Annotated in this window: 54 protein-coding genes and 5 pseudogenes (1 of these 59 cut by a window edge); 22 read left to right on the plus strand and 37 right to left on the minus strand. The window is 70.0% G+C overall.

Features of this window, described 5'->3' with window-relative positions; genetic code table 11:
• Nucleotides 1–408: Gfo/Idh/MocA family oxidoreductase (locus AAW13_RS11245; RefSeq protein ID WP_338059042.1), on the plus strand; the 408-nt coding region annotated here is incomplete at its 5' end.
• Nucleotides 409–505: 97 nt separating this feature from the next.
• On the opposite strand, the gene AAW13_RS11250 is transcribed toward AAW13_RS11245, so the two are convergent.
• The 4 genes from AAW13_RS11250 to AAW13_RS11265 form a co-directional block, all read right to left on the minus strand.
• Complete coding sequence (locus AAW13_RS11250) at nucleotides 506–1,303, minus strand: ATP-binding cassette domain-containing protein (RefSeq protein ID WP_046728748.1); 798 nt, start codon at nucleotides 1,301–1,303, stop codon at nucleotides 506–508.
• A gap of 3 nt (nucleotides 1,304–1,306) precedes the next feature.
• Entirely contained in the window at nucleotides 1,307–2,371 is a 1,065-nt protein-coding gene (locus AAW13_RS11255; protein ID WP_206306192.1) for an ABC transporter permease, read from the minus strand.
• Nucleotides 2,372–2,469: 98 nt separating this feature from the next.
• Nucleotides 2,470–3,555 (minus strand): sugar ABC transporter substrate-binding protein, encoded by a 1,086-nt coding sequence (locus tag AAW13_RS11260; RefSeq protein WP_052768519.1) that lies wholly within the window; start codon nucleotides 3,553–3,555, stop codon nucleotides 2,470–2,472.
• Between the two features lie 444 nt (nucleotides 3,556–3,999).
• Nucleotides 4,000–5,034: a LacI family DNA-binding transcriptional regulator gene (locus tag AAW13_RS11265; RefSeq protein WP_046728747.1), complete on the minus strand. Its 1,035-nt coding sequence runs from the start codon at nucleotides 5,032–5,034 to the stop codon at nucleotides 4,000–4,002.
• A gap of 182 nt (nucleotides 5,035–5,216) precedes the next feature.
• On the opposite strand from AAW13_RS11265, the gene AAW13_RS11270 reads away from it, so the two are divergent.
• The 4 genes and pseudogenes from AAW13_RS11270 (at nucleotide 5,217) to AAW13_RS11285 (ending at nucleotide 8,659) form a co-directional block, all read left to right on the plus strand.
• The gene (locus AAW13_RS11270) at nucleotides 5,217–6,398 is read left to right on the plus strand and encodes a Gfo/Idh/MocA family protein (RefSeq protein ID WP_046728746.1); all 1,182 of its coding nucleotides are present in this window, start codon (nucleotides 5,217–5,219) and stop codon (nucleotides 6,396–6,398) included.
• 69 nt (nucleotides 6,399–6,467) lie between these two features.
• Nucleotides 6,468–7,481, plus strand: a complete 1,014-nt coding sequence (locus AAW13_RS11275; RefSeq protein WP_046728745.1) for a sugar phosphate isomerase/epimerase family protein — start codon at nucleotides 6,468–6,470, stop codon at nucleotides 7,479–7,481.
• A 46-nt stretch (nucleotides 7,482–7,527) separates the two neighbouring features.
• Nucleotides 7,528–7,602, plus strand: a pseudogene (locus AAW13_RS46685) (hypothetical protein); the annotation flags it as partial.
• Nucleotides 7,603–7,801: 199 nt separating this feature from the next.
• A complete protein-coding gene (locus AAW13_RS11285; protein WP_046728743.1) occupies nucleotides 7,802–8,659 on the plus strand; it encodes a sugar phosphate isomerase/epimerase family protein in 858 nt (285 codons plus the stop codon).
• Between the two features lie 88 nt (nucleotides 8,660–8,747).
• On the opposite strand, the pseudogene AAW13_RS11290 reads toward AAW13_RS11285, so the two are convergent.
• From AAW13_RS11290 to AAW13_RS11305, 4 genes and pseudogenes are all read right to left on the minus strand, one after another.
• Nucleotides 8,748–9,416: pseudogene (locus AAW13_RS11290) on the minus strand (AMP-binding protein); the annotation flags it as partial.
• A gap of 192 nt (nucleotides 9,417–9,608) precedes the next feature.
• The gene (mhpA, locus tag AAW13_RS11295) at nucleotides 9,609–11,216 is read right to left on the minus strand and encodes a bifunctional 3-(3-hydroxy-phenyl)propionate/3-hydroxycinnamic acid hydroxylase MhpA (protein WP_046728742.1); all 1,608 of its coding nucleotides are present in this window, start codon (nucleotides 11,214–11,216) and stop codon (nucleotides 9,609–9,611) included.
• Nucleotides 11,217–11,235: 19 nt separating this feature from the next.
• Complete coding sequence (locus AAW13_RS11300) at nucleotides 11,236–12,174, minus strand: fumarylacetoacetate hydrolase family protein (RefSeq protein WP_046728741.1); 939 nt, start codon at nucleotides 12,172–12,174, stop codon at nucleotides 11,236–11,238.
• Between the two features lie 30 nt (nucleotides 12,175–12,204).
• Nucleotides 12,205–13,359 (minus strand): VOC family protein, encoded by a 1,155-nt coding sequence (locus tag AAW13_RS11305; RefSeq protein WP_046728740.1) that lies wholly within the window; start codon nucleotides 13,357–13,359, stop codon nucleotides 12,205–12,207.
• 134 nt (nucleotides 13,360–13,493) lie between these two features.
• Between AAW13_RS11305 and AAW13_RS11310 the strand changes: the two genes are divergently transcribed.
• Nucleotides 13,494–14,129: a TetR/AcrR family transcriptional regulator gene (locus AAW13_RS11310; RefSeq protein WP_046728739.1), complete on the plus strand. Its 636-nt coding sequence runs from the start codon at nucleotides 13,494–13,496 to the stop codon at nucleotides 14,127–14,129.
• Nucleotides 14,130–14,171: 42 nt separating this feature from the next.
• On the opposite strand, the gene AAW13_RS11315 is transcribed toward AAW13_RS11310, so the two are convergent.
• Both AAW13_RS11315 and AAW13_RS11320 read right to left on the minus strand, forming a co-directional pair.
• Nucleotides 14,172–14,786 carry a sigma-70 family RNA polymerase sigma factor gene (locus AAW13_RS11315; protein WP_420855454.1) on the minus strand — a complete coding sequence of 205 codons (615 nt, stop codon included), beginning with the start codon at nucleotides 14,784–14,786 and terminating at the stop codon, nucleotides 14,172–14,174.
• A 229-nt stretch (nucleotides 14,787–15,015) separates the two neighbouring features.
• Nucleotides 15,016–15,795: a hypothetical protein gene (locus AAW13_RS11320; RefSeq protein WP_046728737.1), complete on the minus strand. Its 780-nt coding sequence runs from the start codon at nucleotides 15,793–15,795 to the stop codon at nucleotides 15,016–15,018.
• Between the two features lie 430 nt (nucleotides 15,796–16,225).
• Between AAW13_RS11320 and AAW13_RS11325 the strand changes: the two genes are divergently transcribed.
• Entirely contained in the window at nucleotides 16,226–16,441 is a 216-nt protein-coding gene (locus AAW13_RS11325) for a heavy-metal-associated domain-containing protein (protein WP_046728736.1), read from the plus strand.
• 135 nt (nucleotides 16,442–16,576) lie between these two features.
• On the opposite strand, the gene AAW13_RS11330 is transcribed toward AAW13_RS11325, so the two are convergent.
• From AAW13_RS11330 to AAW13_RS11340, 3 genes are all read right to left on the minus strand, one after another.
• The gene (locus AAW13_RS11330; protein WP_046728735.1) at nucleotides 16,577–17,218 is read right to left on the minus strand and encodes a sigma-70 family RNA polymerase sigma factor; all 642 of its coding nucleotides are present in this window, start codon (nucleotides 17,216–17,218) and stop codon (nucleotides 16,577–16,579) included.
• A gap of 186 nt (nucleotides 17,219–17,404) precedes the next feature.
• Nucleotides 17,405–18,088: a hypothetical protein gene (locus AAW13_RS11335; protein WP_046728734.1), complete on the minus strand. Its 684-nt coding sequence runs from the start codon at nucleotides 18,086–18,088 to the stop codon at nucleotides 17,405–17,407.
• A gap of 289 nt (nucleotides 18,089–18,377) precedes the next feature.
• A complete protein-coding gene (locus AAW13_RS11340; RefSeq protein WP_046728733.1) occupies nucleotides 18,378–18,890 on the minus strand; it encodes an ATP-binding protein in 513 nt (170 codons plus the stop codon).
• A 159-nt stretch (nucleotides 18,891–19,049) separates the two neighbouring features.
• Between AAW13_RS11340 and AAW13_RS11345 the strand changes: the two genes are divergently transcribed.
• Entirely contained in the window at nucleotides 19,050–19,427 is a 378-nt protein-coding gene (locus AAW13_RS11345; protein WP_079178779.1) for an STAS domain-containing protein, read from the plus strand.
• A 204-nt stretch (nucleotides 19,428–19,631) separates the two neighbouring features.
• Here AAW13_RS11345 and AAW13_RS11350 read toward each other — a convergent pair whose 3' ends face one another.
• From AAW13_RS11350 to AAW13_RS11370, 5 genes are all read right to left on the minus strand, one after another.
• The gene (locus tag AAW13_RS11350; protein ID WP_046728732.1) at nucleotides 19,632–21,044 is read right to left on the minus strand and encodes a sensor histidine kinase; all 1,413 of its coding nucleotides are present in this window, start codon (nucleotides 21,042–21,044) and stop codon (nucleotides 19,632–19,634) included.
• The gene (locus tag AAW13_RS46360) at nucleotides 21,041–21,262 is read right to left on the minus strand and encodes a hypothetical protein (RefSeq protein WP_206306193.1); all 222 of its coding nucleotides are present in this window, start codon (nucleotides 21,260–21,262) and stop codon (nucleotides 21,041–21,043) included. Before AAW13_RS46360 ends, AAW13_RS11350 begins: the two co-directional genes overlap by 4 nt.
• A 43-nt stretch (nucleotides 21,263–21,305) precedes the next feature.
• On the minus strand, nucleotides 21,306–22,091 hold the full coding sequence (locus tag AAW13_RS11360) for an NADPH-dependent F420 reductase (RefSeq protein ID WP_338059043.1): 786 nt from the start codon (nucleotides 22,089–22,091) through the stop codon (nucleotides 21,306–21,308).
• An 88-nt stretch (nucleotides 22,092–22,179) separates the two neighbouring features.
• Entirely contained in the window at nucleotides 22,180–22,776 is a 597-nt protein-coding gene (locus AAW13_RS11365; RefSeq protein ID WP_046728729.1) for a TetR/AcrR family transcriptional regulator, read from the minus strand.
• 341 nt (nucleotides 22,777–23,117) lie between these two features.
• Complete coding sequence (locus tag AAW13_RS11370; RefSeq protein ID WP_046728728.1) at nucleotides 23,118–23,996, minus strand: alpha/beta fold hydrolase; 879 nt, start codon at nucleotides 23,994–23,996, stop codon at nucleotides 23,118–23,120.
• 451 nt (nucleotides 23,997–24,447) lie between these two features.
• Between AAW13_RS11370 and AAW13_RS11375 the strand changes: the two genes are divergently transcribed.
• From AAW13_RS11375 to AAW13_RS11390, 4 genes are all read left to right on the plus strand, one after another.
• Nucleotides 24,448–25,947, plus strand: a complete 1,500-nt coding sequence (locus AAW13_RS11375) for an MFS transporter (protein ID WP_046728727.1) — start codon at nucleotides 24,448–24,450, stop codon at nucleotides 25,945–25,947.
• A 240-nt stretch (nucleotides 25,948–26,187) separates the two neighbouring features.
• The gene (locus AAW13_RS11380; protein ID WP_046728726.1) at nucleotides 26,188–26,757 is read left to right on the plus strand and encodes a TetR/AcrR family transcriptional regulator; all 570 of its coding nucleotides are present in this window, start codon (nucleotides 26,188–26,190) and stop codon (nucleotides 26,755–26,757) included.
• A gap of 216 nt (nucleotides 26,758–26,973) precedes the next feature.
• A complete protein-coding gene (locus AAW13_RS46690) occupies nucleotides 26,974–27,156 on the plus strand; it encodes a hypothetical protein (protein WP_240528599.1) in 183 nt (60 codons plus the stop codon).
• A gap of 186 nt (nucleotides 27,157–27,342) precedes the next feature.
• The gene (locus AAW13_RS11390) at nucleotides 27,343–27,912 is read left to right on the plus strand and encodes a TetR/AcrR family transcriptional regulator (protein WP_046728725.1); all 570 of its coding nucleotides are present in this window, start codon (nucleotides 27,343–27,345) and stop codon (nucleotides 27,910–27,912) included.
• Nucleotides 27,913–27,950: 38 nt separating this feature from the next.
• Here the strand turns inward: AAW13_RS11390 and AAW13_RS11395 are convergent, their stop codons facing one another.
• The 4 genes from AAW13_RS11395 to AAW13_RS11410 form a co-directional block, all read right to left on the minus strand.
• Nucleotides 27,951–28,469, minus strand: a complete 519-nt coding sequence (locus AAW13_RS11395) for a TetR/AcrR family transcriptional regulator (RefSeq protein ID WP_046728724.1) — start codon at nucleotides 28,467–28,469, stop codon at nucleotides 27,951–27,953.
• 248 nt (nucleotides 28,470–28,717) lie between these two features.
• Entirely contained in the window at nucleotides 28,718–29,089 is a 372-nt protein-coding gene (locus tag AAW13_RS11400) for a DUF1330 domain-containing protein (protein WP_046728723.1), read from the minus strand.
• Between the two features lie 18 nt (nucleotides 29,090–29,107).
• The gene (locus tag AAW13_RS11405) at nucleotides 29,108–29,809 is read right to left on the minus strand and encodes an SDR family oxidoreductase (protein WP_046728722.1); all 702 of its coding nucleotides are present in this window, start codon (nucleotides 29,807–29,809) and stop codon (nucleotides 29,108–29,110) included.
• 180 nt (nucleotides 29,810–29,989) lie between these two features.
• Complete coding sequence (locus AAW13_RS11410) at nucleotides 29,990–30,301, minus strand: winged helix-turn-helix transcriptional regulator (protein ID WP_240528602.1); 312 nt, start codon at nucleotides 30,299–30,301, stop codon at nucleotides 29,990–29,992.
• Nucleotides 30,302–30,544: 243 nt separating this feature from the next.
• Here AAW13_RS11410 and AAW13_RS47590 point away from each other — a divergent pair.
• A pseudogene (locus AAW13_RS47590) lies at nucleotides 30,545–30,880 on the plus strand (DUF5131 family protein).
• 277 nt (nucleotides 30,881–31,157) lie between these two features.
• Here the strand turns inward: AAW13_RS47590 and AAW13_RS11420 are convergent.
• A pseudogene (locus AAW13_RS11420) lies at nucleotides 31,158–32,291 on the minus strand (tyrosine-type recombinase/integrase); the annotation flags it as partial.
• Here AAW13_RS11420 and AAW13_RS46700 point away from each other — a divergent pair.
• Nucleotides 32,289–32,690: pseudogene (locus tag AAW13_RS46700) on the plus strand (mobilization protein); the annotation flags it as partial. The pseudogenes AAW13_RS11420 and AAW13_RS46700 overlap by 3 nt on opposite strands.
• Here AAW13_RS46700 and AAW13_RS11430 read toward each other — a convergent pair.
• The 4 genes from AAW13_RS11430 to AAW13_RS11445 are packed head-to-tail and all read right to left on the minus strand — an operon-like array spanning nucleotide 32,691 to nucleotide 35,725.
• Nucleotides 32,691–33,245: a flavoprotein gene (locus AAW13_RS11430; RefSeq protein WP_046728721.1), complete on the minus strand. Its 555-nt coding sequence runs from the start codon at nucleotides 33,243–33,245 to the stop codon at nucleotides 32,691–32,693. It lies immediately after the preceding pseudogene.
• On the minus strand, nucleotides 33,242–33,967 hold the full coding sequence (locus AAW13_RS11435) for a WbqC family protein (protein WP_046728720.1): 726 nt from the start codon (nucleotides 33,965–33,967) through the stop codon (nucleotides 33,242–33,244). Before AAW13_RS11435 ends, AAW13_RS11430 begins: the two co-directional genes overlap by 4 nt.
• Before the next feature lie 28 nt (nucleotides 33,968–33,995).
• Nucleotides 33,996–34,685 (minus strand): YdcF family protein, encoded by a 690-nt coding sequence (locus tag AAW13_RS11440; protein ID WP_046728719.1) that lies wholly within the window; start codon nucleotides 34,683–34,685, stop codon nucleotides 33,996–33,998.
• The gene (locus AAW13_RS11445; RefSeq protein WP_046728718.1) at nucleotides 34,682–35,725 is read right to left on the minus strand and encodes a helix-turn-helix domain-containing protein; all 1,044 of its coding nucleotides are present in this window, start codon (nucleotides 35,723–35,725) and stop codon (nucleotides 34,682–34,684) included. Before AAW13_RS11445 ends, AAW13_RS11440 begins: the two co-directional genes overlap by 4 nt.
• A gap of 119 nt (nucleotides 35,726–35,844) precedes the next feature.
• Here AAW13_RS11445 and AAW13_RS11450 point away from each other — a divergent pair, with 119 nt between their 5' ends.
• The 6 genes from AAW13_RS11450 (at nucleotide 35,845) to AAW13_RS11475 (ending at nucleotide 42,535) form a co-directional block, all read left to right on the plus strand.
• On the plus strand, nucleotides 35,845–36,261 hold the full coding sequence (locus tag AAW13_RS11450) for a hypothetical protein (protein WP_046728772.1): 417 nt from the start codon (nucleotides 35,845–35,847) through the stop codon (nucleotides 36,259–36,261).
• Nucleotides 36,261–36,689, plus strand: coding sequence for a hypothetical protein (locus AAW13_RS11455; protein ID WP_046728717.1), 429 nt, complete (start codon nucleotides 36,261–36,263; stop codon nucleotides 36,687–36,689). Before AAW13_RS11450 ends, AAW13_RS11455 begins: the two co-directional genes overlap by 1 nt.
• 45 nt (nucleotides 36,690–36,734) lie before the next feature.
• Nucleotides 36,735–37,856: a hypothetical protein gene (locus tag AAW13_RS11460; RefSeq protein ID WP_046728716.1), complete on the plus strand. Its 1,122-nt coding sequence runs from the start codon at nucleotides 36,735–36,737 to the stop codon at nucleotides 37,854–37,856.
• Nucleotides 37,853–38,206: an ASCH domain-containing protein gene (locus AAW13_RS11465; RefSeq protein ID WP_046728715.1), complete on the plus strand. Its 354-nt coding sequence runs from the start codon at nucleotides 37,853–37,855 to the stop codon at nucleotides 38,204–38,206. Before AAW13_RS11460 ends, AAW13_RS11465 begins: the two co-directional genes overlap by 4 nt.
• A gap of 211 nt (nucleotides 38,207–38,417) precedes the next feature.
• On the plus strand, nucleotides 38,418–41,885 hold the full coding sequence (locus tag AAW13_RS11470) for a type ISP restriction/modification enzyme (protein ID WP_052768518.1): 3,468 nt from the start codon (nucleotides 38,418–38,420) through the stop codon (nucleotides 41,883–41,885).
• Between the two features lie 131 nt (nucleotides 41,886–42,016).
• Nucleotides 42,017–42,535, plus strand: coding sequence for a DUF4760 domain-containing protein (locus AAW13_RS11475; protein WP_046728714.1), 519 nt, complete (start codon nucleotides 42,017–42,019; stop codon nucleotides 42,533–42,535).
• A gap of 442 nt (nucleotides 42,536–42,977) precedes the next feature.
• On the opposite strand, the gene AAW13_RS11480 is transcribed toward AAW13_RS11475, so the two are convergent.
• Both AAW13_RS11480 and AAW13_RS11485 read right to left on the minus strand, forming a co-directional pair.
• Complete coding sequence (locus tag AAW13_RS11480) at nucleotides 42,978–44,306, minus strand: class I SAM-dependent RNA methyltransferase (RefSeq protein ID WP_046728713.1); 1,329 nt, start codon at nucleotides 44,304–44,306, stop codon at nucleotides 42,978–42,980.
• Nucleotides 44,307–44,436: 130 nt separating this feature from the next.
• Nucleotides 44,437–46,485, minus strand: coding sequence for an APC family permease (locus tag AAW13_RS11485; protein ID WP_046728712.1), 2,049 nt, complete (start codon nucleotides 46,483–46,485; stop codon nucleotides 44,437–44,439).
• A 363-nt stretch (nucleotides 46,486–46,848) separates the two neighbouring features.
• Here AAW13_RS11485 and AAW13_RS11490 point away from each other — a divergent pair, with 363 nt between their 5' ends.
• Together AAW13_RS11490 and AAW13_RS11495 are read left to right on the plus strand one after the other, a co-directional pair.
• Nucleotides 46,849–47,520 carry a potassium channel family protein gene (locus AAW13_RS11490; RefSeq protein ID WP_046728711.1) on the plus strand — a complete coding sequence of 224 codons (672 nt, stop codon included), beginning with the start codon at nucleotides 46,849–46,851 and terminating at the stop codon, nucleotides 47,518–47,520.
• Nucleotides 47,520–48,191 (plus strand): potassium channel family protein, encoded by a 672-nt coding sequence (locus AAW13_RS11495; protein WP_046728710.1) that lies wholly within the window; start codon nucleotides 47,520–47,522, stop codon nucleotides 48,189–48,191. The genes AAW13_RS11490 and AAW13_RS11495 overlap by 1 nt, the downstream gene beginning before the upstream one ends.
• 57 nt (nucleotides 48,192–48,248) lie before the next feature.
• Here the strand turns inward: AAW13_RS11495 and AAW13_RS11500 are convergent, their stop codons facing one another.
• The 8 genes from AAW13_RS11500 to AAW13_RS11535 form a co-directional block, all read right to left on the minus strand.
• A complete protein-coding gene (locus AAW13_RS11500; protein WP_046728709.1) occupies nucleotides 48,249–49,004 on the minus strand; it encodes a DUF3159 domain-containing protein in 756 nt (251 codons plus the stop codon).
• 3 nt (nucleotides 49,005–49,007) lie between these two features.
• On the minus strand, nucleotides 49,008–49,406 hold the full coding sequence (locus AAW13_RS11505) for an OB-fold nucleic acid binding domain-containing protein (RefSeq protein ID WP_071659509.1): 399 nt from the start codon (nucleotides 49,404–49,406) through the stop codon (nucleotides 49,008–49,010).
• 44 nt (nucleotides 49,407–49,450) lie between these two features.
• A complete protein-coding gene (locus AAW13_RS11510) occupies nucleotides 49,451–50,137 on the minus strand; it encodes a response regulator (RefSeq protein ID WP_046728707.1) in 687 nt (228 codons plus the stop codon).
• A complete protein-coding gene (locus tag AAW13_RS11515) occupies nucleotides 50,134–52,710 on the minus strand; it encodes a sensor histidine kinase (RefSeq protein ID WP_046728706.1) in 2,577 nt (858 codons plus the stop codon). The genes AAW13_RS11510 and AAW13_RS11515 overlap by 4 nt, the downstream gene beginning before the upstream one ends.
• Before the next feature lie 151 nt (nucleotides 52,711–52,861).
• Nucleotides 52,862–54,028 carry an alginate lyase family protein gene (locus tag AAW13_RS11520; protein WP_046728705.1) on the minus strand — a complete coding sequence of 389 codons (1,167 nt, stop codon included), beginning with the start codon at nucleotides 54,026–54,028 and terminating at the stop codon, nucleotides 52,862–52,864.
• A 167-nt stretch (nucleotides 54,029–54,195) separates the two neighbouring features.
• Nucleotides 54,196–54,957 (minus strand): DUF3710 domain-containing protein, encoded by a 762-nt coding sequence (locus tag AAW13_RS11525; protein ID WP_046728704.1) that lies wholly within the window; start codon nucleotides 54,955–54,957, stop codon nucleotides 54,196–54,198.
• A 1-nt stretch (nucleotide 54,958) separates the two neighbouring features.
• Complete coding sequence (gene dut, locus AAW13_RS11530) at nucleotides 54,959–55,510, minus strand: dUTP diphosphatase (protein WP_046728703.1); 552 nt, start codon at nucleotides 55,508–55,510, stop codon at nucleotides 54,959–54,961.
• Nucleotides 55,507–55,585 carry the final stretch of a PaaI family thioesterase gene (locus AAW13_RS11535; RefSeq protein WP_046728702.1) on the minus strand. Its footprint extends 506 nt past the window's final position, so 79 of the gene's 585 nt are visible here — the last part of the coding sequence; its start codon lies beyond the right edge, outside the window; its stop codon occupies nucleotides 55,507–55,509. The genes dut and AAW13_RS11535 overlap by 4 nt, the downstream gene beginning before the upstream one ends.

Genomic DNA, 55,585 nt, shown 5'->3' on the forward strand with positions numbered 1-55,585 from the left:
CACCTGAAGGACCCGCAGATCATGCTCTTCGAGACCGCCAAGGGCGTCCGCATCGACCTGGAGGTCTTCGTCAACTGCCAGTACGGCTACGACATCCAGTGCGAGACCGTCGGCGAGGAGGGCCTGGTCCGGCTGCCCGACCCGGCCACCGCCGGGGTCCGAACCGCCGGCCAGCACAGCACCGCCGTCCTCACCGACTGGGTGGGCCGCTTCCGTGACGCCTTCGACACCGAGTTCCGCGAGTGGATCGCGAGCATCGCCACCGGCAGTGAGCCCACCGGTCCCTCCTCCTGGGACGGCTACGCCGCCACCGTCATCTCCAACGCGACCGTCGAGGCGCGCAGGTCGGGCGGCATCGTCAGCACGGACCTGAAGCCCCGGCCCGCGTTCTACGGCGGCACCGAGTGAGCACCGGCTCCGGCGCCCTGCCCGCCTGACACGGACGACACGACGCCGAACGCCGCGGTCGGCTCCGGCGCCGTGCCGCCGTGAGGCGCACGCGCACTCAGGCGTCGGCGTCCGCCTGGAGCTGGGCCAGTTCGGCCTCCAGGTGGGCCATGGCCTCGCCGCCCGCCATGAGGTCGGTGATCTCCTCACGGGTGCGTTCGCCCTTGCGGAAGTCGTCCGCCTTCTGGCCGCGGATGAGGACGGCGAAGTGGTCGCCGACCATCATGGCGTGGCGCACGTTGTGGGTGACGAGGATGACCGCGACGCCCTTGGCCCGCGCCTGCATCACGATCCGCAGGACGTGCGCGGCCTCCTTGACGCCGAGCGCGGCGGTCGGTTCGTCGAGGATGAGGACGTTGGCGCCGAAGTACACGGCCCGCGCGATGGCGAGCGCCTGGCGTTCACCGCCGGAGAGGCTGCCCACCAGGCGGTTGCCGTCGGTGACCCGGGTGATGCCCAGGGACTGCATCTCGCGGACGGCGACCTCACCGGCGAGTTTCTTGTCGAACAGCCTGAACGGGCCGAAGCCCTTGGTGGGTTCGGCGCCGACGAAGAAGCAGCGGCCCACGCCCATCAGCGGGAACGTACCGCCGAACTGGTGCACGGTCGCGATGCCCTGGGCGCCGGCGTCCCGCGGGCTGTCGAACTCCACCGGCGTGCCGTCGACCTCGATGGTGCCGGAGGTGGGCTTGTGGAACCCGGAGAGGATCTTGATGAGGGTGGACTTGCCGGCGCCGTTGTCGCCCAGCAGGCACAGCACCTTCCCGGCGGCGACCTTGAGGGAGATGTCCTGGAGCGCGTGGGTACCCAGGAACGACTTGTTGACGCCGGTCAGGCGCAGCAGAGGGGTGCTCATGGGTCATGCCTTCTTCGCGGTGCGGGGCTTGTAGGACAGGGCGAGGCGGCGGAACGTGTTGTTCATCAGGACCGCGGCCAGGATGAGGATGCCGAGGATCAGGCTGGCCCAGTCGGAGTTCCAGCCGGTGTAGTAGATGCCCTGGTTGACGATCGCGAACGTCAGGGTGCCCAGGACGACGCCGAACACGGAGCCGTAGCCACCCGTCAGCAGCACGCCCCCCACCACCACGGCGATGATGGAGTTGAAGACGAAGGACTGGCCGTTGGCGACCTGGGCGCCGTTGTAGAGGATCGTCTGGATCACGCCGACCAGCGCCGCTCCGAGACCGCTGGCCATGTAGAGCGCGATCTTCACCCGGTCGACGGGGATGCCGGTGGCGCGGGCGCTCTCCTTGTCGCCGCCGATGGCGAAGATCCAGTTCCCGTACTTCATCAGTTGCAGCAGCACCGTGACCACGGCGGCGATGCCCAGCCACCAGAAGACCGCCACCTCGAACTGGCCGGCGATCAGGGTGCCGAACAGCGCCTTGGAGAGCGGGTCGGGGCTGACCGGGACGCTGGTGGTGCCGGTCGTGACCCGGGACAGGCCCAGGGTCAGGCCCGCCATGCCGGAGAGTGTGGCCAGCGTGATGACCAGCGAGGGGACGTTGGTGCGGGTGACGAGTACGCCGTTGAGGAGACCGACCAGCAACCCCAGCCCGAGGGCGAGGAGGATGCCGACGATCATCGGGGCGCCCCAGTGCCCGGAGACGATCGCCAGCGTCATGGAGCTGCCCGCCAGCACCGAGCCGACGGACACGTCCAGCTCGCCGGCGATCATCAGCAGGCCGACCGGGATCGCGATGATGCCCAGCTCGGCGGCGATGTTCAGCCAACTCGCCGCGCCCGCGGGAGCCAGGAACTTGGTGCCGCCGAAGATCGCGAAGAAGACGAAGACCGTGAGGGTTCCGATGAGCGCGCCGGCCTCGGGACGGTGCCGCAACTGCCCCAGCACGCTCTCGGACTGCTTCGGTGGGGCGACGGCGGTCTCTTTCTCGGCCGTCGTGTCAGGAAGTGAGGTTGTCATCGGAGTGAAGTCACCTTTGGGAATCCGGTTGTGCCGCGAGCAGGTTCGGGGGGGGGAGGGGTGCCGGGCCCGGGGAGAGGCCCGGCACCGGTGGGTGGTCAGCGCACGCCGGCCTTGGTGCCCGCGATGGCCTTGTCGACGTTGTCCTTGGTGACCAGCAGCGGGCCGGTCAGGATCGGGTTCTGCGGCGGGAGCACGCCGTAGGAGAGGTACTGGTCGGCCATCGAGACGACGTAGAAGCCCTGGAGGTAGGGCTGTTGGTCGATGGCGAAGAGCTCGGTGCCGGCCTTGATGCGGTCGAGCTGGCTCTGTGAGAGGTCGAAGGTGCCGAGCTTGACCTTGCTGCCGACGCCCGCCTGCTTGATGGCCGCGGCCGCGCTGTCGGCGTCGCCGACGGCGATGGTCACCACGGCGTCGATGCTGCTGTCCTTGAGCAGCGCCGCCTTGATGGCCTGGGTGACGGCGGAGGGGTTGCCGAAGTTGGAGGAGGGCAGCGGGAGTTGCCTGGACGCGGAGCCCTTGCCTGCGGCACCGTCCTTGATGCCCTTGCAGCGGGCCTCCTGGTTGGCGGAGCCGGGCACGGTGTTGATGCAGAGGATGTTCTTGGCGCCCTGTTCGGCGAACTCGGCGCCGCCGGCCCTGCCCGCCTGGTAGTCGTCCGAGCCGATGTACTTCACGGCACCGACCTTGTCGGCGGCGGTGATGCCGCCGGAGTTGTAGATGAAGACCGTGATGCCCTTGGCGACGGCCTCCTTGATCGCGGAGTCCTGGTTCTCGGGCACCCAGTCCGGCACCAGGATCGCCGACGGGTTCTGCGAGACGGCCGTCCGGGTGAGCTTGGCGACGTCGGGGCCGAGGTTGTCGTAGTTGGCCGGGCCGAGGTAGGTGACCGAGCCGCCACCGGCCTTGACCAGCTTCGCCGCGTCCTCGACACCCCGCTTGACCGTGGAGAAGAAAGGATCGTCCGACTTGCCGCCGATGACGAAGATGGAGACCTTGCCGGTCTTCGCGGTGGTCTTACCGCCCCCGGCCGAGGCCGTCGCCGGGCTCATGTCGTCGCCGCCCGCCTTGCCGCTGGCGCACCCGGTCAGCGCGGTGGCCGCCAGGGCGAGCAGGCTCACCGCGGTCAGGCCGCTTCTGGAGAGACGGCGGCCGAAGGGCGGCCGGGTCTGCGTGCGTTCCATGTGCTGGGTGCTCCTTCGTGAGATGCCGGGCGGTGCGTGAGCGGGGCCGGGCAGTGCAGGGCTCGGGATGTGCGGGTGTGCGAAGCGGTTCGCACACGGGCCTGTGGAAAGGCCGGCACGTTCGCGGTGGCGGATGCTTCGCCCGGACGGGCCGCGGAGGTGTCGGCGATCAGCGGAACGGCTCGTCGCGGGTCTCCCGGCACCGGTCGCGGCGATACCGGACGCAAGGGCGAGTGAGAGTTCCGCGCTGTTTTAAATCGCTTTAAGGGGTGGCCAGAGCATGCTTGCGTTTCCGATACGTGTCAAGGCTCTGCCCGCGAATGCGCATACTCCCGTTATTCGCCCCGGCAAAAGCTGTATTGGCCATGCAATGACGGCCGACGCGGTCGCGTCCCGGGGCGCGCACGGCCGACTCCGGCGGTGCGGTGGGGTGGTGAAGCCGGATCAGCGCGGGGGTGCCGTCGTCCCGCGGACGACGAGGGAGGGGGCGAGGACGATCTCGCGGGAGGCGCTGCGGCCTCGGTCGAGGCGTTCCACCGCGGCCAGTACGGCCTGGCGGGCCTGCTCTTCGGCCTCCTGGCTGACGGTGGTCAGGTCGAAGCAGGTCAGCCGGGAGAGGGTGTCGTCGTCATAGCCCACGACGGAGACCTCGCCCGGAATGGCGACACCGGCCCCCCGCAGGGCCGTGAGCATGCCGATGGCACTGCGGTCGTTGAACGTGACGACGGCGGTGGGCAGATCGCCGCTGTCGAGCAGGTGCTTGCCGACCCGGTCACCGGCCTCCTCGGTGAGGTCGCCGTGCAGGATCCTGATCTGCGCGTCGAGGCCGTGGCCACGCATGGCGGCGCGGTAGCCGCGGCGCCGGTCGGTGGCGATGACGCCCTTGCCTCCGTCGACGTAGACGATCGCGCGGTGGCCGAGCCCCACCAGGTGGTCGACGATCTGGCCCACGCCGTCGTCGTCGGCGCTGCGTACGACGTCGAGACCGGCCCCGGACACCCGGCGGCCCAGCGAGATGACCGGCACCTGACGGCCGAGGTCGGCGAGGACGGCGGCGGGGGCCACCGGGCCGAGGAGGATCAGCGCCTCGCACCGGAAGGCCAGCAGGGTCTCGATGGCGGTGCTCTCGGTACGGGTCCGGGTGTGGGTGCTCAGGACGAGGTCGTAGCCGACCTCCTCGGCCGCCGTGTGCAGGTGCTCGACCAGTTCGGCCTGGAAGGCGCTGTGGACGTCGATCATGACGCCGAGCAGCCGGCTGCGCTTGCTGGCCAGGGCGCTGGCGGTGCGGTCCGGGCGGTAGCCGAGGTCGGCGGCCGCCTTCAGGACCCGCTGCCGGGTGCGCTCGCTGGGGCCCGGGACGCCTCGCAGCACGAGTGACACCGATGCCGTGGAGAGGCCGACCCGGGCGGCGACGTCCTCCAGCCGGGGACGCGAGGCGCCGAGGGCGCCCGTGGGGGCGTCCGAACCGGTCCCGTCCACGCGGCCTCCCGTCGATCTGCGGCGACACCCTTGACATCCGCCAGTGGCCCCGCAGATAGTACCAGCACTTAAAGCGCTTTAAACGAGCTTGGCCGGTGAGCACCGGGAGACAGCCCGACTTCCGTGCCGCCCGGCCCCTTCCCCCTAGTCACGGCGCAGCCCCGCGCCGGAGAGGACCCCTCATGAGCACACGACCGATCGGGGTGGCGGTCATCGGGGCCGGCATGGCGGGCCGCGCTCACCTCAACGGCTACCGGCAGGCGACGACGCTGTACGGCCCCGGCCTGCCCGAGGTCCGGCTGGTCGCCGTCGCCGACGCCCATGAGCCCTTCGCCCTGGACGCCGCGCGCCGTTACGGCTTCGAGCGGGCCGAGACGGACTGGCGGGCGGTCGTCGAGGCCGACGACATCCACGCGGTCAGCGTCGTGGTCGCCAACCACCTGCACCGGGAGATCGTCGAGGCGCTGCTGGCGGCCGGCAAGCACGTGCTGTGCGAGAAGCCGCTCGCGCCGAGCACGGCCGACGCCGAGGCCATGGTGAAGGCCGCCGAGGGCACCGGTCTGGTGGCCGCGACCGGCTTCACCTTCCGCCGCTCGCCCGCGGTCAACGCCGTACGGCAGCAGGTGCTGGAGGGCTCGCTCGGGCCGGTCCAGCACTTCAACGGACACTACTGGTGCGACTACGGGCACGATCCGGACGCCCCCATGAGCTGGCGCTACCGGGGCGGCCCGGGGTCCGGGGCACTGTCCGACATCGGCAGCCACCTCATCGACCTCGGCGAGTACGTCTGCGGTCCGGTGCGGAGCGTGCAGGGCGCCGTGCTCTCCACCCAGGTGCGAGAGCGGCCCGTACCGCTGGGCACGGCCGTCGGGCACTCGGCCGACGTGGCGGTGAGCCAGGAGCGCGAGCGGGTCGGGAACGACGACATCGCCACCTTCACCGCGACCTTCGCCTCCGGCGCCGTCGGGACCTTCTCGGTCTCGCGCATCGCCCGTGGCCTCGCCAACTCCCTGGGCTTCGAGGTGTTCACCGAGGGCGGTGCGGCCGCCTTCGAACTCTCGCGTGCCGCGGAGTTCACCATCGCCGACTCGGCGGCCGCCGGCCCGGTGGACGGCTACCGGCGTGTCGTGGTGGGCCCCGGCCACCCCTACATCGCGGGCGGTCTGCCCATGGACTTCCCGAGCGTCGGCCACGGCCAGCACGAGTTCTTCGTCTGGCAGGCCCGTGCCTTCCTGGAGCAGATCGCCGGCCTGGACCGCCTGCCCGCCTGCCCCACGCTCGCCGACGGCCTGCACAACCTGCGCGTCATCGACGCGGTCGTCGCCTCCGCGGACGCCGGCGGCACGGCCGTCACCGTCCCGTAGCCCCGGGCCGTTCGCCCCGCCCGCACCGCACCCCCGAGAAGCCCCCGAGAAGGACCGAGGAAACACACGATGAAGCTGGGCCTCTACAACGCGATCCTGCACGACCGGCCGCTGCCCGAAGCCGTCAAGGTCGTCGCCGATCTCGGCCTGACCGGCCTCGAGATCAACACCGGCGGCTTCCTCCCGCCGGTGCACGTGCCGACCTTCGACGACATCCTCGTCAGCGACACCGCCCGGGACGACTTCCTCGGCCTCTTCGAGGGCACCGGCGTGGCCATCGCCGGCCTCAACGCCAACGGCAACCCGCTGCACCCGAACCCGGTCATCGGAGCGAAGCACGCCGAGGACGTCCGCCGCTCCATCCGCCTGGCCGAACGCCTCGGCCAGCACCGCCTGGTGACCATGTCCGGCCTGCCCGGCGGTGAACCCGGCGCCACCCGCCCCAACTGGATCGTCAACGCCTGGAACTCCGCCGCCCTGGACGTGCTGGACCACCAGTGGAAGATCGCCGCGGACTTCTGGCGCGAGACCGACCGGCTCGCCCGTGACCACGACGTCAAGGTCGCCCTCGAACTCCACCCGCAGAATCTGGTCTTCAACTCCGCCGACGTGCACAAGCTGATCGAACTCACCGGTGCCACCCACGTGGGCGTCGAGCTGGACGCCTCGCACCTGTTCTGGCAGCAGATGGACCCGGTCGCCGTCGTCCGGCACCTCGGCGGACTCGTCTTCCACGCCGCCGCCAAGGACGTCCGGATCAACCCCGAGCACGCCGCCCTCCACGGCGTCCTCGACAACAGCTTCCGCCGCCTCTCCCCCGACGAGCCGCGCACCAACCTCGGCGGCGACGAGTGGGCCAACGAGTGGCCGAAGAACTCCGCATGGGACTTCGTCGCCCTCGGCAAGGGGCACGACGTGGCCTACTGGACGGAGTTCCTGCGCGCCCTGCACGAGGTCGACCCCGACATGCTGGTCAACATCGAGCACGAGGACACCGAACTGGACCGCGTCGAAGGCGTCGCCGTCGCCGCCGGCGTCCTCAAGGCCGCCGACGCGGCACTGCGGGAGTCCCTGCGGTCGTGATCACCTGGGCAGGCCATCCGTACGGGGCCAGGTCGTCCTGGTCACGGTGGCGGGCACCGGCACCGGCATCGGCCGGGCGATCGCCCGCGCGTTCCTGGAACAGGGAGCGAGCGTCGCGGTGCTCGGCCGCAGTCCCGAACCGCCGCGGGAGACCACGGCCGGCTTCGGTTCGTGCGGAGCCTCGCCCTCGGCCTGGGCGCTGTTCCTCGCGAGCCCTGACGCCGGATACGTCACGGGAGCCGTGCTCCCTGTCGACGGCGGCACCGGCGCCTCCAGCGGCACTCCCCGACCCCTGCGACACGAAGGAGCACCGAACCACCATGAAGATCGCCCTCGACCCCTACATGATTCGCCACGTCCCGCTGCTCGAACTGCCGGCCGTGGTGGCCGAGCTCGGCTACGAGTGGATCGAGCTGTCACCGCGCGAGGACTTCATCCCCTTCTTCCGTCACCCGCGCGTCGACGACGGCACGGTCGCGAAGTTCCGCAAGTCCCTGGAGGCCGCGGGGGTCGGCGTCTCGTCCGTGCTGCCGCTGTTCCGCTGGTCCGGCCCGGACGAGGACGCCCGCCAGGCCGCCGTACGGTACTGGAAGCGGTCCATCGAGATCGCCGCGGACCTCGGGGTCACCAGCATGATCTCCGAGTTCAACGGACGCCCGGAGGACCCCGACCGCAGCGAGGCGCAGTTCTGGAAGTCGATGGACGAACTGCTGCCGCTGTTCGAGCGTGAGGGCATCAAGCTCGCCCTGGAGCCGCACCCCGACGACTTCATCGAGAACGGCTACGACGCGGTCAACCTGATCCGCGGAGTCAACCACCCCAACGTGAGCTTCCTCTACTGCGCCCCGCACACCTTCCACATCGGCGACGACGCCCCCGGCATCATCGAGTACGCGGGCGATCTCCTCACCCACGTCCACCTGGCCGACGCCCTCGACCACACCGCGTCCTCCGGAAACCGGTACATCCTCAACCCGCCCGGCACCGCCGCCCGCGTCCACCAGCACCTCGACATGGGCGAGGGCGAGGTCGACTTCGACGAGCTCTTCCGCGAACTGCGGGGGAACGGCTTCGACGGCACCCTCACCGCCTGCGTCTTCGCCTGGGAGGAGAAGGCCAGGGAGTCCTCCCTGTTCATGCGGGAGAAGATCGACGAGTACCTGGCCGCCTGGCAGTGACCCCCGCGACAGACGCGCCGGAGGTCCAGGCCCGTTCCTCGGGGGTGCCGTAGGTGCGGTCGTCACGCCGACCGGCTCCGGCGTTCGGCACGCCGGGACGTGAGGCGAAGCAGGTCTCGCGGTAGCGGGTGCCGTCGGGGTCGTTCCAGAAGGCCAGCGGCATCGACGGCATGGGCCGGGTGATCACCAGCTCACCGACCTGATCCACCACCGGCATACCCTGGGCGTCGTGCGCGGCCAGCGCCACGCCCAGCTGCGGGGGCGACAACTCTCCAGCCCACACCGGGGTGTTGGGCGCGCTGCCCGCGAATCCGGAGACCACGTCCGTGCCGCCGCTGACGGAGACCGGCAGCGCGGAGCCGGTGCAGCCGACCACGCGGATCGCCGACAGGTCGTGCACGGACGGGTCGATACCGGACTTGGCCATGCCCAGCAGGTGCTGGGGGCTGGTGTCGAAGACGGTGACCCGGTGCCGGGCGGCCAGCTCCCACAGCACGTCGGGCTTGGCCACGGGGGCCGGGCTGCCGTCGTACGTGCAGGTCGTGGCACCCGTCAGGAGGGTGGAGACGACGAGGTTCCACATCATCCAGTGGGTGGTGGTGTACCAAAGGAGACGGTCGCCGGGACCGAGGTCCGAGTGCAGGCCGAGGGTCTTCAGGTGCTCCACCAGCACACCGCCGTGCCCGTGCACGATGCCCTTGGGCGGTCCGGTGGTGCCGGAGGAGAAGACGACCCACAGCGGATGGTCGAACGGCACGGCGGGTTCGAGCTGGCCGAAGCGGTCGGCGGCCGCCCGCGGTCATCGACTTCAAGGTCCCCGACGAGCGCGACAACGCCTCGACCACCAAGGTCGAGGTCAGGTGCAGAGCGGCGTAGTCGGTGCCGCCCTTCCCGGCCCGGCGGGCGAAGTCCATGATGCGGCTGTCGGAGACGGCCCGCGGATCGGGCGTCATGAAGGGGTCCGGATACGGCCTGGTCGTCGTGCGGCGCTCCTCAGCAGGGTCTGCCCGGCGGTCCGTGGGGAAGGGCGGGGGTTGCGCGTGGTGTGCAGGAGGGGCGCCCAGGCCTCGGTGCCCGTGAAGGCAAGGCCGCCGGCCGGGACGACGTCCAGGACGACACGGTCGGGGCGCAGCAGGACCGCGTCCGCCCGGCCGGCGCGCAGCCAGGCGGCCAGGGTGCCGTCGTCGCCGAGGCCGGCCACGGGGACGGCTCGGATGCCGAGCCCGCGGGCGAGGGCGGCCAGTGAGGGCGAGGGCTCGGCCTTGGTCAGGACCGTGAAGGAGTCGCCGAGCAGTTCGTCGAGACGGGTGCGCCGTCCGTCGGACCTCACCCAGGGCTGTGGACACATCGTGCCCGCCAGGCTCCGCCGGACGCCGCGCCGCACGAGCGGTCCGGCGGTCAGGGGCCGGCTGAGGCCGCGGCCGGCCAGTTCGGTCAGGCCGGGTACGCGGCACATCGCGGCCAGCGCCCGGCGGCGGGTCGCGGCGGCGCCGTCCTGGCCGCCGGTCATGGCCCATCCCATGAGGACCGCGAGCCGGACCACATGCCGGGCGTGCGGCCTCCGTTCGCTCTCATAGGTGTCCAACAGCCTTTCATCCGCGCCCTGTCGGAGCACGCGGGCGAGCTTCCAGGTGAGGTTGTGCGCGTCCCGCAGTCCCGAGCACAGCCCCTGTCCGACGAACGGCGGGGTGAGGTGCGCGGCGTCCCCGAGCAGGAACACCCGTCCGCTGCGCCAGCGGTCGGCGACGCGTGCCCGGAAGGTGTACCGCGTCTCGCGGACGACCTCGAAGTCCCCGTCGTACGAGAGAGGCAGCCACGGGGCGATGAGCTCGCGGACCGTCTCCTGCCCTTTCGGGAGCCGGAACTCCCAGCGGTAGCGGGTCTCGTTGACCCGCATGAAGGTCCCCGGCCGCTCCGGGTCGCAGACCTGGTCGACGCCCTCCCAGCAGCGGACGGGGCCCGTCGTCTCGGCGTCCACGACGGTCCAGCGTTCCTCGAAGCGCAGGTCCTCCCAGACGCCGCCGACCGCCTCGCGGGTGAGGCTGTTGGCGCCGTCGCAGCCGAGGACCGCCTCCGCCCACACCTCGTGATCGCCGGTGTCGTCGCGGTAGGTCACCCGGACGGGCCCCGCGGTGTCCGGGCCGACGCCGGTGACCTCCACGCCACCACGCAGTTCGCACTCCGGGCGCAGGGACAGGGCATCGCGCAGCACGCCTTCCAGCTCGGGCTGGTCGAACATGCTGGACTGGGGATAGCCGTGACGGCCCTGCCGGGAGCGCCGGAACTCGGCCATCACCCGGTGCCGGGCATCCAGCAGCCGCAGCCCCGCGGCCGGACGGGAGATCGCGGTGAACTCCTCGCCGACGCCCGCGGCCTGGAGGATCCGGTGGATCTCGTCGTCGTTGGCGACGGCACGCGGCAGCGGGTAGACGTCCCGGTGGCGTTCGAGGACCACGCTGCGGACCCCGTGCCGGGCGAGCAGAAGGGCGGCGGTCACGCCCACCGGGCCGGCCCCGACGATCACGACGGGCACACGTGCGGCTTCGTCGACGGTCATGTGCGGCTCACCTCGGGTGTCAGTTCGCGGCCGTGACGGGCGTACGCTGCTCGCCGAGGTCGATCCGGCCGTCCGGGGTCGCGATCGTCGCCGTGATCACGTCCCCGGTGCGCAGGTAGTGCGGGTTTTTCGCCTGGCTCTTGAAGAACGCCTTCCACTTCACCGCGGGCGGCAGCAGCGCGCCGATCTTCTCGACGGCCTTCGGCGGGGCCTTCAGCGCCGTACCGCCCGGGGTACCGGTGAGCAGCAGATCGCCGGGGTCGAGGGTCTGGAAGCGGGCCAGCAGGGTCAGCGCCCGCGCCGGGCGGACGATCATGTCGGCCAGGGTGCGGTCCTGCCGCAGCTCACCGTTGACGCTGAGCTTCAGCCGCAGGTCGAGGAGACGGGCGAAGTCCTCCGGCTCCAGAAGCGTGAGGTACGGACCGGTCGGCGTGAACGTGGGGTACGACTTGCTCTCGTAGAACTGCGTCCTGGTCAGCTGGACCTCGCGTGCGCTGACGTCGTTGGTGATGACGAGCCCGGCGACGTACGCGGGCAGGTCCCGGTCCTCGACGACGGTGCCGACGGGAAGGGGCGCGGCCATGACGAGGCCGAGTTCGATCTCGTAGTCGAGGAATCTGACGTGCGCCGGGCGGACGACGGCCTCGCCCGGACCGCTGACCGAACCGGACGCCTTGCGGAAGAAGGCAGGCGGGATGTCGCCGGTGAAGCCCGAATCGCGGGCGTGGCTGCGGTAGTTGACCATCTGGGCGACGACGCGGCACGGGGTGGTGACGGGTGAGAGGGCCACCAGGTCGGCGACGGGCGTACCCGCCTCACCCGAACGTGCCGTTTCTCGCACGGCATCACGGTCGGCGAGGAGTTCGGCGGTGGTGACGGCCTTGGTGTCGACAGGGACGGCCCGGTCGTCGCGGAGGACCCACCAGCCGTCGGCGGTGCGCAGGACATTGGTACTCATGGCATTGCCTTCGTGAGGGAGTGCGGGGGTTCAGGAGTTGGCGGCTCTGAGGAGGCCGAGCAGGCGCGCGGGATCCAGCTCGTTGTCGCCGCGCAGTGCCTCGATGACATCGCGGACGCGCCGGGGTGACGGGCTCGCGCCGAGGAAGTCGCGGGTGGCGGGCGGCCCCCACTGGGCCAGGCCGCTGGTCGACATCGGCGCCCAGCCTGGTTCGAGGTCGCAGGAGAACAGGTCGCCGTCGGCGAAGTGCTCCAGCATGAAGTGGTCGGGGTCGCGCCAGTAGTCGAACAGCTGGCTGCCCTGGATGTGTCGGCCGATGCCCCAACTCCGCTTGTGACCACGCTCTTTGAGGTATTCGCCGCCGGCCGCGATCGAGTCCAGGTCGGTCACCTGGTAGGCGGAGTGGACATAGCCGGTGCCCGGTCCGAGGTGCATGGCGAGGGTGTGGTGGTCGGCGGGCACGCTGCCGAGGTCACAGCGGATGAACGCCATCGTCGGGCCCCGGTCGCGTTGCCCGTCCAGGAAGAGGAAGTCGGACACGATCATGCCGAGCGTGTCCAGGTACCAGTCCAGCGCCCGGCCGAACACCCGCGTCTCCAGGACGACATGCCCCAGGCGCTGGATCCGGGACGGTTCACGGGGCGGGCGCTGCGTGGCGTTCGTACGGGGGTGCTCGGTGCCGAAGTTGAGCAGCGGCGGGTGCTGTCCGGGAAGTGCCGGCAGGCGCTCGCCGCAGTGCACCACACGCACGGGGAAGCCCGAGGGGTCGAGCAGGTCGACCGCCCTCCCGCCGCCCGGCACGGCGGCGCCGTCGACGTCTCGCACGGCGGAGCCGGTGGCACGCGCCAGGCGGTCCAGGTCGGCGCGCTCGGCGGCGCGGAAGGCCGGGCCGATGAACCGTGAGGTGCGGCCCCGCCGGATCACCATGCACGGCGAGCCCGCGAAGGTGCCGCGCAGCCACAGCTCCCGCTCCGTACGGGCGGCGACCTGGAAGCCGAAGTCACGGGCGAAGACCTCGGCCCGGTCCAGATCAGGCTTCTCGAACTCCAGCCAGGCCAGGTCGGCGACCTTGATCACCGGGTTCCGGGACCGGCCGGGGTGTTCGCCCCGCAGGGCGCCCTGCTCACTGTGCAGGTCCTGGTGGGCCGTCCTGGCGTCGGCCCCGTGGACACGGGTTTCAGACATGGTGCCCTCCGAGCGGCATTGCCGTGATGAGGAAATCATCAAGTTTGACGGTCTCGTCGTCAAGGCGTTCGCCGCGACAAATGATGAATTCATCAGGACTGCGACCCTGATCGTCACGCGGTTAGACTCAGCGCATGCCTACGTCAGCCCCGCCCAGCAACCGGTTCGAGCGGCGCCGCGCCGAGACCCGCCGCGCGCTCATCCGTGCGGCGCGGCAGATACTCGCCGAGACCGGGGACACCAGCGCCAGCATCCAGGCGATCGCCGAACGCGCGGACGTCGGCTTCGGCTCCTTCTACAACCACTTCGAGTCGAAGGCGGAGCTGTTCGACTCGGCCGTGGTGGACGCCCTGGAGGAGTTCGGCCAGAACTCCGACGAACGTCTCGCGGGAATCGACGACCCTGCGGAACTGGTCGCGGCGGGGTTCCGGCTGAGCGCCCGCATGGCGGACTCCCACCCGGAGCTGATGCAGGTCCTGCGCCGTCGCGGCCTCGGCCACGTCCACTCGGAGAACGGCCTGGCCCGGCGGGCCCTGCGTGACCTCGAGGTCGGCATGGCCTCCGGCCGCTTCACCACCGTGGACCCCACGGTCGCGCTCTCCGCGTTGGGCGGAACCCTGCTGTCCCTGGTGGAGCTGCGGTTCGCCCGCCCCGACCTGGACGGCGACGAGGCCGCGGTGAACCTCGCCGAAATGGTCCTGCGCATGCTGGGCGTGCCGCCGGACGAGGCCCACGAGGTCGCCCGGCGCCCCCTTCCCGACCTCGCCTGACCACTCAGGCCACTGCCCGTCGCAGAGCACCGACCGGTCGCGTCAGGCCGCCGAGGCGGCCGGTGCCTCGGCCGCCAGGAGTTGCCGCTCCAGAGCCGCACGGGCGCGCGACACCCGGGAGCGGACGGTGCCGACGGGGCAGCCGGTGAAGCCGGCCGCCTCCTCGTAGGACAGGCCGACCACCTGGGTGAGGACGAACGCCTCACGGCGTTCGCCGGGCAGCGCGGCCAGCAGGTCGAGCAGGGCCACGCCTTCGTCGAAGCCCGGCAGTTCGCGAGGCTGGGTGCGCTCGACCGCCGTCTGCCAGTCCGGGGTGTCGGCGAGCCGTGGCCGGGCGGCCGCGTACCGGAAACTGTCGGCCACCGCGCGACGGGCGATGGCCAGCAGCCAGGTACGGGCAGAGGCCCGGCCCTCGAAGCGGTGCAGGCTGCCGAACGCCCGCGCGAAGGTGTCCTGGGTGAGGTCGTGGGCGGTCTGCGGATCGCCGCTGAGGTGGACGACGTAGCACAGCACGTCGTTGTGGAGCGCGCGGACGAAGTGCTCGGCCGCGCGGTGGTCGCCGCCACGGGCGGCCAGCGCCCAGGCGGTCGCCGCCGCGTCCGCCGAGGCGCGTGTCATCCGGGTCGTCCGGGGAGCGGGCAGGACGGAAACAGTCACGTGAGGTCCCTCTCGGGTCGTCCGGGGCCGGCCGCTGAAGGCGGCGGCGCACCGGGACTTGGGGTGCGGCCGTACGCGGTGGGTACGGCGATGCCCGGGGCCCGTCAGGAGGTGAAGGCGCACGGCGGCACGCGGACGTGCCGGGACGAAACGCCACGACGAGAAGGAACCGCGCGCGAACGCGGCAGGACGGAATGCCAGACGTGCGGCCCCGGTGGTTCCGGCTGTCTCAGGCGACAGCGGCACCCGTGGGCGGGGCCCGGGAGGTGAGGGAGCAGCACAGGAGAAGCCGTGCCGGAGTCGGCACGTCGGTGGCGCGGCGCCTGCCCGCGAGCGGGCGTGGGAGCGGCGCGGGCCCGGCCAGCAACATCCGCAGCGGTGCCACCAGCCGGGTGGCGGCGGCCCGCAGGACGCCGAAGAACGCACGCTCGCCGTACGCGAGCCAGAGTCCGCAGAGGACTGCGGCCAGGAGGTGCGCGGCGAACATGCCGTACGAGACGCTCCCGCCCATACCGGCCATACCAGCCATACCGTGCACGTGCTGAACACCGGTCATCGCATGCGCCATGGAGCCCATGTCCATCAGGTCCATGTACAGGGAGCCCATGTGCGCGAAGCCCATGTGCGCGGAATCCATGTGCGCGGAGCCCATGTGCGCGGAGCCCATGTGCGCGGAGCCCATGTCCATGCCGCTCATGTCCACGGGGCCCGCGGCGCGAGCCGCGGCGTCCGGTCCCGGAGTCGCCGCGGTGGTGAGCGCCTGCGCCAGGGAGAACGTCTCGTGGAGCACCACCTGTGCCGCCGTCACGACCGTGACGATCAGCGTGCGTCCGCGCTCACGGCCGGCCAGCAGCCAACCGGCCGTACCGGTCCCCGCCGCTCCGGCGGCCATGGCCCACCAGGGCACGGGGGTACCCGACATGATCACGTGGCCGAGGGCGGCGAGCAGCACGCAGACGGCGGCGAACACACCCGCTCGCAGCGCACGGCCCCACCCTCGGACAGTCATAGCCCGCCCATCCTCGCACCCGGCGACCGCTCGTCGTCAGGGGGTACGTGCGGGCACCCACCCTGCGACTCACCGGCGACTCGGTGACGCACATCACACACCACCGCCGGGAACTCGGCGGCCGGTCGGCACGACCACTGGAGCGGGAAGCTCTCAGGACGCACCGCCACCGCAAGCACCTTCCCCCCGCCCGCTGCGCGCCGGAACTCACGACCCTCCTGGTCGCATCGAACCGTCGTAAGCGGCACGGTGGTCGAAGCCGTACCGCTCCAGTAGTCGGCCCGGTGGAACGTCGAGTTCCCGCGACTCCGGAACTTCCGGCTCCGTCCAACCGACTGTTGTGGAGACGGGAGCGGACCCGACACCCGCCTCCGTAGGCCCGTAGGCCCGTAGGCCCACCAAAGCCCCACCGATATCGAGGAGTTGCGCCATGGCACAGAAGCGGTACAACGTCACCGGCATGAGCTGCGAGCACTGCGCGGCGAGCATCAGGGAAGGGGTGTCCGAGGTCGCCGGGGTGAGCGAGGTCGTGGTCGACGTCGCCGCCAAGTCCGTCACCGTGCACGGAACGGACCTCGACGACAGCCGGATCCGCGCCGCGATCGTCGAGGCGGGGTACGGCGTCACCGACACGGTCGCCGCCTGAGCACCTGAGCACCTGAGCACCCGAATCCCGAGGACCCGCACGCGCACGGCGAAGGCCGGCAAGGACACGGCAGCCCGTTCTGCCCGGCCTTCGCCGTCGACCGCACCCGTGGGCCTCGGCGCACCTCACGCGCCCTCAGACCGCCGGCGCCGCAGCCCTCTCCGGCGTCTCCGTCGCCTCCGCCGACTCCGCCGCCTCCAACAGCTCGATCAGGGCCGCGCGGGCACGGGCGACCCGGGAACGGACCGTGCCGATCGCGCAGTCGCCGACCTCGGCGACCTCCTCGTAGGGCAGGCCGAGCAGTTGGGTGAGGATGAACGCCTCGCGGCGTTCGCCCGGCAGCGCGTCCAGGAGATCGAGCAGTGCGATGCCGTCGTCGAAGCCCGGCAGATCACACGGTTGCGTGAGCTCGACGGCCAGTTGCCAGTCGGGGACGTCGCTCAGGCGCGGCCGGGCCGCGGCGTACCGGTAGCTGTCGATCACCGCACGGCGGGCGATGGACAGCAGCCATGATCGGGCCGAGGAACGCCCCTCGAACAGGTGCAGGCTGCCGAGCGCCCGCAGGAAGGTGTCCTGTGCCAGGTCGTCCACGGCCTGGGGGTCGCCGCACAACTGGGCGACGTAGCGCCGGACGTCCCGTTGCAGGGCGCCGACGAACTGCGCGACCGCCTCGGCGTCACCGCGTCGGGCGGCCAGCGCCCACGCGGTGATCGATGCGTCGAGTGCAGCCGTCCGGCCGTTGTCGGCACGTACGGCGGGCAGGGCAGAGGTGATCACCTGATGTCCTTCTCGGTTCGACCGTGATCCGGACCAGGGCACGCGAAGGCACGGAGGGGTCCGGTGAAGTGGGGGACGGCCTGCGTCTCGGTGGCGCCGCGCGGTTGCGGAGCTGCGGCGCCCTGTGGTCGTACGGCCGTGGCCCGAGCCACCACGACACGGGCGGCCTCGGGAAACCAGCTGTCCTCAGACGACAGCGGCCCGCACCGGCGGGCCCCGGGAAGTGATCGCGTCAACGAGAAGAAGCAGATACGGCGTCCGGTCCGCATCGCGCCGCCGCGGGCGGTCGAGCGGGCGGTACGCGGCGCCCGGCCGGGCGAGCAGCAGCCGCAGCGGCGCGGTCAGCCATCCGGCCACGGCCCGCGTGATGCGGAAGGCGGCCCGCTCGCCGTACGCCAGCCACATACCGCACAGCAGGGCCGCCACCAGGTGAACGGCCAGCATGCCGTACGAAGGGGAGGTGCCGGCCAGCGAGTGCCCCATACGGTCCATGTGCCCCATACGGTCCATGTCCCGCATGTGATCCATGGCGGCCACGCCCGCGGCGTCGCCACGCATCAGGCCCATGCGCAAGGAAGCCGCAGTGCCGGAAGCCGCGGTGTCGGAAGCCGCGGCCATCGGCCGCGCGAAGGAGAACCCTTCGTGCAGCACTGCCTGCACGGCCACAACGGCCACCACGATCGGCAGCGGCCCCCGCTCACGCCCCGTCAGCCACCAGCCGACGGCCCCGGTCACGGCGGCCCCGGCAGCCAGCGCCCGGGCGGGCACCTCGCTGCCGGACATCATCACGTGGCCCAGGGCAGCGAGCATCACGCACACGGCCGCGAACACCGCGGCCCGTAACGCGCGAGAGGACCACCCTGCTGTCATGGCGCCACATCCTGGCACCCGGGTATCGGCCGGCAGGGCTGACGCACGGAACCCACAGGTGTTTCCACCCGATCCACAGCAGAACCCGACCTTGGCGGAGGGAGAAGGCCTCCTGGGGGTGGGTCAGCCGCTGTCTCCCAGCCGCGCCGTCCACTTCCGCTCCACCTCGGCCGACTTCCGGTAAGCCACCGCCAAGCCACCGTCAAGCCACCGCCAGGCCACTGCCAGGCCACCGCGGCGGCCCACACCACCACGAACAGTCCGACGGTCACGTAGCCGACGCGGGGAGCTAGGTGAGCGATTCCGGGCCGGTCGGCCGCGTTTCCTCGACTCGGTCGCGCGTGACGGCCGGGCCGGCGGGGTCGGCGAGGGCGACGCGGGCCGTGATGCGCTTGCCGACCGGCTCACGCCGCGCCTCGACGCCCTGCGCGACGGCCGTCACGATCTCCAGACCGTGCTGCCCGACACGGCCGGCGTCCGAGGCCCGGGCCACCGGCAGCACCGGATCGGAGTCCCACACCACGATCTCCACCACTTCGCCCGTGATCCGCAGTTCCATCAGCAGGGGCCCGGGCGCGTACTTACGAGCATTGGTGACCAGTTCGCTCACCACCAACTGGGTGAGCTCCACGGCACGCCGCGAGACCGGCACGCCGTGGCCGCTCCGGGCGGCGGTGAGGAAATCGGTGGCCAGGTGACGGGCCTCCGCGATGCAGGCACCGTCCCCTTCCAGTGCCACCGCGGTGTGGAGAACACGGACGTCCGGCGCGGCGTCGTCCTCCCCCGCCGGGCCCGGTTGCATCACAGCCGCCATTCAATCCCCATTCACGACGCCCGGCGCATACCCCCGCAGCAGGATTGCATGCCATGCACATGCTGTTGGCTGAGCCATACGAAGATCTTGCCGATACCGTGCCCATGGCGCTGCGTACGAGGGTGTGCATATGCCAGGATCACCGGTATGGCTGAGGCAGACATCGCGGACACCGGACCCAACGAGCGGCCAGAACCGCTGTCGGTCGTGTCCACCGATGTCGACGGCATCCGCGTGGTGACCCTCTCAGGGGAGATCGACCACGACACCGGTGACACGCTCCGCCGAGCCCTGGAAACCTCCGGCGTTCCCCGCCCTCGCACCGTGGTCGACCTGCACCAGGTCACCTTCATGGACTCCAGCGGCATCAACATCTTCATCGCCGCCCACCGCGCCCTCAGCGAGGCCGGCGGCTGGTTGCGCCTGGCCGCCGTCAACGAGTCCGTGATGCGCACCCTGAGCATCGTCGGCCTCGACGTCATCGTCGACTGCCGCGACACCGTCGACCAGGCCCTCGGCGACTGACGCCTCCGGCGACCACCGCGCCGTTCCGATCTGCGTGCCGGGACCGCCGGCCACGACGTTCACCCTCGCGGCGAGCTGGGACTTACCGCCTGGGCATACCGCCCCGGCCACCCCGGGGCGTACGCATGAAAGCGCGGGTCAGGAACCCTTGGCCACCGGTTCGAGGATCGCCACGCACTCCACGTGGTGTGTGGGCGCCCGTGTTCAGGTCAGGGCCCTGCCGCGGTTTCCGGTGCCGGTCGGGGTGTCCCGGTCCCGTCGGCCGCGGGGTCGTACGGGCTCGAGCCGGACGGTGGCGTCCAGGCCCGTGCCGGGTCCCGGTGCCGGACGCAGGGTGATGTCGCCGCCGGAGGCGTGGACGAGGTGGCGGACGATGGGCAGCCCGAGGCCGGTGCCGTCGTGGTGGGAGGTCGAGGCGCGCCAGAAGCGGTCGAAGGCGCGGGCCCGGTCCGCCGCGGTCATGCCGGGCCCCTGGTCTACGACGTGCAGTTCGGCGCCGGGTACGCGGTGCAGGGTGAGGGTGGTGCCGGGCGGGGAGACGCGCAGGGCGTTGGCGACCAGGTTGTCGATGATCTGTTCCAGGGCCCCGGGGATCGCCCAGACCCGGCCGGCGGGGCGGCCGGTGACGGCCAGGGCGACGTACTGCTCGACCGCCAGCGGCTCCCACATCGCGACCCGGTCGGCGATGACCGTGTCCAGGTCGACGGGTTCGGGGGTGGTGGCGCTGTTCTCCAGCCGGGCCAGGGCGAGCAGGCCCTGCACCATACGGGCGAGGCGCTCCACCTCTCCGACGGCCTCGTCCAGGCTGCCGTGGGCGCGCGCGTCGAGGTGGGGCTCGAAGTTCTCCAGGCGCAGGCGCAGCGCGGTCAGCGGGGTCTTCAGCTGGTGGGAGGCTTCGGAGGCGAACGCCTGCTGGGCCTTGAGGAGGTGTTGCAGCCGGGTCGCCGTGCGGGTGAAGGAGGCGGCGAGGCGGCGGAGTTCGGGCGGGCCGGTGGTGGCGTCCGGCGGCTGGTCCAGGCGGCCTTCGGCGAGTTGGGCGGTGGCCGCCTCCAGGGTGCGCAGCGGGCGGGTGATCCAGCGGGCGAGCGTGAAGGCGACCAGGGCGACGGCCGCCAGGACGCAGGCGCCGGCCAGGGCGAGCGCACCCCAGATGCGGTGCACGCGGGCGTTGACCTCGGCCATGGGGTAGGTCAGCCGCAACGCGCCCCGGACCGTCGTACCGGAGGCGCCCGGCATGGTGGCCGACAGCGCCTCGCCCCCGGTGGTCACGGTGGGCCGGTTACGCAGGGCGCGGGCGATGTCCGGCTCGGCGGCCAGGCTGATGCCGGTACGACCGCCGAGGCCGGAGTCGGCGAGGACGATACCCCGCCTGTCGGTGACGACGACCCGGCCGCCGGTGCGGGTGGCGTAGTCGCCGACGACGTCGGGCAGGGCGTCCAGCTCGCCCTTCTCTATGTTCTCCTCGGTGACTTCGGCGAGCATCGAGGCGTCGCGTTCGACGCTCTGCGAGGCACGGGAGGTCTCGCCTCGGGCGTAGATCCAGCCGAGCGGGATCTCCAGGCCGGCCAGGACGAGGAGGGCGAGCCCCAGGTAACTGAAGAGCAGGCGGCGGGTCACTCGTGCGCTTCAGCGGCCGGGGCGGTGAGCCGGAAACCGACTCCGCGCATGATGACCGCCCAAGGCCCCCGGAGCCTTCCCGCCGAGGCGCCGTCCGTGGTGTCGTGCGGGCGCCTGCCGTCCAGGGCGGTGACCACGGCGACCGGGGAGGCGGTGGCGGCCATGGCGTAGCGGAATACAGGCCGGGCGGAGGTGTCGGACATCGGGGTGGCAGTCATGACCCGGGCAGGGACCTCTGCCGCGGGCCGACGACAGGCGCGGTCACCTGTGGGCGGCGCGGTTCATCTCGACGATGTCCTCCAGGGTGGGATCGGCACCGAGGGCGGCGAAGCGCTCCGCCATGCTCTCCCGGACGGCCGCGTCCTTGACACGGTCGGCCGCGGCCAGGGCCGCCGGCAACTCGTCCAGGGTCAGCTCGGTGCAGTAGGCCGGGCCCATCGGCTGCTGACGCCAGGAGTCGGCCAGTGCTCCCGCGTCGCAGGGGTCGAAACCGGTGTCGTCCACCAAGCGCATGGCCACCCGCTTCGCTTCCTCGGCATCGCCGGCCACCGGGATGGCGATGCGGCCTGGAGTGCCCGCCGGGACACCCTTCGTTCGCTGGGTTTCGGCGAGGGCCGCGTTCCATGCCTTGATCACGGGGCGTCCGAGGAGTTCGGAGGTGTACACGCTCTCGATGGCGCCGGCCTCCACCGCCTCGACCCGTCCGCTGAGGTGCGGGTAGTAGTTGGAGGTGTCGATGACCACCGTCCCGGCGGGGACGGAGGCGAACAGATCGGTCAGCTGTGCCGCCGCCCCGAAGGGGATGGCCAGAATGACGGCGTCCCTGTCCTTGACGGCTTCGTCGAGAGTCACGGCACGGGCGCCGGTCTCCAGTACGCCGGGTGCGACGGCCTCGGGCCCGCGGGCGTCGGCCACCTGGACGTCGTGACCGGCTGCACCGAGCTTGCGCGCGAGGTTGCCACCGATCGCTCCTGCGCCGATAACAGAGATTTTCATGATTTGTCCTTCCGGGAGACGCACCGCTCCGGGGCGGTGCGATGTGAGCACGTCGGAACTGTGGATGGTGGAATGGAGGCGCGCGGGACCGCCCGAAGTCCAGAGACCCCCGGACGCTCCGGGGAACGCCCGGCAGGGCTTACGCCTCGGTGTTCCGCTTGCGGTAGCCGGCGGCGACGAGCGCGCGAACGCGGTCCAGCGACTCCTCCTCCGCGGCGCCGGCGCCCTTGAGCCAGGCGACGGAGATGGCCGCGAGGAACAGGTCGTACCCCTTCACCGACTCGCGCACGTATCCCGTTCGCTGAGCGGCCCGCACGTACTCCTCGGTGGCGGTGATGACGGTGTCACAGGGGAGTGTGAGCGGGTTGTCCGGATCCTGTGCCCTGGCCGCTGCCATGAGCGGCTCCGGCAGTCCGCTGAACGCGCTGAAGTACTCCTCCAGCGCGCGCAGCCACTGCTCCAGCGCCTTGTCGGCGTCGCCGAGGCGCGCGATCTCTTCCTGGCGCGCCACCAGTTCTTCGGAGCGTGTCTGAAGCACGGCCGCGAGCAGCGCTTCCCTGGTGGGGAAGTGCCGGTACAGGGTGCCGGGCCCGACGCCCGCCTCCTTGGCCACCGCCTCCAGGGACGTGCCGACCCCGTACGTCAGGAAGTGCCGCTGCGCCGCTTCCAGGAGGGCGACACGGTTGCGCTGGACATCCGCACGGGGCCTGCGCCCCTGCTGTCCCCTGGCATCCATGCGTTCTCCCGACTCACGCCATCCTGCGCTTCCGATAAAACGGAGGCTACCTCCGCAGTGGTTTCACAGTAAAGCGGAGGCAGCATCCGGTCAAGCGGGTGTGTCGAGGCCGCGGTCCCATGAGGGTCCGCTTGCCGTACGGCAGCCGGCTCGGCAGCACCGGCCGCGGCCCCGCGCCGCCGGGGCGGTGGACATCCGCGCGCGGCACCGCGCCGTCACGCATGCACGCATTCACGCATTCACGCATTCACGCATTCACGCATTCACGCATTCACGCCGGAACGTCGACCTCGATCTGGTTCTGCGCCATGCGCCGCTCCTCAGGTCAGTGGGCGCGCGCGTCAGGCCACCGCGTTCAGCAGGTCGGCCAGCACGTCGGGCCGCTCCAGGGCGATGAAGTGGCCTGCCTCGGGGACCTGTGCGAAGTCGGCGGCCGGAAGCAGTTGCCTGTTGGCTTCCCGGTCCGACGGGCGGGACCAGTCCTTCTCGCCGTAGACGAGGTGGATGGGCGCCTTGATCTCGGGGTAGTGCGAGCGGGCCGCGATGAGGCTGGGCAGGGCCTGGTACACGGCCCGGGCGACGGCCGGGTAGCCGGGGCGGCCGCCCACCCGGAGGAGTTCGTCCACGTAGTCCTCGCGCAGTGCGCTCTTGTCGCCGAGGCCGCCCTGAAGGATCTTGCGAAGTGCGGACCTGGGTTCCACCCCGGCGATCACCGGGCCCACCACCGGAGCGAGGACACCGCCGACCACCGCGCGGGCGAGGATGCCGGACCGGGCGATTCCGTCGCGGAAGTCGTAGGCGTTGACCGCGACGACGCGGCGTACCCGCTCCGGCAGCTCGGCCGCGGCGGTCAGGGCGAGCACCGCACCCATGGACTCGCCGACCAACGTCACGTCGTGCAGGTCGAGTTCGGTCAGCAGTCGCTCGACGCCCGCACGCATCGCGGGCTCGTCGTACGACGCCCCGGGCACGATCTCGGAGTAGCCCATCCCCGGCAGGTCGAGGGCGTACACGGTGTATCGCTGCGCGATCAGCGGGACGAGGAGGCGGAAGTGCTCGGCCTGGGTGCGCACGGTGTGCAGCAGGACGAGGGGGGCGCCGGTGCCGGCCTTGAGGTAGCGCAGGGTTCCCTCACGGCGGTCGAGGCCTGCACGCGGGGCGATGGTGTGGCTGGTGGTCCCCGGAATGTGAATGGTGGGACGTGACTCCTGGCTGGGCATCTCGCCGGCTCCTCGGGTGTGAAGGGGTTACCTAACGGTCGTGACCCTCTCCGGAGAATCGGAAACCGATCGGTTTCCATCAAGGTAAACCGATCGGTTTTTCAGCGCAAGTCCCGCCGACTCCGGCCGCACGGGGGGCCGCACCGGTGGATCCCTAGGGCGACGGGCTCCCCCACCCGTCCGTCCGGCCTTGCCGATGCCGACATGGTCCAAGCCCGGCTGGAGCCGGTGCCCTTCGAGCTCTCGACGTACATGGCGATGCGGTCGCCTCGCAGCGGGCGTCGAGCCGGGCGCTCCGTCGGCGGGCCGGCTCCCCGGACCGAGGGGCGCGGCGGTCCCGGGTCGGAGCCGACCCGTTCACTTGCGCCGAGGAAACCGATCTGTTTTCCCAAGTGGAAACAGATCGGTTTCCGGCTCATGGTCGGCCCATGACCAGCGATTAAGGGGAAAAGTGAGTACCACCTTCGACCGCGGGGCGCCCGCCTCCGGGAAAACAGACTCGGGCCGCCGCGGCTCACATGCCGTGCGCTGGTGGGTGCTGATCGTGCTGGGCACGGCGCAGCTCATGGTCACGCTCGACGCGACCGTCGTGAACATCGCGCTGCCCGAAGCGCAGCACGCCCTCGGCTTCAGTGACGGCAGCCGGCAGTGGGTCATCACGGGGTACGCCCTGGCGTTCGGAAGCCTGCTGCTGCTCGGCGGCCGCCTCGGAGACCTGTTCGGCCGGCGTACGACCTTCGTGACCGGCCTGGTCGGTTTCGCGGCCGCATCCGTGGTCGGCGGCGCGGCCACCAGCTTCGACATACTCGTCGCGGCACGCGTGGCCCAGGGCCTCTTCGCCGCGCTGCTGGCACCCGCGGCGCTCTCACTGCTCAGTGTGACCTTCACCGACCCGGCCGAGAGGCCGAAGGCGTTCGGCATCTTCAGTGCGTTGTCCGGTGCGGGTGCCGCGGTCGGACTTTTGCTCGGCGGCATGCTCACCGAGTGGGCGTCGTGGCGCTGGGTGATGTACGTGAACGTCGTCTTCGCGAGCGTCGCGTTGGCCGGTGCACTGCTGTTGCTGGCCAAGCCCGCGGTCACCGAGCGACCCAAGATCGACATTCCTGGCACCGTCGTGGTGAGCGCCGCCCTGTTCGGCATCGTCTACGGCTTCGCGCACGTCGAATCCACCAGTTGGACCGACCCGGTCGCCCTCGGCTCCATGATCAGCGGCGTGGTGCTGCTCGCGGTGTTCGCCTGGCTGGAGTCCAGGGCCGCGCATCCACTGCTGCCGCTGCGACTCGTGCTGGACCGGACCCGTGGCGGTTCGTTCCTGGCCGTGTTCGTCCTGGGCATGGGGATGTTCTCGATCTTCCTGTTCCTGACCTACTACCTGGAGGCCACCATCGGCTACTCACCGATCGAGGCCGGCCTGTCCTTCCTGCCGATGGTCGCGGGCATCGTCGCCTCGTCGACCACCGTGCCCTCACTGCTGCTGCCCAAGGTCGGCCCGAAGGCCGTGGTCAGCGCCGGCTTCCTGGTCTCCGCGTCCGGTATGGCCCTGCTGACGCGGCTCACGCTGCACAGCGCCTACGTCGCCGACATCATGCCGGGCATGATCCTTCTGGGTCTCGGTATCGGCGCCGTGATGACCACCGCCTTCCAGGGCGCGACCGCGGGCGTGCACCACGAGGACGCGGGCGTCGCCTCGGCGCTGATCAACACCAGCCAGCAGGTGGGCGGCTCGATCAGCACGGCACTGCTGACCACCGTCGCCTCATCGGCCGCGACCGACTACCTGTCCTCGCACAAGCCCGGCGCACTGACCATGGCTCAGGCCGGGGTCGAGAGCTACACGGCCACCCTGGCCTGGGGGGCCGGGATCTTCGTGGTCGGCGCTGCGCTCATGGCGTTCCTGATGCCGAATCGGGCCCTGGCGCCGTCGGAGGGCGAACCCGTGATCGCCCACTGAGCCTGAACCCGGCGCGGCGAGAAGGGCCTTGCGATCCGATCGTCGCCGGTGGAAGGCAGGCGCCATCGCACTGGGGGCGGCCGAGGAGGGTGAGCGCTCCGATTCCGCGGACCGCGAGGGGGTGCCGACGTCCGGACGCCGCCCCCGTCGAGTCGCCGCCCGGCCTCTGCCGCCTTCTCGCAGCACCCACCCGTAAACCGATCGGTTTCCAATGCCCCGGAATGGAGTTAACCTCGGAGTATGACCACCGAAGCAATGCCGAACTCCCGAGAGCGCCTGCTGGAGGCGGCGGCCACGCTCACCTACCGAGACGGCGTCAACATCGGCGTCGACGCGCTGTGCAAGGCGGCGGGGGTGTCCAAGCGGTCCATGTACCAGCTGTTCGAGAGCAAAGGCGAACTGCTGGCGGCGAGCCTGGAGGAACGCGCCTCCGGCTACGTGACGGCACTCCTTCCCGCGGCGGACGACAACCGTCCACCCCGCGAGCGGATCCTGCACGTCTTCGAACGGGCAGAGGCACAGGCAGGTGAGCCCGACTTCCAGGGCTGCCGGTACCTCGTCGTGCAGATCGAGCTCAAGGACCCGGGCCACCCCGCGAGCCGGGTGGCGCATCGGGTCAAGGAAGACCTGACAGCCTTCTTCCGCACCGAGGCCGAACGGGGCGGCGCGGGCGACCCGGACCTGCTGGCCCGGCAGCTGATCCTGGTCTTCGACGGCGCCAGTGCCCGTGCGGGAATCAAAGCCGACACGCGGGCCGGGCTCATCCTCCCCACCGTGGTCGCCCTGCTCGACGCCGCGAACATGCGCTGACGTATCGCGTGACGAGCGTCTGCGGCGAGTGCATCGCTCGAGGAACAGCCGCGGCGAGTACATCGCTCGACGAGTCGTGGCCACCCTCCGGCGACTGGGCAACATCCGTGGCAGAGCCCGAGCACTCCGCCCGGCCACAAGTCCGGCCACTGCCTCGCCGCCCACCCCGCCGGAGAGGACGTCCTGGGCCCCTACCTGGACGGCCGCGGGGCGTTCGTGGACACCGTGCTGCGGCCGCTTCAGGAGAAGAAGGAGACCCTGTACGCCCTGCCGGGCTCCGATGCGCAGGAGCACGCCCGGCGCCGCTTCGCCCACAAGCCCGCCAAGGAAGTCACCGGCGGCCGGCGTCCCCCCGTGAGGCGTTCAGCCTCCACCGACCGGGAGCCGCGTACGTCATGAGCTGCGGCCCCCTTTCTCTACGGCCGCAGGGGACCGCACCGTATCCCGGCGGAGGCGAATCCGGAGATGGCCGCCGCACGGGCATGACGGCAGGTCATCCAGGACGGGCCAGTACTCGGAGAGCCCCACTGGAAGCCCGAAAACCGATCGGTTTTCATTTCGTCCGCTCCGGGTTAACCTCACGGTATGAGCACCGAAGTGAAACTGAGCCCCAGGGAGCGCCTGCTGGAGGCGGCCGCCACGCTCACCTACCGAGACGGCGTCAGCATCGGGGTCGAGGCGCTGTGCAAGGCGGCGGGGGTCTCGAAGCGCTCCATGTATCAGCTGTTCGAGAGCAAGGACGAGCTCCTGGCGGCGAGCCTGAAGGAGCGCGCCTCCGCCTACGCGGCAACGCTCCTCCCTGCGGCGGACGACGGCCGGTCGCCCCGCGAGCGGATCCTGCACGTCTTCGAGCAGGTGGAATCGCAGGCAGGAGCGCCCGAGTTCCGGGGCTGCCGCTATCTGGCGGTGCAGGTCGAGCTCAAGGACCAGAGTCACCCGGCGAGCCGCGTGGCTCACCAGGTCAAGGCGAATCTGACGGCCTTCTTCCGCGCCGAGGCCGAGCAGGGCGGGGCGGGCGATCCCGATCTGCTGGCCCGGCAGCTCAGCCTGGTCTTCGACGGCGCGAGCGCCCGCGCCGGAATTCAGGCCGACAACCTGACCGGGCTCGTCGCACCCACCGTGACCACCCTGCTCGACGCGGCAGGCGTGCACTGACGCGTCCCTGTTCGGAAGACCCCCCCACCTCCCGGCGTTCACGGGAAGCCGGGAAGCCCCATGGCTGTGAGCGTGTTGCCGAGCATGCCGCAGGCGAAGAAACCCGCGGTCTTCTCGCCATCAGCACCCAGCGCCACGTGCACGGCCTCCCAGATACTCATCCAGCCGGCCCGGACGACCTCACCGATCAGGTCGTCGCCCTGCGCCCCGGCGTCCGCCACGGCGAGGTATCCCTGCATCTGCATCAGGAGCGTTTCGGGCTGCGTCGAGATCAGCCGCGCATAGGCGTCCGCCAACACCTGCCGGGCTCGCTCGCTTCCCTCCACCCCGTCGGCCGCCCTTTCGAAAGCCAGGCGAGTGTCTTCCGCGCTCCACACCAGAGCGGCGACGAAGATCGCCCTCTTGTCCCGGAAAAGCCGGAAGAGATACGGCTGTGTGACGCCGACCCGCTCGGCGATCGCAGCCGTGGTGGTGCCGTGGTATCCGGCGATCGCGAACTCGGCGATCGCCGCGCGAATGACGTTCGCGCGCCGCTCCCGCGCACTGACTCCACCCATGACCCCACTCCCTGTTTGAATCAGGTCCGCGCTCGGGTTCCCACCCCAGCCCTACACGGCGCGCCCGCGAAGCAGCGACAGACCGTCGAAGGACGCAGATCCGCAAGATGAACCGGCCGGCCCGGCTGACGCACGGCGCTGCCCGCGCTTTTCGGCAACCTCCACCGGCCGCCGATCTGGCCACCACCAGCTCCAGAAAGCGAAAGGGCCCCCCGACTCCGTCGGCGGACCCTCCCGAAAGATCGAGGTCAGGGCTTGAGCACCGCCAGCACATCATCGAGCGAAACGTCGGCGGGGTCACTCATATCGGAACCATCGAATGTCTGCCAGATATAGGACGCTGTCCCGCTCTCCCGCAACGGATGCAAGTCGGCCAAGTCCGGATCGTCCCGGAAGCTGTTGAACGCTTCTTCGGACTCCCATTCGACGAGGAACAGAACCTGTCGTGGCGTGAGGCCGCCGGCCACATTGTCCCGGAAGCGACCAAACGCCACCATGCGACCACCGTACTGCGGAGCCGCTTCCGGCAGGCGACTGAAATACGCCAGGTATTTCTCCAGGTCGACCACGTCGAACATATTCAGGGCGTAAAACTTCCTCTTCTCTGAATTCGCACTCATTGCCAATACCCTCTCCGTCTACCGGGCGAGCTGGGGGTACAGCCCGGTCAGGTCACCGGCCAGGCCCGCCTTGACCTGCCGCGAGATGTCGTCGGCGAGGACCTCGTGGGCGCCGGCCTCGATGCCGTCGAGGGCGAGTACCGCCACGTCACGGGGGTCGGACTTGGGGGCGTCGACGCGTGTCGTGAGGTCGGTGTCGACGTAGCCGACGTGCAGTCCGGTGACGGCGATGCCACGCGGCAGCAGCTCCAGGCGCAGGGAGTTGGTCTGTGACCACAGAGCAGCCTTGGAGGCGCTGTAGGAGCCGCCGAGCGCGATCCAGGAGAGCACGGAGTGCACGTTGAGGAGGTGGCCGCCGCCGTTGCGCTCGATGACCGGCACGAAGGCCCGGGCGACGAGGAGCGGGCCGTAGAAGTTGGTCTCGAACTCCCGGCGTACGTCGTCGACCGGGGAGTCGAGGAAGGACGCGCCGACCGAGGCACCGGCGTTGTTGATCAGCACGGTGACGTCCCCCGCCTGCGCGGCGGCCGAGGCCACCGAGGCCGGGTCGGTGACCTCCAGCGCCACCGGGACCGCGTCGGGGTGCGTCACGGTACGCGGGTCGCGCGCGGTGGCGTAGACCTTGCCGGCGCCGCGCGCGTACAGCTCCTCCACCAGGGCCTTCCCGATGCCGCGGCTGCCGCCGGTGACGAAGACGTTGGCGCCCTTCAGGGCTGTCATGACTACCTCCAGAAGAAGAGAAACCGATCGGTTTCAAAAAGCGTAAACCGATCGGTTTCTCGATGCAAGCTCAAGCGTCACCTGGTCCCCACTGCGCCGACAGGCCGACTCGGGGCGGGGCGGCCTGGAGCACCTCCAGGGCCAGGGCTTCGGCGTAGTCGTGTGATGTCCGGTCCGTGATCACGGGAGACCGAAGAGCGCGGGGGCGCTTCGGGTCACTCGTCCGCGACGCCGAAGGAGCCGGTGCGGGGAAGGTCTCGGTCGGCCCAGGCGGCCATGGCGTCGAAGACGACCTGAAGTCGTGCGCCTTCCGGGGGTGAGCTGGTACTCCACCCGCGGTGGGATCTCCGGACAGGCGGTGCGGGCGACCAGTCCGGTGAGTACGAATCGCCGCAGCCGCGAGGACAAGGCCCTGGGGCTGATCCCCGGTAGCGCGGCGCGCAACTCGGTGAAGCGTTCCGGGCCGGTCAGCAGCTTCCGCACGATCAGCATCGCCCAGGGCCCGTCCAGCACGGTCAGGAACCGGGTGCCGACAGGGCCAGTTCGCTGCTCGTCACGCACTCCATGAGGCTGTGGACAGCCGCTGGACCGTGCGGGCGTTCGACGCCAAGCCGATGCCCCACAGCCGACGACTTCTACCGACGGCTAGTCACCAGGCATCGCCCTTCAACCCCAACACCCCCTTCACAGAACACCTGTTCGACATGAAGGATGGGGCTGATCGCGTGTCAGTGGATGGGCGTCTCCGTCGAAGATGCAGAGCATCTGGATCGAGTCGACGACCTTCGACAGGTTCCCGCTGCCGTGCGCTTCCTGTCCTGAGAGCCGTTGCTCGGTCCACTTACCGGTCTGCGCCTGGACGGCATCTGCTGGGTCATTGCCGACGGGGAGTCCGGGCCCCACCATCGGCCCGTGAAGACGGCCCCGCTGCGACGGATCCCGCACGGCTTCATCTCCGAAGCGCCCGACGGGACGACGGAACCTCGCGCCATCAACGCCAGGACGCGAGTGAGCCTGGCGACGACACCGCCCACTACTCGTCCGTCAGCCGAGCAAGGCGCCCTCTGGTGAGAGGCCGTAACGGCACATCCAGGGCACATGGACCTGGGAAACGGCGTTGACCCGTGAGAACTACCGAGAGGGGTTTTCCCAGGTCAACACACGTCCTCCCGCGAAACCCCAGGCCAGCGCCCCGCCCTCCCAATCGCTGCACGAGTGGCAGGACTTCAGCCATCGGTTGCATGAGGCGGGGCATCAGCCTTATTGCCTAGTGTGGCCCTGACCTGGGGTTTCATGGGTTTCGGGCGGGGTTTCTGACCCCGCCCTCGTCATGTGCGGGGAGAGGCCGTCAGGCGGCCAGGGCACATTGAGGGCACATGGGTTTCGCCGGGGGCACTGATGTGCCCTGAGTGCCGCGCCGGTCGTCCTCGTCTTCTGCGTCGGCTTCTGCCTCGGCTTCTGTGAAGACGTCGTCGATCGCCTTGCGGGTGCGGGTCTCGCTGGACGGCAGCAGATGCGTGTACGTCCGCAGCGTGAAGCCCGGGTCCGAGTGGCCGAGGTACTCGGAGAGCGCCTTGATGCTCTCTCCGGCGTCCAGGAGGACGGAGGCGTACGCGTGCCGGAGGGCGTGCATGCCGTCTTCCGGAGCCGCCTGGAGGTAGCGCGCCCCGCGCTCGCGGGGAGGGATCACGCCGGCGGCGGCAAGAGCGCGCTTCCAGTCGCCCATGTTGAAGACGCTGCGGTTGTAGGCCCGCCCCTTCTTGTCGACGAAGAGGAGGCGGAAGGTCTTCGGCTCGCCGTCCGGCTTGGTCCACGGCAGGGTGACCTCGACCGGCGGGAACTCCTGCATGTGCGCCTTGAGGGCTGCGGCGAGCTGAGCCGACAGGGGCACTGACCGGATCCTGTTGCCCTTGGGCAGGGCGAAGACGGGCTTCGTACCGACCAGCCGCACCTGGCGGTTGACGTGGATCCAGCCGCCCTTGAAGTCGATGTCCTCGACGGCGAAGCCGAACACCTCGCCCTGCCGCAGGCCGCAGCCGAAGGCGAGCTTGCCCCCGGCCTGGAAGCGCTTCGGTAGTTCGGTGATGACCGCGCGGATGCGCTCCAGCGACCAAGGGATGATCTTCTTCTTGGCCGCGGTCGGGAGCTTGACCGACTTCGCCTTGCACGGGTTCTTCGGCAGCAGCCCGTCCTCCACGGCCGCGCCGAGGACGCTGGAGAGGATGTCGAAGATGCCCTCGATCGTCGACACCTCCAGGCCGCCGTCCTGGAGGGTGCGGATCCAACCCTGGATGACCGAGGGCTGATTGAGGGACCGCAGCTCGCGTCGGCCGAGGTGCTCGACGATGTGGTTGCGGACGGTCGCCTCATAACGGAGCGCGGTCGTCGGGCCGACGGAGTTCGCGTCGAGCCACTTCTGCGCGTAGGCGCCGAGCGTCTGCTTCGTCTCGGCGGGGACGACGTAGGAGCCCTGCCGGATCTCGCCGAACCGGTCCTGGTCGGCCTTGCCAGCCGAGCACCCAGCCCGCAGACCAAGCGCCGCTACGCCCACCACCTCCAGCAGGCAGTACCGGAACACGCCTTGCGCGTCCTGGCCGACCCCGCCTGGGACTCACTCACCACCGTGCTCGCCGAGGCAGAAGCAGCAGGACACAACGCAGCCACCGTCCTCGACCAGGCCCTCGGCCAGCGCACCCTGGACGATGCCCACAGCCCCGCCCGCGCACTGCCCTGGCGCATCCGCCGCCTTGGCGAACGCCACGCCCCAGGTCCGCAAGCAGAGGCAGCCAGGGCTCGCAGCGTCACACCACGCCAGGCAGCTCCTGTCCAACCGGGGGCAGCCCCTCCAGCGCCGCAGCCACCACCAGCCCGGCGGCGCTGATTACGGCCGCGCGGACACCTTGGGAGTGAGCAGATCCAGCGCCCCTTCCCAGCGGTAACGGTCGGCCCCGCCGCCGGCCTTCGGTCGACGCGGCTCGTACGAGCCGATCAGGACGCCCATCTCGCGCAGTCGCTCCAGGCTCTGCCGGTATGCGGGATCGGCGGCCTGGGCCGAGTTCACGTACGGCAGGACGGCGGTGGGGATGCCCATGCCGTACGCCTCGTACAAGATGCCCAGGGCAAGGGTGTCGGAGATCCCCGCCGCCCACTTGTTGACCGTGTTGAAGGTGGCCGACGCCACCGCGATGGCGTCCGCGGGCGGCAGCGGACGAGGATCTCCGGGCGAGCGCCAGGCCGAGCGGATCGGGTAGCCGGTCTGCGCCTCGGCCGCCTCCGTGTCGATGAAACCCAGGCCCTGCAGAGTGGCCACCACGCCGACGTCCCAGTTCGCCTCTTGAGCGGCCGTGATCAGCTTGCCGACGTCGCCGGCGACCCCGGCCGCGCACACCACGACGTACAGGAACGGCTTCTTGCCCGGCACCTGCGGCTCGGTCACGTGAAGCCCCCCATAAGCCGATGGTCTCGTTGGGCCGCCAGCATGGCAGCCAGGGCTTCCGGCCCGATCCGGCTCAGCGCCCAGAGGCTGCTGATGTGGCGGGCCCACCGCCAGAGTGGGTCGCCCGTGTCCACAGGGGTGTGGAAGGACAGCACCCGGATGCCGTGGCCATCGAACGCCTGAGTGTCGAGGTAGCGCCAGCCGCCCGTGCCGCAGAGGTAGTGGGTGCTGCTGGTGGCCGCGGCGAGGTCGGCGAGTCTCTCTGACCGGCCCGCCCGGGTCGGAATCGCGCTGCTGCGCAGTATCTCGCCGCTCCAGCCCAACGCGGTGAGCAGGGCGACCGTCGACGCCTTGGCAACGTCGGATACACGGTCGGTGTCCCCGAACTGATCGAGAACCGCGTCCAGGACGTCGCGCACCGCGGGCCAGTAGCGGCTGCGGCCGTAGTACTGGCGTGTCAACAGGCTGACGGTGCGACGGGATCGGCCGGGTTCGGCGAGCCGTGCCTGGTCGATCGGTGTCGGGCGCCCGTGAGGAAGGCGGGTGGGGAGCGTGAGCCACTGCTGCCGAGCGGGCTCGTCCAGGGCCGCCAGACGAGCCCGGTGCTGGTAGTCGCGCCGGGCGAACTGGACGTCGTCGAGGACGATCCACCGGTCGGCGGCGTACAGCTTCGCCACCGTGGACAGCCGCGGGAACAGGTTCGGTTGGTGGATCGCGCACACCCCGCCCGGCGAACCGGCGCGGGACGGGTCAGGTGCCGATGAGGCGGCTGTCGAATCCGTCGCGCAGAAGGCGCTCGTAAGCGTCATACACATCCCCCGGTACGTCCTGCTCGACGGCGAAGCCGAGCTTCGGGTACTCGATCACCCGTTGCAGGTCGCCGACGAGCATGTCGACGACGAGCTTCTCGTCGCCGATGGACTTGATGTAGTCGTCCAACTCCAGTGGCTCGGAGGCGCAGACAACGTCCGCCTCGGGCCACAGCTTGCGGCACGTCGCGTACGAGCGGCGCTCCATGTACGGCTTGGAGATCAGCAGCAGCGACTCCACCGCGATGCCGGCCTCGGCCAGCAGCTCGCGGGAGAACGTGATGTTCTGACCAGTGTTGGCTGCCTTTGGCTCGACCAGGATCGCTTCGTCCGGCACACCCAGGCTCAGCGCATGCTCGCGGTAGTGCACCGCCTCGCCGCGCGGGAAACGGGCCCGGGTGGTGGGACTGTTGCCTCCGCTGAACACCACGACCGGGAAGAGACCGGCGCGGTACAGATCGGCGGCCGCGGTGGCCACCCCGAGGTCGTGGCTGCCCAGGCCGATCGCCGCCGAGCAGGGCCGCTGTTCGTGGCCCATCTGGTGGTAGTTCCAGATCAGCGTCGCGTCGTGGAACTGCTCGTCGGTGATCTGGCGCTGCTCGTGCTCCGGCACTGGCACTCCCTGGCTCATCCCTGCTGGTCCTTGCGGATGCCCTCGATGCTGCGCAGCTGGTGGCTCAGCCCGTACTGCCGGGCCACGTGTGCCGCCTGATCGAGGACGGACAGCCCATCATTCCGGGTCGCCGCATCCGACAGAAGGATGTGCCCGTACGCGGTGTCCAACCGCACCCGCTGCATCGGGGAGTCGACCGTGCCGGTCGTGCGCGCGATGCCGATGTAGTGCAGGGCCTGCTTCAGGTCGCCGGCACCGCGGTGGGCTAGGGCCAGCTTCTGGTGCGCGACCGACCAGTCCTCCGGTTCGCCCAGGTCCTCGAAGGAGCGGGTGGCCTCGACCATGACGCCGGTGGCGTACTCGTTGTCGCCCTCCTTGCTCAGCGCCGTACCCACCCAGAGCCGGGCCCTGGCGCGGTCGCGCGGGCTCAAGCGCTCATCCGTGGCGAGGAGTTCATAGTTGCGGGCGGAGGATTCCAGCTGGCCCGACATCTCCTGGACGACAGCGAGGGACAGCTCGATCTGGGCCACCCGGCGCGGGATGTCGAGCTCGGTGAACATGCCGCGAGCGGTCAGGTAGGAGTGCCGGGCTGAGAGTGGGCCGAGGATCGCGCCCTGATCGCGCTGGAGGTCGCCAAGGAGCACGAGGGAACGGCCGTACAAATAGAGGCCCTTGTCGTCCAGTTGGTGTGGTGCGCGGCTGCCCAGCCAGCGGTTCAACAGTGTTGAGGCGAAAGGGAAGTCCTGGCGGCTGATGCAGACAACAGCGCGCTCGATGTCCTCGGTCCAGGTCTCGTAGTCCGTCGGCCGCGCGCTCTGCCGTTCAGGGAACAGCACTGTCTCGAACCGGGATTGGGAGGCGGAATCCGCCCGTGCGAGCGCAGTGTCGAGGATGGCCTGCGTGTCCGGGCGTGGCTGCGTCTCCGCGCCGAGGCTCTCCCACTTCGCAACCGTGCGCAGCGCGACACCGAGGTGCTCGGCGAAAGCGCGCATGCTCATACGCAACGCGGCGCGCAGGGCGCTCGCCTCCCGGCCCGTCCATTGCTGCACGCTGATCACGGGTGACCTCCCTCCGTCACGTATGGAAGCACTGTCGGTGACGACATGGGGCGCGAAGTGCAACGGAAGTGCAACAGAAGGTCATTTCGAGGCCGTTCACGACGGCCGACGCTGTGGACATGGACGACGACCTCATCACCGAACGCCGCTCCGTCACCTTCCCTCAGGTCTTCGGCTACCTGCGTCACGTCACCGGCGGCCTACCCCGCCATACGGCTCTCGTCGACTGCCTCACCGAATACTGCGACCGGCACGAACTGGCCCTCTGCGGCGTCTTCACCGAACGCGACCGCACCGTGGTCATCCGCTCCCCCGCCTTCGTCGGTCTGCTCGACGCGCTCGAACTCCCCGATGCCTACGGGGCCGTGGTTCCGGCTCTCAGCCACCTCGGCCCGAAGGGCCTCGGCACCGAGCGCGAGCGGCAGATAGCAGCAACAGGTACTCGCCTGATCGTGGTCCGCCCTCTCACGCCGACCACGCGATCCGTCTCTTCGCTCAGCGCGAGCCACAGTCTTCGGCCGCAGGGAGGTGTGTGATGTCCGTGCGTGACGCGTTGCGAAGCGCGCCCATGGTGAACGACGTGCCGGGGCTGCGGCTGCTGAAGGTCGGCGACGGCTGGGACGTGGTGCGCACCTCGGCGGAGATCGGCCTCTTGGCTCTGGCCTACCTGCGCGGCACCGGTAATTCCGTCGGTCCCGTGCTCTACGACAGGCCCAACGGGCGTCTCTACTACGCCGTCCCGACCGGCTCCGCAGCCAGCTGGAACGGTCTGCCGGTACGGCACCTCTCTACCAACTCCTGGCTCGTCGCTCCCGGCCTGGAGTTGCTCGACGACTGGTTCGGCGGGTGGTGCGAGCTGCCGGACGACGACACCCTCACCGACGTGGACGCCCTCCGTGCCGCGCTCCAGCACCCGTACGTCGCCGCGGCCAAGGACGAAGCGCACGCCGACGCCTATCTCTAGGACCCGGGCCCCACGCCCCACTACCCCGACCTCAAGGGGAAACCTGTGACGACCCACCTCGTCTCACCTAACACCGTGCTCGCCAACGCCCTTCTCCGCGCCGAGGACATCCTGACTCCCCGTATCCTGGCCACTCCGCCGGAGGGGATCGTGCTGGTCGTCGGCACCCAGATCAACGGCGCACCGCACATCGGCACCTCGCTCGTGCAGTCCATGGCCTTCGCGATGGCCGCCCGTCTGCGCGACCGTTTCGGCATCCCCACCGAGGTCCTCTTCAGCGCCCTCGACAACGCCCCCTACGAGCTGTCCACCGACCCCACGAACGGCCGCCGCTACCAACGCGCCTACGCCCAAGCCCTCGGCGACGCGGCCGTGACCGACCTCGTCAACGCCCTCTACCAACCCCTCTTCACAACGCTGTCCCGACGCCTGGGCATCCCGCACCGCATCGAGACCTACACCCAGCAGCAGGCCGGCGAGCACTTCCGCCGCACCTGGCTACGACTGCTCCCCCGCCTCGACGCCGCCCGCTGGTGGCTCGCCCCTTCCACCGGCACCCCACACCTGCGCATCCCCTGCCCTCACACGGGCTGTGGATGGGCGGAGAAGCACGCGGAACACACCCGGGTCCATCTCACCGCCCGAGAAGAGGCCACTGTCGCCGCCGTCTGCCTCCACCACGGCCCCTACCGAACCACCATCACGCCCACCGCCGGCGCCTACCTCGACCTGGCCACCCTCTACCGCAACCTCGTCAAAGAGCTCGCCCTCACCGGCACACCGCCCTACGGAACCCTGCACGTCATGGTCAAGGGCGGCGACTGGGTCTTCGGCTCCCTCCTCGTCGATGAAGCACTCCAGGCCGTCGGCCTCACTCGCGCCCAACTCCCCGCCCGACTGTTCTGCCCGCAGGTCGTCACCGACACCGGCGCGAAGCTCTCCAAGTCCCTCATCCGCGAAGGCCGAGCGCCCTTGCCGGAAGGCGCCGCGAACTGGATGCTCGACACCCGGCAATGGCCCGGCACCGTCACCGAATACGCCGATCAGCTGCTGGCTACGGCCCAGACCCTGCTCTCCGACCCCCGACACTTCTTCCGCTCATACTCCGCAGCCGAGATCAGCCGCCTGATCACCGCACCAGCACCCAGGAGCATTGCCGCCCCATGAGCGACACCACCGGCCGCGTCCGCGAACTCAACCTGTACCGCCAGTACTTCGACCTCGTCGCCTCCGGCACCAAGACCATCGAGGTACGGGTCAAGTACCCGCACCTTGCCGACCTCGCCGCCGGCGACAGCATCCGCTTCCGCATCAAAGGCACGGACGAAACCTGCACGGTCAACGTCACGCGGGTCACTGAGTATCCGGACTTCGAGGCCCTGCTGGACGGCGAAGGGCCGGCCAGCGTCAACCCGACCGCTCCCCGCGACGAACAGCTCACCAACATCCGCAAGATCTACCCACCCGAGAAAGAAGCCCTCGGCGCCCTGGCCATCCGGATGAAGCTCAGCAGTTGACGCACTGCGAGCAGACTCTCGTCTGGGCATCGCCCCCGCTCTCCCGCCGTGCAGCACCACTACCCACATGCCAGGCGCTTTCCCCATCGATGCCGTTGCCGCTGAACGGACACTCGACTCGGCACCTTGGGCGGCACTCTCGACGAGGAGTGATGTTGTGTTTACCGTGAGTTGAGGAAGATGCGGGTTGTGCTGGCCTTGGGGGGGCAGGATGCAGCGCAAGGACCGGTTCCGGAGGATCGTCAGCGAGTTCGGTGCGACGTGTAAGCAGGCGTTGCTGCATGGGCAGAAGGAAGCCGCGATCCGCCGAGCGGTAGAAACCCTTCTCGTCGACGCAGCAGGGGTGTTAGGGCTGCAAGCGGTCCTACACGCTGAGGTGGCCATCGCCGCGCATCGGATACGCCCTGACCTTGCGGTGCGGATTGGAAAGTTGCCGCGCAACATCGTCGGCTATGTCGAGCTGAAGAGCCCCGACAAGAGCGTGATCCATCCCGGCGGTCTGAACCAGCGTGACCGCCGTCAATGGGAAGGCATGGCGAAACTGCCCAACCTGATCTACACGAACGGTCAGACATGGATCATGTACCGCTCCGGTCGGCAGTACGGCGACACCATCCACTTCGAGGGGGATCTGCGCAGCGCCGGCTCCCGCCTACGGTTACCGACCGCCAGTGAGACCGCCTTCGAGGCCATGCTCGTCGCGTTCTTCGGCTGGCAGCCCAAGCCGCTCACGTCGATGCGGGAGGTGGTCGCCCATGTCGCCCCGCTGTGCGCGCTTCTGCGTGATGCTGTTCACGACCGCCTCGATGCCGAAGCGAGCCTCCCACGCCACCAGCGTCCGTTCACCGATCTGGCCTCCACGCTTGAGGTTGACCTCTTCCCGACCACCGATGACCGGGACAAACGGGCGACCTTCGCTGACCGCTACGCACAGTCCGTCACCTTCGCTCTCCTGCTGGCCGGTTCCGACAACTCTGGCCGCAGCGACAAGGCATTGGTCGGTATGAGCCTGCACGAGGTAGGCCGACGCCTCGGGGCTGAGCACTCCGTCATGGGCCGCGCCTTGCAGATCCTCACCGACCAGGTCGAGGGAGAATTCCGCGACAGTCTGGACATGCTCGTCCGCGTCATTGACGCCATCGACTGGAGAAGTTCCCTCGCCGACGAACCCGGTTTCCACGTCCATCTCTACGAGCACTTCTTGCAGGAGTACGACGCCGACCTGCGCAAGGACTCCGGTACCTACTACACCCCTGCCCCGCTGGTGACGGAGATGATCCGCCTTGTTGACGAGGTGCTGGCCAACACATTGGATTGCCCGGATGGCTTCGCCGACCCTGGTGTGTCCATCATCGACCCATCGATGGGAACCGGCACCTTCCTGACCGGCATCATCGACCTCGTCGCCCGCAAACAGTCCGAGGGCGGCAACGAAGGTTTCCGCGCCGAATCCGTGCAAGAACTCGCCAGTCGGTTGATCGGGTTCGAGAAGCAGATGGGCGCCTTTGCCGTCGCTCAGATGCGCGTGGGGCAGATGCTGCGGCACCTCAATGCCCGTGTCCGGTTGCGTGATATGCGCCTGCACCTGGCCGACACTCTCGCCGATCCATGGCGGCCCAGTGAACTCTTCGAGCGCTACGGCGCCTTGTGGGGGCCTTTACGTGACGATGCCGAGGCGGCAAGCACCATCCAGCGCAACGAGCGCATCACCGTCGTCATCGGCAACCCTCCCCACCGCGAACAGGCAGAAGGTCAGGGCGGATGGATCGAGAAGGGCTCACCGGGCCGCGGTGCCCCGCCCCTGGACGACTTCCGACTGCGCGGTGCAGCAGGCGTGTACGAAAACAAACTGAAGAGCCTGTGCACCTACTTCTGGCGATGGGCCACCCACAAAGTCTTCGACCAGCACGGCGATCACCGCCACGGGGTCGTCTGCTTCGTCAGCACCGGCGGATTCATTCGCGGCGCCGGCTTCCAAGGCATGCGCTCCTACCTGCGGCGCACCTGCACCGAAGGCTGGGTCATCGACCTCACACCCGAAACCAAGAGACCTCCGCTCAACAGCCGTTTCTTCCCTGGTGTCCAGCAGGAATTAGCCATCGCCATCTTCGTCCGCCGCCAAGGCGAGCGATGCGAGGACCTGGCTCCCGTCCATTACACAGCCGTCCACGGCACCCGCCGATACAAAGAACAGCAACTGCAGGATCTCCACATCGGCGGACCCGGTTGGCACACCTCCCGCCCTGCCGAGTCCGCCCCATTCACACCCGGTTCCAGCAGCGGCTGGGACAGTTTTCCCGCCCTCACCGACCTCATGCCCTGGTACAAACCCGGGATCACGACCAACCGGAACTGGGTCATCAGCCCGTCCAAAACAATCTTGCGTCGACGCTGGGACCGCCTCATCCAAGAACGCGACTCCACCACGAAGCAGGCACTGTTCAAAGAGACCCGAGACCGCACTCTGGACAAAAAAGCCCGCCACATCCCCGGCCATCCCCATCCGCCAACCCTCCTCCGGGACGAACGCGGCCCATGTCCTAAACCAGAACGCATCGCCCGCAGGGCCTTGGACCGCCAGTGGCTTATACCCGACGGCCGTGTCATCGACTTCTCACGCCCCGACCTATGGCGCGCGGCCGTCGACGGCCAGGTCTTCGTCGTCGAACAGCACACCCAACGCCTGCAGACCGGTCCAGCACTGCTATTTACGGCCCTCATCCCCGACGTGGACTACTTCAAAGGCAACGGTGGACGTGCCCTCCCGCTCCTGCACGCCGACCGGGTCCCCAACATCACGCCGGGCCTGCAAAACCACCTCGCCAACTCCTACGGCATCCAGGAAGTCCTGCCTGAAGACCTCCTGGCCTACATCGCCGCCGTCACCGCCCACCCAGCCTTCACCGAACGCTACGCAGACGACCTCAACTCCCCAGGCGTGCGGATCCCCCTCACAGCCGACGGAGCCCTATGGCACGACGCGATCCGCCTGGGGCGCCACATCCTGTGGGCCTCCACTTTCGGCACACGCTGCATCAACCCTGGCGACGACCGCCCAGCAGGCACAACAACCAACTGGTGGAGACCCATACACCCTGAGATCAAGTACGCCCGGGAAGTCGGGGCCGACGTGCTCCCCTCCACCGTCAGCTACGACAGCGAACACGAGCACCTAATCATCGAGGGAGGCATCTTCACCGGTGTCACTCCACGCATGCGCAACTACACGACGGGCGGACGCAACGTACTGGACAGCTGGCTCGCCTACCGCAGCGATCGCACTGCTGGCAAAGTAACCAGTCATCTCGACCGCGAGCGCCCTGAGCGCTGGGAACCCGATTGGAGCCGGGAACTCGTCGAAATCCTTGCCGTACTCAGGCATCTCACCGCCGTGGAACCTCAGCAGGAAGAGCTCCTCAGCCGCATCGTCGCCGCCCCCTTGATCGACGTCGCTGAACTCACCCGCCGCCACATCCTCCCGGTGCCCGAGCGCGCCCAGCACGCTCGCACCGGCCCGGACCATGAATTCCTGCCTGGCATGGAGACAGTCGATGGCCAACCGCCAGGCCCCGTCGACCCCCTATCTCTCCCGAACGACCCCGCGGATACCACGCAGCCCAAGCCGCACTCACCCGTGCACCCCGGGCCACGCGCTCGACGGCGTCGCGGCCCGGCCTGATTGATTGCGCTAGTAGCCAGTACCACACCACATCCACAACGGTTCCCTCGCCAGAGGCTGCATCGCGTTCTTCGATCGGCCTCAACGCGACACGGATAGGGACCGGGAATACAACAGCTGTTAACGGAGGCATGTTGGAGATCGCAGCCCTCGTGGTGTCGCTGGTAGCGCTCGCAGTGACCGGGGCCGTCTCATTTCGACAACTGCGGCTGACCGAGCATGCCAACACGCTGCCCGTACTTGTGGATCTCTTCCGCGAGCATCGAAGCGTGCGGCTGGCACAGGCACGGCAGGTCGTGCACGAACAGCTGTCTGCCTATGACCTGTCAGCCGGACTGGCTGGGCTACCCGAGGATGATCGGCATCTGGTCCGTGAACTGGCCTGGTTCTACGACAATCTCGGGGCTCTGGTCGCCCACGGGGTGGTGGACATCGAACCCGTCTCCGGATACCTCGGTGGGTCGGTGATCTCGGTCTGGGAGAGCTTGCAACCGCTGGTGCAGGCCGAGCGTGCGAAGAGGGCGCGGAACGCCATGCCGGATCCGAACCGCTGGCAGGAGTACTTCGAGAACCTGTACCACCTCGTCCGCGAGACTCCTGCGGACCGAGCTCGCGCAGGAACGCATCTGTGGCGGCTTCCGCAACACTGAGCATCGACGGATGCAACCGGTGATGGCTGGCCAAACGCTCCACTCTGCGAGGGCACATCCAGGGCACATGAGCCTGGGAAACGGCGTTGACCCGTGAGAACTACCGAGAGGAGTTTTCCCAGGTCAACGCACTTTCCCCTGCGAAACCCCAGGTCAGCACCCTCCCGCCCCCAATCGCTGCACGAGTGGCAGGACTTCAGTCACCGACTGCCCGAGTGGTGCATCAGCCGATTCCCCCAGCTGTCCCCACCTCTGCGGGACGGATGCTCCTCAGCCACTACCAGCGCCCTGACCAGGACCTCGACGCTCCTGACACCCCATCAGAACGAGCGTCAAATGAGCGTCAAGATACCTCGGAGAGCGTCATTTCAGCGTCAGGATATCGCCCGTAACGCCCACACCGCACATAGCGCACATAGCGCACACCACCCGAACCCGCAGGTCAGGCGCCCTTCCCGGCCGGTTCAAGGATCGCCACGCACTCCACGTGATGCGTCATCGGGAACAGGTCGAACGCCCGCAGTGTGCGTACCCGGTAGCCGCCGTCCCGGAAGTACGCCAGGTCGCGGGCCAGGGCCGCCGGGTCGCAGGCCACGTAGGCGATGCGGCGGGCGCCGAGGGACGACAGGTGTTCCACCGTCTTGCGGCCCGCGCCCGCGCGGGGCGGGTCGAGGACGATCAGATCGACCTCGGTGATGCCGGTGCGCGGGAGGACCGACTCGACCTTGCCCTGCTCCACGCGGACCCGCGGGAAGTCGGCGAGGTTGTGGCGCGCGTCCTCGACGGCGCGCTTGCCGGACTCGATGCCCAGCACCGCGCCCTTCTCGCCGAGCCGGTCGGCGAGGGCACCGGCGAAGAGACCCACGCCGCAGTAGAGGTCGAGGGCCATCTCGCCCTTGCGCGGCAGGAGGCCCTGCATGACCGCGGTGACCAGGGTGTCCGCGGCCTTCGGGTGGACCTGCCAGAAGCCGCCGCTGCCGACCCGGTGAGTACGCCCGTCGGCACGCTCGCGCACGAACGCGCGGCCGTGGACGCGGTGGATTCCGCCGTCGTGTTCGTCGACCCGCATGACCGAGACCGGCCGGTCGAGTTCCACGAGGGGGAGGCGGGCGCCGGGGCGGGGCTCCAGGATCACCATGCGGTCCTGGGAGCCGGTCGCGGCGATCGCGTCGACCGAGACCATGCCCGACCAGTCGCGCTCCTCGATGCCCAGTTCGCTGACGCCCGGCGCCGCGATCATGCAGTGCTCGATCGGCTCCACCTCGTGCGAGCGGTGCCGGCGCAGTCCCGCGTTGCCGTCGGCGTCGACGGCGTACTGCACCCGGGTCCGCCACTGCGGCACCTCACCGGCGGGCAGCTTGTCGCCCTCGGCCGGCATGACGGTGCCGTCCCAGCCGACGTCCTCGGGCGTGAGGCCCGCGAGCCGGTGCAGCTGCTCGGCGATCACCTCGCCCTTGAGGCGGCGCTGGGCCCCCGGCTTGGCGTGCTGCCAGTCGCAGCCGCCGCAGCGGCCGGGACCGGCGTAGGGGCAGGGTGCCGCGACCCGGTCCTTGGACGCGTCCACGATCTCGACCGCGTCGGCGCGCAGGAAGCGGGCCCCCTCCTCGCCCTCGGTCACCCTGGCCACGACCCGCTCGCCGGGCAGCGTGTGCCGGACGAACAGGACCTGGCCCTCGGCGGTGCGGGCGATGCAGTGCCCGCCGTGCGCGACCGGGCCGACCTCGACCTCGTACTCCGTCCCCACCAGCGATTTCCTCGGTTCTGCCTGCATGGCGGGGTGACTCCAGATCGGGGGGAGGGAAACGGCCCGGGCACGGACCGACGACAGCCCACCAGTCTACGTGCTCCGGCGAACCCCTGGTTACTGCCGCTGCGCTCCTCAGTTACTGCCGCTGCGCTCCTCAGTTACTGCCGCTGTGCTCCTTGGCCCGCTGTTCCGCCGGACCACGCCGTACCGAACCCGGCGCGTTCCACTCCTGCCGCTTGCGGGCCCGCTTCTTCGCCGCCTCGGAGGACGCCAGCTGGTAGGGCACGGAGGTCACCATCACGCCCGGCGTGAACAGCAGCCGGCCCTTCAGCCGCAGCGCGCTCTGGTTGTGCAGGATGTGCTCGTACCAGTGGCCGACGACGTACTCCGGGATGATCACGGACACCGCGTCCCGCGGCGACTGGGCGCGCAGACCCTTGACGTACTCGATGATCGGGCGGGTGATCTCGCGGTACGGCGAGTCGAGGACCTTCAGCGGCACGTCTATGCCGCGCCGCTCCCACTCCTCGCGCAGCGCCTTCGTCTCGGCCGGGTCGACGTTGACGGTGAGCGCCTCCAGGGTGTCCGAGCGCATCAGCCTGGCGTAGGCGAGGGCCCGCAGGGTGGGACGGTGGATCTTGGAGATCAGGACGACCGAGTGCACGCGGGACGGCCGTACCAGGTCGTCGTCGGGCTCCTGGGGGGCCGAGATCTCCTCGGAGACCCGGTCGTAGTGCTTACGGATCGCGGTCATCGTGGCGTAGAAGATGCACATGCCGAGCAGCGCCACCCAGGCGCCGTGGGTGAACTTCGTGACCAGGACGACGACCAGCACCAGGCCGGTGAAGAAGGCGCCGAAGGCGTTGATCGCGCGGGAGCGCATCATGTGGCTGCGCTTGGCCTGGTCCTTCTCCACCGCGAGGTGACGGTTCCAGTGCCGGACCATGCCGGTCTGGCTGAGCGTGAAGGACACGAACACGCCGACGATGTACAGCTGGATCAGGCGCGTCGAGTCGGCGCCGTAGATGACCACCAGCAGGGCGGCGGCGCCGGCGAGCAGCACGATGCCGTTGGAGAAGGCGAGGCGGTCACCGCGGGTGTGCAGCTGGCGCGGCAGGTAGCGGTCCTGGGCGAGGATCGACCCGAGCAGCGGGAAACCGTTGTACGCGGTGTTGGCGGCCAGGAAGAGGACGAGGGCGGTGGCGGCGGCGAGCAGCACGAACAGGAAGCTGCCCTTGCCGAAGACGGCCTCGGCGACCTGGGAGATCACCGGGTTCTGGACGTAGCCGGAGCCGATCGGGACACCGTTGCGGAGCAGGTCGGTCGCCGGGTTCTCGGCCATGCGGACCTTGGTGGTCATGGCCAGCACGATGATCCCGCAGAACATCGTGACGGCGAGCAGACCCATCATGGCGAGCGTGGTCGCCGCGTTCTTCGACTTCGGCTTGCGGAACGCGGGGACGCCGTTGGAGATGGCCTCGACGCCGGTGAGGGCGGCGCAGCCGGAGGAGAAGGCGCGCAGCAGGAGGAAGACCAGTGCGAAGCCGGCGAGCCCCTGGTGCTCCGCCTTGATGTGGTAGGCCGCGGTCGGGGCGCGCATCGCGTCGCCCAGCACCAGACCCCGGAAGGCGCCCCACGCGATCATGATGAAGACGCCGCCGACGAACACGTACGTCGGGATCGCGAAGAGCTTGCCGGACTCCTTCACACCGCGCAGGTTCATCAGGGTGAGCAGCACGATCACGGTGACCGCGCAGAACACCTTGTGCTCGACGACGAAGGGGACCGCGGAGCCGAGGTTCTCGATGCCGGAGGCGATGGAGACGGCGACGGTCAGGACGTAGTCGACGAGCAGCGCGCTGGCGACGGTGAGGCCCGCTTTGGGGCCGAGGTTGGTGGTGGCGACCTCGTAGTCACCGCCGCCGCTCGGGTAGGCGTGCACGTTCTGCCGGTAGGAGGCGACCACCGTGAACATCAGCACGACGACCGCGACGGCGATCCAGGGGCTGAAGTGGTACGCCGACACGCCCGCGATGGACAGGACCAGCAGGACCTCCCCCGGCGCGTAGGCGACGGAGGACAGCGGGTCGGAAGCGAAGACGGGGAGTGCGATGCGCTTCGGCAGGAGCGTTTCACCCAGCCGGTCGCTGCGCAGCGCCCGCCCGATCAGGATCCGTTTGGGCACGTCGGTCAGTTTGGACACGAGAGAGGATCGTAGGCCTTCCACCTGGCAGGTCTCCAGCCGCAGTACCGGATCTGCCTCACGGGTGAAAAAGGAGGCGCATGGAACTGCGGATTCCGCAGCCTACGCCCGTTCCGTGCCTAGATGGCAGACCCCGCCCGTCATCGCACTTCGGAGGTCTTATGCCCGCTACCGCTGAGCTGATCGGCGCCGCGGTGGCGCTCGTCGGCCTCGGAATCCTCACCGCCTGGAGCGTGCGCAGCATCACTCGGCGATGAGCGCGGCACAGGGGTGCCCGGCCGGGACGGTGCGTGTGTAGCTTGGGCCTCGGTCTGAGACCCTGATGTGGCTGAGCAGTAACTTTTGGACACCGGAAGGACGGTCGTGCACATCGTCATCATGGGCTGCGGCAGAGTGGGTTCCGCTCTCGCCCAGACCCTGGAGCAACAGGGGCACACGGTCGCCGTGATCGACCAGGACCCCACCGCCTTCCGCAGGCTGGGCCCGGGGTTCGGCGGTCGCCGGGTCACCGGGGTCGGCTTCGACCAGGACACCCTGCGTGAAGCGGGCATCGAGGAGGCCGGTGCCTTCGCGGCCGTCTCCAGCGGCGACAACTCGAACATCATCTCCGCGCGGGTGGCCCGCGAGATGTTCGGCGTGGAGAACGTCGCGGCCCGGATCTACGACCCCCGCCGCGCCGAGGTCTACCAGCGCCTCGGTATCCCGACCGTCGCCACGGTCCGCTGGACCGCCGACCAGATGCTGCGCCGGCTGCTGCCCTCGGGGGCGGAGCCGCTGTGGCGCGACCCCACCGGCGGGGTCCAGCTCGCCGAGGTGCACGCCTCCCCGAAGTGGGTCGGGCACAAGATCAGCAAGTTGCAGGAGGAGACCGGGGTCCGGGTGGCGTTCCTGACCCGGCTCGGCGAGGCCATGCTGCCCACCTCGCAGACGGTGTTGCAGGAGGGCGATCTGGTGCACGTGATGATGCGGACGGACGACGTCGACAAGGTCGAGGCCGCCTTCGCCGAGGGTCCGGACGAGGAGGGCGGTCACTGATGAGGGTCGCCATTGCCGGGGCCGGCGCCGTCGGCCGCTCCATCGCGGGCGAGCTGCTGGAGAACGGCCACGAGGTCCTGCTGATCGACAAGGCCCCGACCGCCATCTCGGTGGAGCGGGTCCCGCAGGCGGAGTGGCTGCTGGCCGACGCCTGCGAGATCACCTCGCTGGACGAGGCGGCGCTACAGCGCTGCAACGTCGTGATCGCCGCGACGGGCGACGACAAGGTGAACCTGGTCGTCTCGCTCCTCGCGAAGACGGAGTACGGCGTTCCGCGCGTCGTCGCCCGGGTGAACAACCCGAAGAACGAGTGGCTGTTCAACGAGGCCTGGGGCGTGGACGTCGCCGTCTCCACCCCGCGTCTGATGTCGGCCCTGGTCGAGGAGGCGGTGAGCGTCGGCGACCTGGTCCGGCTGCTGCGCTTCAGCCACGGCGACGCCAACCTCGTCGAGCTGACCCTCCCCGAGGAGTCGGCGCTGGCCGGCACCCAGGTCGGTGACGTGGCGTGGCCGGAGGACACCTCGCTGGTCACCATCATCCGCGGCACCCGGGTGCTCACCCCCTCCCGGGAGGACTCCCTGGAGGCGGGCGACGAACTCCTCTTCGTGGCCGCGCAGGCCCGCGAGGAGCAGCTGGAGGACCTGCTGTCGGTCCGGCGCGAGGACAGCTGACGCAGACGGGAGAAGGGCGCCCTCCGCAGACGGAGGGCGCCCTTCTCCCGTGTCCGGCTACTTGCGGTGGCGTCCGCCGGTGGGCTCGCCCTGTTCCGCGGCGAGCGCGGCCTTGCGCTCCTCCTCGGCCTTCTCCTCCGCCTCCATCTCCGCGAAGACGTCGATCGGCGCCGGCGCCTTCGCCAGGAAGACCCAGGTCAGCCAGACGGCGAGCAGGAACGGCGGGATCTTCAACGCGACCAGGACCCAGCCGAGTTGGGCGGTGTTCGCCCACCAGTACAGCGGGAAGAGGATCGCGCACTTGGCGAGCAGGATCAGGCCCCACGCCCAGCTGGCCTTGGCGTACGCCTTCTTGCGGCCCGGGTTGCGGGTGCGCCAGGAGAGGTTCTCCTTGAAGACCGGGCCGAGGATCAGGCCGATCAGCGGGACCCCGCACAGGGTGGTGACGATGTACGCCAGCGCCAGGCCCAGCGTGTAGAGCATGCCGGGCAGGTAGAAGTCCTTGGCGTTGCCGGTCATCATCGCGAAGACGACACCGAAGGCGACCCCGAAGACACCGCTGAAGGCGTGCTTGACGGTGTCCCTCATGGCGAGCCGCACCACGACCAGCACCACGGAGACCGCGAGAGCGGCGATCGCCGACCAGTGCAGGTCCTTGTTGATGGTGAAGATCGTGACGAACAGCAGGCCGGGCAGGACCGTCTCGACCATGCCGCGTACCCCGCCGAAGGCCTCGAACAGCGCGGCCTCGGTCACGGCCCGCGCGTCGGCCTCCGTCTGCGTGTCTTCGGTCGGCTTGTCGAGCGACGTCACCGGCTACTCCCTACCGAGGGGTCTCAGTTCGTACTTGGGATTGAACAGCACCCGGCGGCCCCGGCTCAGCGAGATCCGGCCCGATGCGATCAGCCTGCGCCCCGGTTCTATGCCGACGATGGAGCGCCTGCCGAGCCACACCACGTCCAGTGCGGCCGAGCCGTCGAACAGTTCGGCCTCCAGAGCGGGGACTCCGGCGCGCGGCCGCAGGGTGACCGTGCGCAAGGTACCAGTAACGGTGACGATCTGCCGGTCCTGACAGTCACCGATCCGGGTGCAGCCCGCCGTGTCGGCGTCCTCGCGCAGCTCCTCCGACTCCAGGTCCTCCTGCGACGAGGAGAGCCGGTCGAGCATGCGCCGGAACCGGCCGGCCGGCTTTTCGGGACGAGGAACAGCACTCATGTCTGAAAGCGTACCGGGGCCGGATGACACCGCCGAAGTCCAGCTCACTTCTCGAACCGGTAGCCCATCCCCGGTTCCGTGATGAAGTGCTTCGGGTGGGAGGGGTCCGCCTCCAGCTTCCTGCGCAGCTGGGCCATGTACACCCGCAGGTAGTTGGTCTCCGTCCCGTACGACGGCCCCCACACCTCCTGGAGCAGCTGCTTCTGGCTGACCAGCCGGCCGGTGTTGCGGACCAGCACCTCCAGCAGGTGCCACTCGGTCGGGGTGAGCCGGACGTCCCGGCCGGCCCGGTTGACCTTCTTCGCGGCCAGGTCGACGGTGAACCCCTCGGTCTCCACCAGGACGTCGTCCTCGCCGCCCCCGTCGACCGGCTCGGCGCGCCGGACGGCGGCCCGCAGGCGGGCCAGCAGCTCGTCCATGCCGAAGGGCTTGGTGACGTAGTCGTCGGCGCCCGCGTCGAGCGCCTCGACCTTCTCGTCGGAGGAGTGGCGGGCCGACAGGACCAGGATCGGCACCCGGGTCCAGCCGCGCAGCCCTCTGATCACCTCGACGCCGTCCATGTCGGGCAGGCCGAGGTCGAGGACGACCACGTCGGGGTGGCGGGAGGCGGCCAGTTCGAGGGCGGTACGGCCGTCGGGGGCCGCGTCGACCTCGTACTTGCGGGCCTTCAGGTTGATCACGAGGGCGCGCACGATCTGCGGCTCGTCGTCGACCACGAGCACACGGGTCATGAGGCCTGCCTTTCCGGTTCTGCCACGGCTGCCGCCGCTTCGTCCGCCGCTTCCGCCACCGCTTCCGCCGCGGTGACCGATCCTGCCGCGCGGAGGCTGAGGACCATGGTCAGCCCGCCGCCGGGCGTGTCCTCGGCGTTGAGGGTGCCGCCCATCGCCTCGGCGAAGCCCCGGGCGACCGCGAGTCCGAGTCCGACCCCGGCACCGCGCGGAGCGTCACCGTAACGCTGGAAGGGCTCGAATATGCGCTCCTTGGCGTCGTCGGGCACGCCGGGCCCGCGGTCCACGATGCGCACCTCCACGCGGTCCGCGATGGGACTGGCGGAGACGAGCACAGGCCGGTCGTACGGGCTGTACTTGACGGCGTTCTCGACCAGGTTGGCCACCGACCGCTCCAGGAGCCCGGCGTCGGCCTCGACCATCGGCAGGCTCTCCGGCACGTCCAGGTCCACGCTGCCCTCGGGTACGCCGACCAGCGCCATCGGGACCACCTCGTCGAGGTCGATCTCGCGGACGATCGGGGTGACCGTGCCGGTCTGTAGCCGGGACATGTCGAGCAGGTTGCCGACGAGGTGGTCGAGCCGGTCGGCGCCCTCCTCGATGCCTTCGAGGAGTTCCGCCTGGTCCTCCTCGGACCAGGCCACGTCGTCGGAGCGGAGCGAGGTGACCGCCGCCTTGATCCCGGCGAGGGGCGTGCGCAGGTCGTGGCTGACGGCGGCCAGCAGCGCGGTGCGGATCCGGTTGCCCTCGGCGAGCGCCCGGGCCTGCTCGGCCTCCTCCTGGAGCCGCCTGCGGTCCAGTACGACGGCGGCCTGGGCGGCGAAGGCGGCGAGCACCCTGCGGTCCTCGGCGGGCAGCACCCGGCCGGTCAGCGCGAGGGCCATGTGGTCGCCGACGGGCATGTCGACGTCGGCCTGCTCGGGCTTCTCCAGCGCGGGTCCGAAGCCGGCCCGCCCGGCGCAGGTCCAGGGCTCGACGTCGCCCGCCCGCTCCAGCAGCGCCGCGGACTCCATGCCGAAGGTCTCCCGGACCCGTTCGAGGAGTTCCTCCAGGCTGGTCTCGCCGCGCAGCACGTTGCCGGCGAGGAAGGAGAGGATCTCGGACTCGGCGCGCAGCCGGGCCGCCTGGTGGGTGCGGCGGGCGGCGAGGTCCACGACCGAGGCGACGGACAGCGCGACCCCGAAGAAGATCACGATGGCGACGATGTTCTTCGGGTCGGCGACGGTCAGCCGGTGCAGGGGCGGGGTGTAGAAGTAGTTCAGCAGCAGCGAGCCGAAGGCCGCCGAGGCCAGCGCCGGGAAGAGCCCGCCGAGCAGCGCGGCCGCGACCGTGAGGGTCAGGAACAGCAGCATGTCGTTGGCGAGGCCGAGGTCGACGGTGTTCAGCAGCACCGCCATGACGGCCGGCCCGGCCAGGCCGACGATCCAGCCGGAGATGATCCGGCCGCGGCCGAGCCGCGCGCCCCGGGCCACCGGCAGCCCGCGCCCCTTGCCGGCCTCGCCGTGGGTGACGATGTGGACGTCCAGGTCGGGCCCGGACTCGCGGGCCACGGTGGCGCCGACGCCGGGTCCGAGGACGTACTGCCAGGCCTTGCGGCGCGAGGAGCCGAGGACTATCTGGGTGGCGTTGACCCCGCGCGCGAAGTCGAGGAGGGCCGCGGGGATGTCCTCGCCGACCACGTGGTGGAAGGTGCCGCCGAGGTCCTCGACGAGGGTGCGCTGGACGGCGAGTTCCTTCGGGGAGGCCGAGGTCAGGCCGTCGCTGCGGGAGATGTAGACGGCCAGCACCTCGCCGCCGGCGCCCTTCTCGGCGAGCCGGGCGGCCCGTCGTATCAGCGTGCGCCCCTCGGGGCCGCCGGTGAGGCCGACGACGATCCGCTCCCGCGAGCCCCAGATCGCCGACACCCGGTGCTCGCTGCGGTACTGCTTCAGGTACTCGTCGGCCCGGTCGGCGACCCACAGCAGCGCCAGTTCGCGCAGGGCGGTGAGGTTGCCGGGCCGGAAGTAGTTGGACAGGGCCGCGTCGACCTTGTCCGGCTGGTAGATGTTGCCGTGCGCCATGCGCCGGCGCAGCGCCTGGGGCGACATGTCGACCAGTTCGATCTGCTCCGCGCGCCGTACCACCTCGTCGGGCACGGTCTCGCGCTGGCGCACGCCGGTGATGGACTCGACGACGTCGCCGAGGGACTCCAGGTGCTGGATGTTGACGGTCGAGACGACGTCGATCCCGGCGGCCAGCAGTTCCTCGACGTCCTGCCAGCGCTTGGCGTTGCGGGAGCCGGGGACGTTGGTGTGGGCGAGTTCGTCCACCAGCGCGACGGCGGGGGCGCGGCTCAGTACGGCGTCGACGTCCATCTCGGTGAAGGCGGCGCCCCGGTACTCGAGTTCCCGGCGCGGCACCTGCTCCAGGCCGTGCAGCATCACCTCGGTGCGCGGCCGCTCGTGGTGCTCGACGAAGGCGACCACGCAGTCGGTGCCGCGCTCCGCGCGCCGGTGCGCCTCGGAGAGCATGGCGTAGGTCTTGCCCACGCCCGGTGCCGCACCGAGATAGATCCGAAGCCTGCCGCGTGCCATGGTCCCATTGTCTTCCCGTGACTGCCGCCTACGCAGCGTCGACCTTACGGCCAACCATCGCGGTGAACGGGACGGAGGGCGGGAGGGCGGGCATCTTTGACGCAACCCTGATGGGCGCCGGTGTGCGGGTCCGGCGCCCCGGTGCGGCGGCTCAGCTGGGGTTGTCGCCGTGCGTGAGGGTCTCCCAGGCGACGAAGAGGTTGTTGGTGCCCGCGGGGCGGTTGTTCTGGGTGAGCGTCTGGGTGTTGGTCATGGCGATGCCGAGCCGGTTGTGGAGGGCGTTGTAGCCGACCTCGGTGACGGGGCCGAGGCCGAGGTTCAGGGAGCCGCCGCAGAGCCAGCTGGGGACGGCGGTGCCCAGCTGGTACTTGGCCTGGAAGCCGAGCGCCTGGCGCAGCCGCTCACCGACGTCCGTGCCGTAGAGGTCCTCGCCCTGGATGCGGCTGGTCTCGGCGATGTGCGAGATCGAGGAGATGCCGTACCCGGTGTGCGTGAAGTCCCGGCAGGTCTCCTGGGTGAGGCCGGTGACGAAGGTGGACTGGCCCTGCCAGTAGGAGACGATCTTGGCGGTGGTGTCGAGGTTCTGGCTGGGCACGGTCTTCGGCACCGACCCGTCGGAGGCCAGGTAGACGTAGGCGGCCGCGCGGGTGCGGAACCTGGCCATGGCCGTGTCGTACGACGTCTTGTCCTCCAGGAAGACGGAGATGCCCACGGCGGCCTCCGTCATCGTCAGCTCCCAGTTGCCGTTGGAGTTGGAGCCCTTGATGACCACCGGCAGATAGACGTTGCGGAGCATGGTGGCGAAGCGGGCCTGGTTGGCCCAGGTGCCGGTGTACGTGTACTTGATGATCTCGGCTGCCTTGGGCCAGGAGGAGCCGGCCCAGCCGGTCTGGAGCGGCGCGTTGCTGTTGGTGTGGCTGGTGATGGTGGACGACCAGGCGTCCATGATCTGGATGGCCTTCTGGGCGTACCGGGCGTCCTTGGTGATGTACCAGGCGAGGGCGTCGGTGTAGGCGGCGATCGCGTCCTCGCGCTCGTCGGTGCAGCCGTAGTTCGGGTTCGAGTACGACCCGCACTCCACCGTCGCCCGGGGCGCGGGCGTGCGGTTCAGGTCGGCGTACTTGCTGGCCATCATCTGGTCGTAGGCCGCCTTCCAGGGCTGGGCGCCGGCCAGCACCTCGGTGCGGGCGAAGTCCAGCTGGGCCCTGGAGACGGTGACTCCGGGGTGCACGAAGGTGCTGGGGGCGGCCTGGGCGGGCCAGGACAGGAAGGCGGCGACGAGGGCGACGACCGCCGCGAGGAGTGGGGTTCTGCGCATGCGTGAAGGCCTTCCGTTCTCGTATGTGAACGCAAAGCGCCTTTATGAACAGGCGCGTTGGGCCGAGACGGTAGGTACAGACCAATGTGCCGTCAAGGGGTCACGCACACGAAAGGGCCGCACCCCCTGTGCGGGGTACGGCCCTTGCCGCTTGCGACGTCCGCCGGTTACCGGACCTCGGTGATCTCCGGTCCGCGCTGGAGCTGGCCCATGCCGCCGGAGAAACGCGAGGACTCCTCCTGCTGGACGCCCTCGGGGACCATCTGCGCGTCGTTCGGGAGCTTCAGGACGATCGGGTCCCGGGGAGCCATCGGGCCCTCGCCGCGGACCACGACGGTGTCCCGGAAGATCTGCTCCAGGAGCCCGGCGGCCTGCGGCTGCACAGCTCCCTGCCCGGAGATCACACCGCGCAGGAACCAGCGCGGCCCGTCCACACCCACGAACCGCACGACCTGGAAGCCGCCGGTGCCGTCCGGCAGCTGCACCGGCACTTGGGCCCGCAGCTCCCAGCCCAGCGGACCCTCGACCTCGTCGACGATGCCGCCCTGCTGGGTGATGCCGGAGCCGATCTCCTCGCGCACCTCGCTCCAGATGCCCTCGCGCTTGGGCGCGGCGAAGGCCTGGAGCTGGACGGCGCTGTCGCGCAGGACGACGGTCGCCGCGACGATCGCGTCACCCGCGACCTCGACCCGGAGCTCCATACCGTCCACGCCGGGCACGAACAGACCGCCGAGGTCCACCCGGCCCTCGCCGGGCTCGCGCACCTCGGTGGCGTCCCACGGCCCGTCGGGCCGGGGCTCCGGCTCCAGGCGCACGCGCTCGCGCTCGCCCTCTTCCTCGTCCGCCTCGGTGTCGACGCTGTCGACGACCTGCTCGGCCTCGCCGGCCGCGTCCTCGGCGGCACCCTTCTTGTTGCGACGTCCGAACACGTCACTGTCCTTCCCGGTCGGATACGACCGAAGCGTATCGATTCCCACCCGTCCGACCGCCCTCGGCGGCCTGACCGTTTGTGCCGCTCACGTCGCCCACCGCGGCATGACCGCCGGTGGACCCGAAGCCCCCCTCGGCCCGCACAGATCCGGGAAGTTCCGCGACCTCCTGGAAGCGGACCCTCTCGACCTGCTGGACGACCAGTTGGGCAATCCGGTCGAAGCGCTCGAACCGCACGGCCTCGCGCGGGTCGAGATTCACCACGATCACCTTGATCTCCCCACGGTACCCGCCATCAATCGTCCCCGGGGCATTCACGAGGGCCACACCGCACCGGGCGGCGAGCCCCGAACGCGGGTGCACGAAGGCCGCGTACCCGTCCGGGAGGGCGATCGACACCCCCGTGGGCAGTACGGCCCGTTCTCCCGGCTCCAGCTCGCACGCCTCGGTGGTGCGCAGATCGGCGCCCGCGTCACCGGGGTGCTCGTACGCCGGAAGCGGTACCTCGGGGTCGACGCGGCGGAGCAGCACGTTCAGGGGGGCGGGGCTCACGGGTTCACCTCGAAGGCGCGGGCGCGCCTGGTCCGGTCCGGGTCGCTCATGGCGGCCTGGATCTCTTCCTTGCGG

This window comes from Streptomyces humi (assembly GCF_001005085.2).
GTDB lineage: Bacteria > Actinomycetota > Actinomycetes > Streptomycetales > Streptomycetaceae > Streptomyces > Streptomyces humi.

Bases quoted from the DNA above. Each gene is read 5' to 3' on its own strand.
- AAW13_RS11480 (WP_046728713.1), bottom strand. From the start codon at position 44,306: ATGCAGGCAGAACCGAGGAAATCGCTGGTGGGGACGGAGTACGAGGTC.
- AAW13_RS11300 (WP_046728741.1), bottom strand. From the start codon at position 12,174: ATGAGTACCAATGTCCTGCGCACCGCCGACGGCTGGTGGGTCCTCCGC.
- AAW13_RS11260 (WP_052768519.1), bottom strand. From the start codon at position 3,555: ATGGAACGCACGCAGACCCGGCCGCCCTTCGGCCGCCGTCTCTCCAGA.
- AAW13_RS11285 (WP_046728743.1), top strand. From the start codon at position 7,802: ATGAAGATCGCCCTCGACCCCTACATGATTCGCCACGTCCCGCTGCTC.
- AAW13_RS11270 (WP_046728746.1), top strand. From the start codon at position 5,217: ATGAGCACACGACCGATCGGGGTGGCGGTCATCGGGGCCGGCATGGCG.
- AAW13_RS11450 (WP_046728772.1), top strand. From the start codon at position 35,845: ATGGACGACGACCTCATCACCGAACGCCGCTCCGTCACCTTCCCTCAG.
- AAW13_RS11455 (WP_046728717.1), top strand. From the start codon at position 36,261: ATGTCCGTGCGTGACGCGTTGCGAAGCGCGCCCATGGTGAACGACGTG.
- AAW13_RS11365 (WP_046728729.1), bottom strand. From the start codon at position 22,776: ATGGATGCCAGGGGACAGCAGGGGCGCAGGCCCCGTGCGGATGTCCAG.
- AAW13_RS11345 (WP_079178779.1), top strand. From the start codon at position 19,050: ATGGCTGAGGCAGACATCGCGGACACCGGACCCAACGAGCGGCCAGAA.
- mhpA (WP_046728742.1), bottom strand. From the start codon at position 11,216: ATGACCGTCGACGAAGCCGCACGTGTGCCCGTCGTGATCGTCGGGGCC.
- AAW13_RS11505 (WP_071659509.1), bottom strand. From the start codon at position 49,406: ATGAGTGCTGTTCCTCGTCCCGAAAAGCCGGCCGGCCGGTTCCGGCGC.
- AAW13_RS11405 (WP_046728722.1), bottom strand. From the start codon at position 29,809: ATGACAGCCCTGAAGGGCGCCAACGTCTTCGTCACCGGCGGCAGCCGC.
- AAW13_RS11495 (WP_046728710.1), top strand. From the start codon at position 47,520: ATGAGGGTCGCCATTGCCGGGGCCGGCGCCGTCGGCCGCTCCATCGCG.
- AAW13_RS11255 (WP_206306192.1), bottom strand. From the start codon at position 2,371: ATGACAACCTCACTTCCTGACACGACGGCCGAGAAAGAGACCGCCGTC.
- AAW13_RS11335 (WP_046728734.1), bottom strand. From the start codon at position 18,088: ATGACAGCAGGGTGGTCCTCTCGCGCGTTACGGGCCGCGGTGTTCGCG.
- AAW13_RS11470 (WP_052768518.1), top strand. From the start codon at position 38,418: ATGCAGCGCAAGGACCGGTTCCGGAGGATCGTCAGCGAGTTCGGTGCG.
- AAW13_RS11320 (WP_046728737.1), bottom strand. From the start codon at position 15,795: ATGACTGTCCGAGGGTGGGGCCGTGCGCTGCGAGCGGGTGTGTTCGCC.
- AAW13_RS11380 (WP_046728726.1), top strand. From the start codon at position 26,188: ATGACCACCGAAGCAATGCCGAACTCCCGAGAGCGCCTGCTGGAGGCG.
- AAW13_RS11465 (WP_046728715.1), top strand. From the start codon at position 37,853: ATGAGCGACACCACCGGCCGCGTCCGCGAACTCAACCTGTACCGCCAG.
- AAW13_RS11305 (WP_046728740.1), bottom strand. From the start codon at position 13,359: ATGTCTGAAACCCGTGTCCACGGGGCCGACGCCAGGACGGCCCACCAG.
- AAW13_RS11325 (WP_046728736.1), top strand. From the start codon at position 16,226: ATGGCACAGAAGCGGTACAACGTCACCGGCATGAGCTGCGAGCACTGC.
- AAW13_RS11440 (WP_046728719.1), bottom strand. From the start codon at position 34,685: ATGAGCCAGGGAGTGCCAGTGCCGGAGCACGAGCAGCGCCAGATCACC.
- AAW13_RS11515 (WP_046728706.1), bottom strand. From the start codon at position 52,710: ATGGCACGCGGCAGGCTTCGGATCTATCTCGGTGCGGCACCGGGCGTG.
- AAW13_RS11370 (WP_046728728.1), bottom strand. From the start codon at position 23,996: ATGCCCAGCCAGGAGTCACGTCCCACCATTCACATTCCGGGGACCACC.
- AAW13_RS11410 (WP_240528602.1), bottom strand. From the start codon at position 30,301: ATGCTGATCGTGCGGAAGCTGCTGACCGGCCCGGAACGCTTCACCGAG.
- AAW13_RS11310 (WP_046728739.1), top strand. From the start codon at position 13,494: ATGCCTACGTCAGCCCCGCCCAGCAACCGGTTCGAGCGGCGCCGCGCC.
- AAW13_RS11250 (WP_046728748.1), bottom strand. From the start codon at position 1,303: ATGAGCACCCCTCTGCTGCGCCTGACCGGCGTCAACAAGTCGTTCCTG.
- AAW13_RS11475 (WP_046728714.1), top strand. From the start codon at position 42,017: ATGTTGGAGATCGCAGCCCTCGTGGTGTCGCTGGTAGCGCTCGCAGTG.
- AAW13_RS11520 (WP_046728705.1), bottom strand. From the start codon at position 54,028: ATGCGCAGAACCCCACTCCTCGCGGCGGTCGTCGCCCTCGTCGCCGCC.
- AAW13_RS46360 (WP_206306193.1), bottom strand. From the start codon at position 21,262: ATGACTGCCACCCCGATGTCCGACACCTCCGCCCGGCCTGTATTCCGC.
- AAW13_RS11395 (WP_046728724.1), bottom strand. From the start codon at position 28,469: ATGGGTGGAGTCAGTGCGCGGGAGCGGCGCGCGAACGTCATTCGCGCG.
- AAW13_RS11340 (WP_046728733.1), bottom strand. From the start codon at position 18,890: ATGCAACCGGGCCCGGCGGGGGAGGACGACGCCGCGCCGGACGTCCGT.
- AAW13_RS11275 (WP_046728745.1), top strand. From the start codon at position 6,468: ATGAAGCTGGGCCTCTACAACGCGATCCTGCACGACCGGCCGCTGCCC.
- AAW13_RS11390 (WP_046728725.1), top strand. From the start codon at position 27,343: ATGAGCACCGAAGTGAAACTGAGCCCCAGGGAGCGCCTGCTGGAGGCG.
- AAW13_RS11400 (WP_046728723.1), bottom strand. From the start codon at position 29,089: ATGAGTGCGAATTCAGAGAAGAGGAAGTTTTACGCCCTGAATATGTTC.
- AAW13_RS11510 (WP_046728707.1), bottom strand. From the start codon at position 50,137: ATGACCCGTGTGCTCGTGGTCGACGACGAGCCGCAGATCGTGCGCGCC.